This is a genomic window from Polaromonas sp. (genome assembly GCF_030689685.1).
GTDB lineage: Bacteria > Pseudomonadota > Gammaproteobacteria > Burkholderiales > Burkholderiaceae_C > Polaromonas.
In genome coordinates this window covers 1-57,671 of sequence record NZ_JAUYEY010000012.1, presented here as the reverse complement: position 1 = coordinate 57,671, position 57,671 = coordinate 1, and the positions used below count along the sequence as shown (strand labels likewise).

Here is a 57,671-nt window from a genome sequence, read left to right as displayed (position 1 = left end):
GTGTCGGCAGGCAAAGACGCTATGAAAATCATAGCTGCTTGCGCAGGTGGGACAAGGGCTGAGGCCACTTTTTGCCTGATATCCGGCTCCGCCAGGCCGGTCAGGGCGACCAGCGCCTTGATATCCAGCTCGCACAGCGCGCGTTGTTGCGTGGCGCGGCTGCTGGCTTCTGCGGCGCTGGCGCGTGCCAGCGCATCGGTGGCCGGTGCGGTGAAACCGGCACCAGTGCTCAGGCCCGACAGGCGGGCTGTCTCAAAGCGCGAGACGGCGTCGGCCGCCGTCACGGATGCAAGCTGGCGGCAGGTGCGCAGGCTGTGGTACTGACTGGCTACCTCGGCGGCCACTGAAACGCGGGCGTCATGCCATAAGGCCTGGGCGCCGGCCAGGCGTTCGCTGGCGGCGTCGCGGCCGGCCAGTTTGCCGCCAAACAGGTCGATTTCCCAGCTGGCCTGCAGGCCCGCCTGGCTGCTGGTGCTGATAGGCACAGGCCCCGGTCCAGCGCCTTGTTGCGAACGGCCCCGGCTGACGCTGGCCGAGGCATCCAGCGTGGGCAACAAGGCGGCGCCAGATGCCACCCGGGTGGCGCGCGCCTGCTCAATGCGTGCGCGCGCGCTGGCGACCGTCGGGCTGACCGCCTGCGCCGCTGCAATCAATTCCACCAGTAGCGGGTCGCCCTGCTGCTGCCACCAGCGCGTCAGGTCGGTCAGCGTGCCCTTGTGCGGCAAGCCAGCGACTGGCTGCGGCGCAGGCAGTGGCGCAAACCATTGCGACGGGGTTGGGGCAGCCACCGATGCGGGCGGCGTTTGCAGCGCACAGGCGGGCAGCAACAGCGGCAGCGTGGTGCAGGCGAAGAGTCGGGCAGCTTTCATGGCTTGGTCTTTTTCAAAGTGGCAAGGCGCCGGTTGCGCTCCACCGCGACCATGGCCTCGGCAAAGTCCACCAACCGGCGGGTCCACAGGTCTATGGCTTTGGGCGAGGCGATCAGCTGCGGCCGCACCGCCTCCATCACATCGTGGCTGACATACATCTGCATCGCCAGGCCAGTGATTGAAAAAGCCAACCGCTGGACATCGTCGTCGGCTTTTGCGACACCCAGATGGCGGCACAGCACTTCAACCAGCGCCGCATGGGCGGGCTTGATGTGGCTGTCGATCTGCTCAGCCCAAAGACCGGTTGGCTCCAGCATTTCACGAAAGTGCAGCCGGGTGAACTGCTGGGCCAGTTCGCCCTGCTTGAGTGGCTGCAAAAAGCCGTCCATGAAACCCGCCAGGGCTTCGCGCAAGCTCAGGTGAAGCGGCTGGTAGCGGGAGATGTCGTCACAGGGCTGGCCCAGTGACTCGTTGAAGACGGCGCGGTAGAGCCCGGCCTTGTCGCCAAAGTAGTAGCTGATGGCGGCGATGTTGGCCTCGGCCGCCTGCGCTATTTCCCGCGTGGAGGTCTTGGCAAACCCTTTCTCGGAAAACAGCCGCAGGGCGGTGCCAAGCAGGTGGGCCCTGGCTTGCACACCGTCGGAGCGCTGCTTGCGCGCATCGCGGCCGGTGGCAGGGGGCGCAGCAGGTGCGGTGGATTTCATGCGCCCGATTACAGCACATAAATCAAACGATTGATTTAGTTAAGCCAACTGTTTCGACTTCATACACATGGCCGGCACAGCGGGCAGGCTGGCTTCGGCGCCAAGATTTACGCTGCTTTCATGTCTTGACCGCCGCCACTTCGCCGTGCTCGCCGATGCCAGGCACTTGATGTGTGAGCGTGACTTTCGCCAGGCGCTGGCGGGTTGTGGCGACGCGCTCTGTGTCTGGCAACTGTTTGCACAGTGGCCGCTTTATCGTGGCCTTCAGGCGTTGGGGCAGACGGCGGCGCGGCCCGTGTCTGCGCGCATGCAACAATCCAACGCCAGCCCCTAACCACCCGATTGCCCCATGCCTGCCCATCGCATCGTTGACGCGGCGCCCCGCGAGGCCGGCAAGAAAGCGTCGCCCCGAGGGATGCTCCCCCCGCTGGTCCACTGGGCCAGCCCGGTGCAGAGGCATGGGTGGGCGTATGCGCTCGCCGTGGTGTTCGTGTGCACCGGCATCTGTGCGCTGATGACGCCCTATTTTGATCTGGCCAATCTGATCATGGTGTATCTCGCGGGCGTGGTTTACGCGGCCCTGCGTTTCGGGCAGTCGGCTTCAGTCGTCGCCGTGTTGTCCAGCGTCTTCCTGTTTGACCTGATCTTCGTGCCGCCGCGCTGGTCCTTGAACCCGACCAACACGCAGCATGTTTTCACCATGGCCGTGATGCTGCTGGTCGGCCTGCTAATCAGCCGCCTTGTCGCGCACGCACGTGACCAGGCGCTGGTCGCCGATGAGCGGGCTGGAAGGGAACACGCCTTGAACGAGCTCGCCCACCAGCTAGCGCTTGCGCGTTCGCCGGAAGCGGTCGCAGCGGGGCTGGAGGTGGCGGTCCGCTCCACCTTTGGCGCGTCGAGTGCGCTGCTGTTGCCCGACGCCTCGGGACAACTCTGCGATCCCGTAGGTTTTTGCCGGAATGTCGGGGCGGTATCGCATTCCCCGGGCACAAGTGTGCACTCGCCAGTGGCGGCAGCTCAAGGGGTCTTTGATCAGGGCCACAACCTCGATGACGCTGTGCGGGAAGGGACGGGCTCACCACACACGCTTTACGTCCCGCTGCGTGGTGTCAGCCGTTCGCTCGGGGTGTTGGCCATCGATTGCCTGCCGGGCCGCTTTCACACGCCGCGCCAGTCCGATCTCCTCAAGGCCTTTGCCAATCAGGCTGCGTTGGCCCTGGAGCGCGCGATTTTCGAGCGCAAGAGTGCGGATGCTGCGGTGGAGGTGGAAACCGAGCGCCTTCGCAGCACGCTGCTGTCTGGCATCTCGCACGATTTCCGCACGCCGCTGACGACGATTGTCGGTGCAGCGACCAGTCTGCTGCGACAGGATCGCCTGCTGGACAACGACAGGCGGTGTGCGCTGACGCAGTCCATCCTCGATGAATCACGGCGCATGCATGCCCTGGTCAGTGACCTGCTTGACCTGACCCGCATGGAGGAAGGCGGCGTCCAGCCGGCCTATGAATGGTGCCCCGCCGACGAATTGATTGAAGAGGCCAGAAAAACCGTGGGAGACCGGCTGCTGACCCACAAGCTGCAAACGCGGGTCAGCCCGGACGCGGTGGTCTGGTGTGATCCGCGCCTTCTGGTGCAGGCCATGAGCAACCTGCTGGACAACGCGGTGCGTTACACCCCGGCCGGCAGCACCATTGTGGTCGCGGTTGAGGTGACGGCAGACCGCTGGCAGCTCAGCGTGTCCGACAACGGACCCGGCCTGCCCGTGGGCCACGAGCGGGACGTTTTCAAGAAGTTCTACCGCAGCCGGTCTGAGCCTGCTGGCGCCGGTACCGGGCTGGGTTTGGCCATCTGTACGGCGGTGGCCCGCCTGCATCAGGGCAGCATTGAGGGTGTGAACCACAATGGCGCCCGGATTGCGCTTTGCCTGCCGCAGCCGGCCCATCAGGGCCTGCCGCCGGACGAGGTGAGCTGATGACCTCGGGCGCACCGGTCATGCGTGTCCTGCTGGTCGAGGACGAGGAGCCTATCCGGCATTTTCTGATCACCACACTGGAGGCGGAGGGCTACGAGGTTTTTGCCGCCGCCACCGCCCAGGAGGGCGACATACTGGCGGCCAACCGGCGGATCGATGTGTTTCTGATCGATCTGGGGCTTCCGGACCGTGACGGGGTGGAGTTGATCCGGCAGTTGCGCGGCTGGACACAGCGGCCCATCATCGTGTTGTCCGCGCGCTCGCAGGAGCGGCACAAGGTGGACGCTCTCGACGCCGGGGCCGATGACTACCTGAGCAAACCCTTTGGCGTGGACGAATTGCATGCACGCCTCAGGGTCGCGCTGCGCCATGCGGCCCAGACCACCCAGGCAGGAAAATCAGTACTGAACCTTGGGGACGTGCGGATCGATCTGGAAACCAGAACGGTTCTTCGGGCCGGCCAGGTCGTGCGCCTGACGGCAACCGAATGGCGTTTGCTGGAGGCGCTGGCAAAACGTGCTGACCGGGTTGTCACTTCGCGCCAGCTGCTGCAGGAGGTGTGGGGCCCGGGGCATGCCGAGCAGGGCCACTATTTGCGCATCTATATCCGCCAGTTGCGCCAGAAGCTGGAGCCGCTGCCCGCCCGCCCGGTGTTGCTGCTGACAGAAACCAGCGTGGGTTACCGCCTGCTTGTGCCATTGGCCGACCCGGCGCTGGCACCCGACTCGCTTCTCTGACCCCGGCCCGGCTACCTGGCCGTCAGCTCTCTGTCAGTGCCCGAGGCGGTTCTTTACAAGTTTTTTACGCCCCCGTCGCTAAAGTTCGCCAGTCGTTCCCGACAGGTTCCGGAGGTTCCCGCATTGAAGACGCTTCTTTCCCTTGCCCATCTGATTGACTGGGTCAATGACCGGTTTGCCAGCGTTGCCAAGTGGGCGGTCATTTTGGCCTGCGTCATCAGCGCCGGCAACGCCATCCTGCGCTACAGCTTTGACATCAGCTCCAATGCCTGGCTCGAAATCCAGTGGTACATGTTTGCCGCGTGCGTGATGCTGGGTGCTGCCCAGGTGCTGCGCGTCAATGAGCATGTGCGGGTGGACGTGATCTACGGGCAGTTCTCCAGCCGCGGCCAGGTCTGGATCGATTTGTTTGGCCTGGTCTGCTTTTTGTTGCCGGTGATGGCCTTGATGATTTACTACTCTGCGCCCTTGTTTCTGCGCACCTTCATCTCGCAGGAAATGTCGAACAACGCCGGCGGGCTGATGCGCTGGCCGGTCATCCTGATGATGCCACTGGGTTTTACGCTGGTCATGCTGCAAGGCCTGTCCGAAATCATCAAACGCATAGGCTGGCTCATGCATGTCTATGAGATGGACCTCCATTACGAAAGACCTCTGCAATGACTTTCCACGCTGGCCCGCGCTGCCAGGGCAAAGCCGCCTTTTCCGCAACCACGCTGCGCCGGAGGACGGCATGAACATGCAAGACTTCGCACCGCTGATGTTTGGCGGGCTGATCGTCATCATGTTGATCGGTTTTCCGGTGGCGTTTTCACTCTCGGCTTTGGGCCTGCTCTGCGGCTTCATCGCGATTGAGATGGGCTGGTTCCCGGCGGCCTTCATGGCCAACCTGCCCTTCAATGTGTTTGGCATCCTGTCCAACGAGTTGCTGCTGGCGATTCCCTTTTTCACCCTGATGGGCTCCATCCTGGAGAAGTGCGGCCTGGCCGAAGACATGCTCGATTCGATGGGCCAGCTGTTCGGGCCGACGCGCGGCGGACTCGGTTACTCGGTCATCATCGTCGGCTTTATCCTGGGAGCCATCACCGGCACCGTGGCCGGCCAGGTGATTGCAATGGCCATGATCTCGCTGCCGGTCATGATGCGCTACGGCTACAACATGCGGTATGCCACGGGTGTACTGGCCGCGTCTGGAACCATCACCCAGCTGGTGCCGCCTTCGCTGGTGCTGGTGGTCATGGCCGACCAGCTGGGGCAACCGGTCGGTGACATGTACAAGGGCGCCTGGGGGCCGTCCATCCTGCAGGTGCTGATTTTTGCCCTGTACACTTTTTTATTGACGCGCATTCGGCCTGCCGACCTGCCCGGTGTGCCCGCGTCTGCCCGAACGCTGGACGGCTGGGCCTTGTGGAAAAAATGCCTGCGCGGCATCATCCCGTCGGCCATTCTGATCTTTGCGGTGCTTGGCAGCATGGGCGGCTTGCCCGGCATCAACACGGCGATTGCCACACCCACCGAAGCCGGGGCCATGGGCGCGGTGGGTGCGTTTATCCTGGCGGCGCTGCACCGGCGGCTGTCGTGGCCCATGATCAAGGAAGGCATGACGGGCACCATGCGCATCACCGCCATGGTGGTGTTCATCCTGATTGGTTCGCGCGTCTTTTCGCTGGTTTTTCAGGGCGTGGATGGCGCTGTCTGGATTGAGCACCTGTTGACCGGACTGCCGGGGGGTCAGACGGGTTTTCTGATTGTTGTCAACATCTTCATTTTTTTTCTGGCGTTTTTCCTCGACTTTTTTGAGATCGCCTTCATCATCCTGCCGATGCTGGGGCCGGTGGCCGAGAAGATGGGCATCAACATGATCTGGTTCGGAGTGCTGCTTTGCGTCAACATGCAGACCAGCTTCATGCACCCGCCCTTTGGCTTTGCCCTGTTTTATCTGCGCGGCATTTCCGACACGCTGTTTAAAAACGGGGCTATCCCGGTCAAGGTGGAATCGAAAGACATTTATCTTGGCGCGATTCCGTGGGTGCTGCTGCAACTGCTGCTGGTGGTGATCGTGATTTTTGCGCCGCAGACTGTGACCGTGTTCCTGGACAAGAAGGTGAAGATCGACGTCGACAAGGTGCAAATTGACATGCCGGCCCAGGAAGAAAACAATGCCAGCGCCGAGGACGAGCAGAAAACCGTCGATGAACTTTTCCGGAACGCCGCCGGACCGGGTACCGCCACGGCCCCCGCCTCGGCGCCCGACAGTGGCCAGAAATAAGATGCAGGCAAACCAGCTACCACGGGGTTTGGATGTCGCTGAAGGCGCGGCTTTCCCCGTGGCAGTCAAGCTGCTGGCCAGCGTGCTGATCGCGGCGTTGGCCTTCTGGGGCGTGAGGGCGTTCGATCAGATGACGGGGGCCGGGTGGTCCACCTCTGCCGCCGTGTTCATGGGCGTGACTCTGTGTGTGATCGGGCTTTGTTACTACTGGATTTTGCGCAGCCGAACCGTCATTGATGAAGACAGCATCCGCCAGAGCTGGCTCTGGCCTAAAGAGGTGGCGCTGGCCGATATCACCCAGGCCAAATTCATCTATGTGCCGTATCTGCAGTGGCTGATCGCGCCTCGCTTGATGGTGCGCGCCAAGGGTCGGGGTCTGTTTGTGTTCCACGCGGCCGACCCGCAGGTGTTACAGCGTTTTGCCCACCTGAGTCTGGGGCTGGGGCCCGCCGCTGGCGCGCCGGTGCTGCCGGACAAGTAGAAAGATCGACCGCGCCTCAGGCTCCGAACACGGCGCGCCATACTGCCAGGATGGCCTCGCGCTCATGCTGCAGCGCGGGTAGCGTGAGCTGTGTGGGCTCTTCGTTCAGGCGCGCCCGGTGCTGCACCCGGCGTAACTCGCGGTAGGCGTCGGCGGCGGCCTGGCCCATGCCTGCGGGCAGCAGGCCGGCCGCCTCTGCCCGCTGCAGCAGTGCAATGTTGCCGACGTTGTCCGCCAGTTGCGGATGGCGGGCGGCCTCGGCGAGAACGAGGAATTGCACCACAAACTCGGCGTCGACCATGCCGCCGGGGCTGTGTTTGACGTCAAACCTTTCGCTGGCTTTTTCACTCCCGCGCGCCGACAGGCCGTCCCCAGGCGCGGGGGTCTCCGGACGGGGCAACGCAGCGTGGGGGCGTTTGATCGGATGCGCGGCGCGCACCTTGTCTCGCATTGCCACAATTTCGTGGCGCAAGGCCGGGATGTCGCGCGCTGCGCTGATCACTGCCAGTCGGACGCTGTCAAAACGCTGACGCAGCGACGGGTGCCCCAGCACAAAACGTGCACGCGTCATCGCCTGATGTTCCCAGGTCCAGGCGGTGTTGCTGCCGCGCTGCTGCTGGTAGCTGGCAAAGGCTTGAAAACTTGTCACCAGCAGGCCCGAATTGCCGTTGGGCCGCAAGGCGGTGTCAATCTCGAACAGGTCGCCTTCAGCGGTCTTGATGGTCAGCCAGTTGATCAGCTTGCGCACAAAGGCGGCGTAGACCTCGGGCGCACGCTCGTCGTCGTCTTCGTAAACGAACACGATGTCGAGGTCGCTGCCGTAGCCGAGCTCCTTGCCGCCCAGCTTGCCGTAGGCAATGATGGCGAATTGGGGCTGTTCGCGGTGGCGGTTTTTCAGGTGCTGCCAGCACCAGCCGGCGGTGACCTCGAGCACGGTCTCGGCCAGCGCGCTCAGGTCGTCGGCCACCTGTTCGACCGTCAGCGCGCCCTCGACGTCGCGGGCTAGCGTGCGAAACACCTCGGCATGGTGGGCACGGCGCAGCAGGTTCAGGCAGCTTTCCTCGTCGTCCTCGCCAGTGCGGCGCAACGCGGCCAGGCGTTGCTGGAGTTCCTCGCCAAACGCCGCCGCATCAAAGCGTTCATGCAACATCGCGTCACTGGCGAGCTCATCGATCACGCCCGGATGCTGCAGCAGGTAACGCGCCGGCCAGCGGGCCGCACCCAGCAGGCGCAGCAGGCGTTCATGCACGGCGGGGCGCTCAACCAGCAGCGCCAGGTAACTCTCGCGCCGCAGCAGCGGCTCGATCCAGTCGATGATGCGCACCGCAGCTTCTTCGCCAGCCTTGCCCTCGACCAGCCACTGCGCAGTGCGCTGCACCAGCCGTGTGAGGCGCGCGCGCGCATCGTCGCGCAGGCCGAGCACGCGCGGATGCCCGCGCCACAGCTCTAGCCGCGCGCGAAACTTGTCGGGCCACTGGGCCGCCAGTTTTTCCAGCAGTTCATCGAGATCCTGCGGCGCGGCTGGCGCCGATTTGCCGCAGCCTTTGCAGTCGGTTTTTTGACCGAGCAGGGTGTCGAACTCCTGAGCCACCAATTCCCGGTGCGCGTCGAGCTCGCTCAAAAACGGGCAGCAACTGCTGTAACCCATGGTCTGCGCAATCCAGGCCAGGTCGTCGTCGCGCGTCGGCAACACATGGGTTTGCTGGTCGTCCAGGTACTGGATGCGGTGCTCGACGCGGCGCAGAAAATCGTAGGCGCGTGCCAAGGCTTCGGCGGTGGCTTGGGCCATCAGCCCGGCGCTGGCCACGCGCTGCAGTGCATCCAGCGTGGGCCGGGTGCGCAATTCCGGGAACTGGCCGCCGCGCACCACCTGCAGCAATTGCACCGTGAACTCGATCTCGCGGATGCCGCCGCGAGACATCTTGACATCGTTGGCGCGCTCGGGGTGGCCGGCGGCGCGTTTGGCCGCGTGTTCGCGGATTTGCCGGTGCAACACGCGCAGCGCGTCGAACACGTTGTAGTCGAGGTAGCGCCGGAACACAAAAGGAAGCACTGACCCGCGCAAGGCTTGGGCCGAGCCGCTCTGGATACATTCCAGCGGCGCCACCACCCGGCTCTTGAGCCAGGCAAACCGCTCCCATTCGCGTCCTTGGGCCTGAAAGTATTCCCCCAGCGCATTGAGCGAGACCGCCGCCGGGCCAGAGTTGCCGTTGGGCCGCAGCGCCAGATCCACCCGGAACACAAAGCCGTGCTCCGTGGTGTCGCCGATCAGGGTGTGGATGGCCTTGACCTGCTGCGCAAAATACTCGTGGTTGGAGATGACACCCCGGCCATTCTCGCGCCCGGACGTTTCGCCGTCGTGGTCGTAGATGTAAATCAGGTCGATGTCGCTGGAGACGTTGAGTTCGCGCGCGCCCAGCTTGCCCATGCCAATCACCCATAGCTGGGCGCGACCGGTTGGTGCACCTTCTGACGCCGGCGCCTGAGGTGGTCCATACAGCGCGTCCAGCGGCGCGCGCGATTCGCAGATGGCGATGTCCAGCGCCAGCTCGGCCAGTTCGGTCATGGCACGTGTCACTACCGCCAGGGGAACGCCTGCGGTAGCTAATGAGACGGGCGTAGGGGCGTGTCTTTCGCCAGCCGGGGCCGCAGGTCCGGCTTCGCCGGACCGCCGGCGCAGCGCCCCCTCGGGGGGCAGCGACGACACTTCAGTGCGGAGTGTGGGGGCCTCATGTTCAAGCGTGGGGGCCGTATCACAGTCAAGAACCACCAGGCGTTCGAGTACCAGCTGGCGCAGGATGCGCAGGCGCACACCGGTATCCGTTTCCAGCGGCAGCAGGGCCTCGTAAGCGGTCTGCATGGTGGCGCGAACCGGCTCGCCGGCCGGCAGCAGCGCGAGTTGGCCAGCATAACGCCGGCGTATGCGCTGGACAAAACGGGAATGGTCCGATGCGGCCGTGAAAGCGGTCAATGAAGCAGGCATGACACTGGTTACCAAACTTCCCTGTGGGGCATTGAACGGACGCAAGCGCTGAAGGTCATAATTCTCATGTCAATGGATCAATCGACCTCCTCCCAGCAAGTGCTTCCCACCCGACGTCTGAAAATTGCCGCCACGGCTGCACGCATCGCTCTGGGGCTGGTTCTGGCTTTCTGGGTCCTGTTCGGTGCGGCCTGGGCCGTGCTCCACGGCTGGATTGTGCCGCGAATCGCCGACTTTCGCCCGCGCCTTGAAACGGCAGCCACTCAGGCGCTGGGGGTGCCGGTGCGTATCGGCCAGATCACCGCCCGCTCCGGGGGGCTGATTCCCTCGTTCGAGCTGCGCGACGTCACCCTGCTCGATGCCCAGGGCCGGGCTGCCCTGAGCCTGCCGCGTGTGCTCGCGGCCGTCTCGCCTTCGTCCCTGTGGCGGCTGGGGTTCGAGCAGCTGTACATCGACCAGCCCGAGTTGGACATCCGGCGCACCGCCAACGGAAAGATATACGTGGCCGGCCTGGATGTCTTGCAAAGCCGCAACGACGGCAAGGCTGGTGCCGACTGGTTTTTCTCGCAGACCGAATTCGTCATTCGCGGCGGTACGGTGCGCTGGACGGACGACCTGCGGCAGGCACCGGTGCTGGCCCTGACCGAGGTGGACTGGACGACACGTAATCCTGGCAAACGCCACCTGATGCGTTTGGATGCAACGCCGCCACCGGCCTGGGGTGAGCGCTTCAGTGTGCGCGGGGTTTTCCGCGAGCCGTTTTTGTCCGGCGGCGCCGGCCGCTGGCAGCAATGGGCAGGCCAGTTCTATGCCGAGTTCAGCCGCGTCGACGCTTCCGAGGTCAAGCGTTACGTCAGCCTGGACCAGCTGGGCATTGATCTGAAAGCCGGCACCGGTGCTCTGCGCGCCTGGGTGGACGTGCATGACGGCCAGTTCACTGGCGGCACCGCAGACCTGGCCTTGCTGGAAGTTGATGTGACGCTGGGGCGGGCGCTGGAACCGCTGGCCTTGCAGGCCGTGACCGGCCGCATCGGCGGCAGGCACCTGGCCAATGGTTTCGATGTGGCCACGGAAAACCTGCAGTTCCGCACCCGCGACGGTCTGCAGTGGCCGGGCGGCAACGCCGCCATTGTCTACACCGGCGCCGAGGGCAAGTCGCCGGTACGCGGCGAAGTCAAGGCGGACAAACTGGACCTGGCGGCCCTGGCCTTGATTGCCAACCGACTGCCACTGGGCAGCGCCACCCACGGACTGATCGCTGCGCTGGCGCCCAAAGGGCTGGTGGAGACTGTCGAAGCGAAATGGCAGGGTGCGCTGGACGCGCCCAGTGCCTATTCCGCCAAAGGCCGCGTGGCCGGGCTGGAGCTGGCGTCACAGGCGGCGCCTCCCGGCGCGGGAGGACCGGGAAGCCAGGCGTCCATCGGGCGGCCCGGCGTGCGCGGCGCGCTGATGGACTTTGACCTGACCCAGCAGGGCGGGCAGGCCAAGGTCAGGATCAACAGCGGCGAGCTGGACCTGCCCGGCATTTTTGAAGACCCCCGCCTGCTGCTCGATCAATTCTCGACAGATGCTCAGTGGAAGCTGGCCGGCCCGAAGATTGACGTGCAGTTGCGCAATATCGCGTTTGCCAATGCCGACGCCCAGGGCACGGCGCAAGCCCGCTGGCACACCGCCGATGCGCCGGCCGCCGGCACGGCCGGTGCCGGGCGCGACAGCCGCTTTCCGGGCGTGCTCGATCTGCAGGGCGTCCTCAGTCGCGGAGATGGCAGCAAGGTCCATCGCTACCTGCCGCTGGTCTTGCCGGACACGGTTCGTCACTATGTGCGAGATGCCGTGATGGCCGGTGCGCTCACGGATGTCAAGTTCAAGGTCAAAGGCAACCTGAACGAGTTGCCTTTTGCCGACCCGAAACTCGGTGAATTCCGGGTCTCCGCCAAGGTCGCCAACGCGTCCTACGCGTATGTACCGAAGTCCATCCAGCCTCGCGATGCCGCTGTCTGGCCGGCCTTGAGTGAACTGTCCGGTGAACTGGTGTTTGACCGCGCTTCGCTGCAGGTCAATGGTGCAAGTGCACGAGTGACCGGCCTGCCCGGCCTGCAGGTGGTCAAGGCCGATGCGCGCATTCCGGACCTGATGCATTCAGCCACGGTGCAGGTCAATGCGGAGCTGAAGGGCCTGCTCAGTGATGCCCTGGGCTTCGTCAATACCTCGCCGCTCGGCGAGATGACCGGCAAGGCCTTGAGCAAAACCGTGGCGGGCGGCGCTGCCGACTACAAAATCCAGCTAACCCTGCCGCTCGCCAAGCTGGACAACACGCGTGTGCAGGGTACGGTCAGCGTGCCGGGCAACGATGTCCAGTTCACGCCCGACACGCCGCAACTGATGCGACTCAAAGGGCTGGTCAGCTTCAGCGAAAGCGGGTTTGCGATTTCCGGGGGGCAGGCACGCATGCTGGGCGGAGACATCCGGCTGGAAGGCGGCACCCGTGCCGCGCCATCCGGCGCCGCGCGCTCTGTGGCCGGCACTCAGGAATTCCCGGATGCTGCCGTGGTGATTCGCGCCCAGGGAACGCTCAGTGCCGAAGGCTTGCGCCAGGCGAAGGAGCTCGGCATGGCGGCGCGCCTGGGCGCCCATGCGAGCGGCGCGACAGCCTACACCGCCAGCCTGGGGTTCAGGAAGGGCATGACCGAGATCAGCGTGGCCAGCAATCTGCAAGGCATGGCCCTGAGCCTGCCCGCGCCCTTGACAAAAAACGCCGAGACCACGCTGCCGCTGCGGTTTGACAACATGGCCATGCGCGAGACCGGCGGCGGCGCAGGCCAGCCGACCCAGGACCAGGTGTCGCTCAGCGTGGGAAGGCTGGCGTCGGTGCTGTATGTGCGTGACATCAGCGGCAGCGAGGCGCGGGTGCTGCGTGGCGCCATGGCGATCGGGTTGGAAGCGGGCGAAAGCGTCCCGCTGCCCGACAACGGGGTCGCGGCCAATATCAACTTGGCCCGTGTGGACATGGATGCCTGGGAGAAAGTGCTGGATGCCTCCGGCGATCCGGCCCCCGCAGCGGTCCCCGGCCGCCTGACGCCGACCAGTGCCGTGCTCAATTACCTGCCGACCAGCATGGCGATCCGGGCCAAAGAGCTGCTGCTGCAGGGGCGCACGCTGCACAACGTGGTACTTGGCGGCTCGCGCGACGGCCTGACCTGGCGCGCCAACATCGATGCGACCGAACTCAATGGTTATGTCGAGTTCCACCAGCCCGGTGGAGCCGGGGCGGGCCGGCTGTATGGGCGCTTGGCGCGCCTGAGCCTGGGCCAGGGCACCGCCAGCGAGGTCGAGGCGATTTTGGACGAGCAACCGGCCAATATCCCGGCGCTCGACATCGTGGTCGAAGACCTGGAACTGCGCGGCAAAAAACTCGGGCGTGTGGAGATTGAGGCGATCAACCGCGGCGCCGGCACCGTGGCGCGCGAGGGCGGCGTGCGGGAGTGGCGGCTCAACAAGCTCAACATCATCTTGCCGGAGGCCACACTGACCGCCAACGGCAATTGGGTGGCCGTCAACGCGCAGCAGGCACTCGGTGTGGCGACCGGCTCGGGGCTGCGCGTGGCCACCGAGCGGCGCCGCACGGTGATGAACTTCCGGCTGGATATTGAAGATTCGGGCGAGTTGCTCAAGCGTTTCGGCATGGCCGATGTCATCCGCCGCGGCAAGGGCCGACTGGAAGGCCAGATCGCCTGGATCGGCTCGCCCCTGAGCCTGGATTACCCGAGCCTGAACGGCCAGTTCAATGTGAATGTGGCCTCGGGCCAGTTTCTCAAGGCCGAGCCGGGCATTGCCAAGCTGCTCGGCGTTCTCAGCCTACAGGCCTTGCCGAGGCGGTTGACCCTGGATTTTCGCGATGTTTTTTCTGAAGGCTTCTCGTTTGACTTTGTGCGCGGTGATGTCAGCATTACCCAGGGACTGGCGTTCACCAACAACCTGCAGATGAAAGGGGTCAATGCCGCAGTGTTGATGGAAGGGTCCGCCGACATTGCGAAAGAAACGCAAAACCTGACGGTGGTGGTGGTGCCGGAGATCAACGCGGGAACTGCTTCGCTGATCGCTACCGTCATCAACCCGGCGATAGGCATAGGCACCTTTCTCGCGCAGTATTTCCTGCGGCGTCCGTTGACGCAGGCGGCAACCCAGGAGTTTCACATCGACGGCACCTGGACCAACCCGAAAATCACCAAGACGGAGCGCAAATCCGTGGTCGGCGCGAAGGCTGGCGAGGACACCGGAGAGAAATAAAGATGCACGTCGCCGCGCTTCAAATGGTTTCCGGCACCAGTGTTCAGGCCAACCTGGAGGCGGCCAGGCAGTTGCTCGGGCAAGCGGCCGCGCAAGGCGCCGAGCTGGCGGTGTTGCCAGAGTATTTTTGCCTGATGGGCTGGAAAGACAGCGACAAGTTGGCTGTGCAGGAAAGCGCTGGCCAGGGTGTTATTCAGGATTTTTTGGCCCAGTCGGCGCGTGAACTCAAGCTCTGGATTGTCGGCGGCACCGTGCCGCTTCGCGCCAGCGACAGCCAGCATGTACGCAACAGCGCGCTGGTGTATGCGCCGACGGGCGAGTGTATTGCGCGGTACGACAAGATTCACCTTTTCCGATTCGACAACGGGCGCGAACAGTACGACGAGTCGCGTGTCATCGAAAGCGGGGCGGCGCCGGTCACGTTTGATTTGCCGTCCATTGACGGCCACAGTTATCGGGTGGGCCTGAGCATCTGTTACGACCTGCGTTTTCCAGAACTCTACCGCGCGATGAAGGCCGATCTGCTGCTGGTGCCTAGCGCCTTTACCTACACCACCGGGCAGGCGCACTGGGAAACCTTGCTGCGAGCGCGAGCGATTGAAAACCTGGCATATGTGGTGGCGGCCGCCCAGGGCGGTGTGCATGAGAACCAGCGTCGCACCTGGGGCCAGAGCCTTATTGTCGATCCGTGGGGACAAATCCTTGCGCAGCGCGCTCAAGGCCTGGCGGTGGTCATGGCCGAGTTGCGGGCCGAGCGCCTCAACGCCGTGCGTTTACAGCTCCCCGCGCTGAAGCACGGGGTACTGTGAGCGCGTTGCCAAAAGTGTTCAACAAGCGCGCGGGCCGGCGCTGGAGCCGCCGCTGGGCGCTGTGGACCCTGCTGGTTGCCCTGCTTGCCGGCTTGTTGTCCACGCTGGTCTGGCTGGCCGGGCGGTATGAAGCCAGCCAGGTACAAAGCCGCCTGGAGCAGGATGCAGCGCAGATGGTCACCGATATCCGCGCAGAGCTGACGCGCAACGTGCAGAGCTTGCAGGCCTTGCAGGCCAAAAGCCCGAGCACGCAGGCCTGGCGCGTCCCAGCGGCCGAACTCCTGCACGAAAACCGCGAGATCATGCGCCTGGAATGGCGCGACCTGGCGCTGGGTCTGATGTCTTTCACCGAGACGCCTTACCGCACCTCGGTGTTCGAGCGCCTGGGCCGCGACGGGACGCAGACCGATGTCGGTTTTGCCTGCGCGGCTGCGCGGCGCTTCAGCGGCCCGGCTTACTCGATCAGCTATTTTCTGCCGCAGGCCGATGGCCTGGGCCTGGAGGTGTTGGACATGTGTGTACCGGTGCTGACGGCCGGCCGACAGGCGGGCTACCTGGTGGCAACCTACTCACTGCCCGATATCCTGTCCGAACTGGTGGGTCGGCAAGTGGCGCGCGGGCAGGGCCTGGCTTTCACCGAAGCCGACGGCACACGGCTGGCGATGTACGGCAACCCAACGCGCGGCAGCCAGGCTCACGTGGCCCAGCAACTGCTTGACCTGCCGGGCAACACACTGGTCCTGCGGCTGGAGAGTCGGCGCGGGACACCGGCCCTGTTTCCTAACCTGCTGACCGCCCTGGTCACGGCCATGTCGATGGCGCTGGTGGCGGTGCTGGCGCTGCTGGGTCGCGACATGCGGCGACGACTCAGGGTGGAGCACGACCTGGCCGACGCGCTGGCTTTTCGCAAGGCCATGGAGGACTCGCTGGTGACCGGTATGCGCGCCCGCGATCTGCAGGGGCGCGTGACTTACGTGAACCCGGCTTTTTGCCAGATGGTTGGCCTGGAGGCCGGCGAGCTGCTCAACCGTGACATGCCCCCGCCCTACTGGCCGCCCGAGCAGGTCGAGGAATACGGGCAGCGCCAGGCCCGCCGCCTGGCCATAGGCGCACATTTGCCGCGTGAAGGCTTCGAGTCGGTGTTCATGCGGCGCGATGGTTCACGTTTTCCGGTGCTGATCATTGAGGCGCCGCTCATCAACGCCGTGGGCAAGCAGACCGGCTGGATGAGCGCCATCCTCGATGTCAGCGAGCAGCGACGCATCGAGGAGTTGTCGCGCGCCAGCCAGGACCGGCTTCAGGCCACAGCGCGGCTGGCCACCGTCGGCGAGATGGCATCGCTGCTCAGCCACGAGTTGAACCAGCCGCTGGCGGCTATTTCCAGCTACGCCACGGGCTCGCTCAACCTGCTTCAGAGCGCTGCGGCGGACAGCAGTGCGCCGGGCAACAGCGATGACCTGCAATTGGCCATGCGCCGGATTGCCGAGCAGGCCGAGCGGGCCGGCAAGGTGATCAGGAGCGTGCACGATTTTGTGCGGCGACGCGAGCAGGTACGCGAGCCGACCGCACCACGTGCCCTGCTCGATGCAGTGATGCCGCTGGTGAGCCTGCAGGCGCGCAAGCTCGGTGTGCGGGTGCTGATGCAGGTGGACGCCGGTTGCGGCCCGGTGCTGTGCGACCGGACCATGGTTGAGCAGGTGTTGCTCAATCTCGCGCGCAACGGCATGCAGGCCATGCAGGGGCTGGACAAAAACCGCCGTACCGAAAAAGTGCTGACCTTGCGCGTGCGGCCGGCCGCGTCCAATGCCTACAGTCGCTGGGTGGAGTTCGCCGTGATCGACCACGGCGAGGGCATCTCGGAAAAAGTGGCCCAGCAGCTGTTCACGCCATTTTTCACCACCAAGGCCGAAGGCATGGGCCTGGGTCTGAGCCTGTGCCGCACGGTGATCGAGCAGCACGGCGGCTTCCTGGGCTTTGAGGCGGTGTCGCCTCAGGGTACGATTTTCACGTTCACCCTGCCGGTGGCGGTCAGCGCCAGCGAAGCGCCGGAGATGGCCGCGTTGGCGGCGTCAGCGTCCTAAAGGAATGTCATGGAACCAATACAGAATGCCACTGTCTACATCGTCGACGACGATGCCAGCGTGCGCGAGGCCCTGGCCTGGCTGCTGCGTTCGCGGCGCCTGCCCAGCGAATCGTTTGACAGTGCGGAAGCCTTTGACGAGCGTATTTCCGGGGTGTTTCAAGTCACTTCTCCTTCATGCGCGCTGCTCGACGTGCGCATGGGCGGCATGAGCGGTCTGGCGATGTTTGAAAAACTGATTGCCTGCGGGCTGTTGCCCACGCTGCCGGTGATCTTTCTGACGGGCCATGCCGACGTGCCCACCGCTGTTGATGCCGTCAAGCGCGGCGCCTTCGACTTTTGCGAGAAACCGTTTTCCGACAATTTGCTGGTGGACCGCATCGAGCAGGCGCTCGCGCAGTCGGCGGCGGCGCTGGCCCAGCACAGCGAACACATCGGCCTGCGCGCCCGCCTCAACGGCCTGACCGAGCGCGAGCGTCATGTGATGCGGCTGGTGGTGGAGGGGCTGCCGAACAAGCTGGTGGCCGACCAGCTCGACATCAGCGTGCGCACGGTGGAAGTTCACCGCGCCCGTGTTTTTGACAAAATGAACGTAAAGTCGGCGGTGGAGCTGGCTAATTTGCTGCGTAATTCATAGCAAATCGTCCGTTTTTTTTGTTGCCGAATCGGGCTCGGCGTCTTTCTTCAGTTCACCGTTCTTGCGACCGGAAAACATGGTCCACCAGACAATGAACACCAGTATCAGCAAAGCCCCCAGGGCTTCAAGTAAAAGTAAGGCCATGACTGTTTTTTCCCGGGCAACACACACCGCTATCATTATCGCCTTCATGGGGCTGCTTGCCTCTTGCGCTACGGCACCGCTGCCTTCGTCACCGACCTCCCGGCCCCCGACCGCAGCCGACACCGCACGCCCCGGCGACGGCACCGGCCTGCCACCGGCAAGAACGCAGGGCAAAAGTCGCTGGGTGCCGGTGCCCTGGTCCGAGTTGCCGGGTTTTGAAAACGACGCGTTGTTTGAGGCCTGGAACGCCTGGCTTAAGAGTTGCGAACGGCCCGGCCCGGTGTTCGCGCCGCTGTGCGACGAGGTGCGGCGCCTGAGTATCGCGAGCTCCGAGGAGCAGCGCGCCTGGATGATGAGCCGTCTCCAGCCCTACCGTGTCGAAACCCCGCAGGGCGCGGCCGAGGGCTTGCTCACGAGTTACTACGAGCCGGTATTCAAGGCCAGCCGCAAGAGTGGCAACGGCTACACCGTGCCGCTGTACCAGCTGCCCGCTGGCCTGGCCAGCCGCAAACCCTGGTACACGCGGCAGGACATCGACATCCTGCCCGAGGCGCAGGCGGCGTTGCGCGGCCGCGAGATCGCCTTCATGGCCGACCCGATTGATGTGTTGATGCTGCACATCCAGGGCTCCGGCCGCCTGAATTTGACCGAGGCCGACGGCAGCCAGCGCATGGTGCGTGTCGCGTTTGCCGGCTCCAATGAGCAGCCCTACCGCAGCGTGAACCAGTGGCTGTTGGAGCAGGGCGTGACCAAAATCAACCCCTGGCCCGACGCGACCAAGGCTTGGGCGGCACAAAATCCGCAGCGTCTGCCACAGCTACTCTGGAGCAATCCGCGCTACATTTTTTTTCGCGAGGAGGTGCTGACTGAGCAGGATGCTTCGTACGGCCCGCGCGGCGCGCAGGGCGTGCCACTGACGCCGGGGCGCTCGATCGCGGTGGACCGCGAGAGCATTCCCTACGGCACCCCGGTCTGGCTGGCATCGCGCGGGGCGGCGGCTGATCTGCAAAAGCTGGTGATCGCGCAGGACACCGGCAGCGCCATCGTCGGGGCGGTGCGCGCCGACTACTTCGCCGGCACCGGTCTTGACGCCGGACTGCTTGCCAGCCGCGTGAACCAGCCCCTGCGGCTGTGGGTGTTGTGGCCCCGGTGAGCGTGCGCTGACAACCGCGCTGCGGCCCCGACGCGGCTAACTTGCTATTAAATCAGGAGCTGATCGCGCCCGCCACATAAGGGCTGGAGCCCTAAAACGCTTGAAACCTGGGATAAAACACCTTCCGGAGGCAGATAGACCCGTCAACTCGGAGGTTTCTTGAGGTGGCCCAGCGGCAGGGCACTGCTGGCCTTGACCTCGCCCAGCGAGAAGCTGGTGTGCATGTCCTTCACGTTCGGCAGGTTCAGCAGGCTTTTCAGCGCAAAACGCGAGAAGCTGTCCAGGTCGCGCGCCACCACCTGCAGCTCGAAAGTGCCGGTGCCGCTGATGTAGTGGCATGCAATGATTTCGGGCAACTTGCGGATGGCTTCTTCCATCACGCTGGTGGCGTCGCCGGTGTTGCGGTCGGCGTCCAGCCGCACAAAAGCCAGCACACCCAGGCCGATCTTGTGTCGGTCGATCTCGGCGCGGTACCCCTTGATGAAGCCGCTCTCCTCCAGCGCCCGCACACGCCGCCAGCAAGGCGCGGCACTCAGGCCGACACGGCTGCTGAGTTCAGCATTGCTGAGGCGTCCGTCGGTTTGCAATTCATTCAGGATGGCGATGTCAAACTTGTCGAGTGTTCCCATAATTGGCGATTATGAGCAAGAATCTTTCTGTGAGCTAGAGAAACAGGGCATAGAAAGCAAAGACTTATCTGTTCATCGCGCCTACACTTTGTCTCTATAAAGAAGCAGCGCCCTATCCCGGTGAACAGCCTTTCCCCGCCCACAAGGCGGTTTCAGCCCCACGACTGGAGACAAGATGAACGCCCCCCTGCCTGAACACATTCGCAAGGCCCTCGAGACTGTCACGCTCGACGACAAATACAGCCTGGACTATGGCCAGGCCTTCATGAGCGGCGTTCAGGCGCTGGTCAAGCTGCCCATGCTGCAGCGCCAGCGTGATGCCCTGCAGGGTAAAAATACCGCTGGTTTCATCAGCGGTTACCGTGGCTCCCCGCTGGGCGGCTATGACCAGTCACTCTGGAAAGCTTCCAGTTACCTGAAGGCACAGAACATCGTGTTTCAGCCCGGTGTCAATGAAGAACTCGCCGCCACTGCGCTGTGGGGCACGCAGCAGCTGGGTTTTTCACCGCCCGGCACCAACAAGTTCGACGGTGTGTTCGGCATCTGGTACGGCAAGGGGCCCGGCGTGGACCGCTGCTCTGACGTGTTCAAACATGCCAACATGGCTGGCACCACGCCCTGGGGCGGTGTGATTGCGGTGGCCGGCGACGACCATGTTGCCAAAAGCTCGACTGCGGCGCACCAGAGCGACCACATCTTCAAGGCCTGTGGCCTGCCCGTGTTTTTTCCGGCCAATGTGCAGGAAATTCTTGACCTGGGTGTGCACGCTTTCGCCATGAGTCGCTTTTCCGGCGTCTGGGCGGGCATGAAGACCATCCAGGAAATTGTGGAGTCCAGTGCCACCGCGATGATCGATCCTGAGCATGTGCAAATCAAGCTGCCGACCGACTTCCAGATGCCGCCCGGCGGCGTGCACATCCGCTGGCCTGACGCCGCGCTGGATCAGGAAGCCCGCCTCTTCGACTACAAATGGTATGCCGCGCTGGCTTACATCCGTGCCAACCGGCTCAACTACAACGTGATCGAGGGCCCGAATGACCGCTTCGGCATCATCGCCAGCGGCAAGGCCTACAACGACACGCGTCAGGCTCTGATCGACCTGGGCCTGGACGACGCGGCCTGCCGCCAGCTCGGCATCCGCCTGCACAAGGTCGGGGTGGTCTGGCCGCTGGAAGCCCAGGGCACACGCGAGTTCGCGACCGGCCTGCGGGAGATTCTGGTGGTGGAGGAAAAGCGCCAGGTCATCGAGTACCAGCTCAAGGAAGAACTCTACAACTGGCGCGCCGACGTGCGTCCCAACATCTATGGCAAGTTCAACGAGGTCGAGGGCGACTTCAGCGGCGGCGAGTGGTCCATGCCGAACCCGACGGCCAATACCCTGCTGCGCGCCAATGCAGACCTGTCGCCCTCATTGATCGCCAAGGCGATTGCGCAGCGCGTGCGCAAGCTGGGCCTGGACAGCGCCATGACGGCCCGCCTCGATGCGCAACTGGCCATCCTGGAGGCCAAGGAGCGCTCGCTGCAAGTGCTCGAAATCAAGGCCGACCGCCAGCCCTGGTTTTGCTCGGGCTGTCCGCACAACACCTCGACCAAGGTGCCCGAAGGTTCGCGCGCCATGGCCGGCATTGGTTGCCATTTCATGGCTTTGTGGATGGACCGCAGCACCTCCGGCTTCACCCAGATGGGCGGTGAGGGCGTGCCCTGGGTTGGCCAGCAACCCTTCACCACCGACCAGCACATTTTTGCCAACCTCGGTGACGGCACTTATTTTCACAGCGGTTCACTGGCCGTGCGCCAGTCGATTGCGGCCGGTGTCAACATCACCTACAAGATTCTCTACAACGACGCAGTCGCCATGACTGGCGGCCAGCAGGTCGGCGAGCGGCCCGAGGGCCACTCGGTCGTGCAGATTGCCCAGTCCATGCGTGCCGAAGGGGCGGCGAAAATTGTGGTGGTGACCGACGAGCCGGAGAAATACGACGCCCTTCGACAGGCTCAGGATGCACGGCTTCCAGACGGCGTGACCATCCACCACCGCGACGAACTTGACGCCATCCAGCGGCAGTTCCGCGACATCAAGGGCACGACCGTCATCATTTACGACCAGACCTGCGCCACCGAAAAGCGCCGCCGCCGCAAGCGCGGCAGCATGGTCGATCCGGCGCGCCGGGTGGTCATCAATGAGCTGGTCTGCGAAGGTTGCGGCGACTGCGGTGTGCAGTCCAACTGCCTGAGCGTCGAGCCGCTGGAAACCGAATTCGGCCGCAAGCGCCAGATCAACCAGTCCACCTGCAACAAGGACATGTCCTGCCTCAAGGGCTTTTGCCCGAGTTTTGTGACCGTCGAAGGCGGCCAGCTCAAGAAAAAGGCCAAAGGTAAGGCCGCGTCGTCGTTCGAGATGGGCGCCCTGCCGGAGCCGCGCATCCCGAGCGCCGAAGGTGTCAACGGCAAGGTCTGGGGCATCGTGGTGGCCGGCGTTGGCGGCACCGGGGTCATCACCATCGGCCAGTTGCTGGGCATGGCCGGACACATCGAAGGCAAGGGCATCGTCACGCAGGACGCCGGTGGCCTCGCGCAAAAAGGCGGCGCCACCTGGAGCCATGTGCTGATTGGCGCGACGCAGGACGACATCCGCACTACCCGCGTCGGCATGGCCGGCGCCGACCTGATCATCGGCTGCGACCCGATCGTGGCGGCCGGCAAGGAGACGGTGCTGCGCATGCGAGAGGGCCGCACCCATGTGGCGCTCAATTCATACAGCACGCCGACAGCCGCCTTCGTGCACAACGCCAACTGGCAGAACCCGGCCGAGGCCTGTGCCGCTGAAATCGTCAAGGCGGTGGGCGTGACAGGTGTGGGCGCCTTCAATGCCGATGCGGCGTCCACCCAACTGATGGGCGACAGCATCTACACCAACCCCATGATGCTGGGCTATGCCTGGCAAAAGGGCTGGATCCCGCTGGAATACGCCTCGCTGATGCGCGCCATCGAACTCAACGCCGTGGCGGTGGACAACAACAAGACTGCTTTTGAGTGGGGCCGCCGCGCTGCCCATGACCCGGCGTCAGTGGACCGGCTGTCGACATCCGCGCAGGTGATTGCCATGCCGGCTCCGCGCCATGGCCTGGCCGAATGGGTGGCACGCCGCGTGGCCTTTCTGACCGACTACCAAAATGCGGCCTATGCAAAGCGCTATGAAAGCTTCGTGGGCCGCGTGCAGCAGGCCGAATCGGCGCTGGGCAAGACCCAACTCACCCAGGCGGTCGCCAGATATTTGTTCAAGCTGATGGCTTACAAGGATGAATACGAGGTCGCGCGCCTGCACACCGACCGCAGCTTCCATGACAGAGTCGGCGCGATGTTTGAAGGCGACTACAAGCTCAACTACCACCTGGCTCCGCCCCTGATTGCCAAAACCAACGACAAAGGCGAGCTGCAAAAGCAGAAATTCGGCCCCTGGATGCTGAGCGCGTTCAAGGGGCTGGCCAGACTCAAGGGCCTGCGTGGCACCGCGCTGGACCCGTTTGGTCGGACCGACGAACGCCGGATGGAGCGTGCGCTGATCGTTCAGTACGAGGGCAGCATCGAAGAGATCCTCAAGAGCCTGGATGCTGGCAATCATGCGGCGGCCGTGGAAGTTGCACGTATTCCGGAACTCATCAAGGGATACGGCCATGTGAAGGCGCGTCATGTCGACCTTGCCCAGCCGCAATGGGCCGAAGCGCTGGCCGCTTTCCGGCGGCCGACTTCGGGCAAACAGCAAATGGCCGCCTGACCCCGGCTGAGCCCATCGCTGGGGCTTGAGCCAAAAAGCGCTGGTTTTTGCCGGCGCAGCCTGACGCCGCTCATAGAGTCCCCCTCTTCACGCGGGTTACAACTTTTTACCTGCGGCCGGCCGCATACAATCAGGCTCTCTGCGTCCCGTGGTGTGACCTGGGGTGCCCGATTATTGTTGTGGAGTTTGCCGTGTTTATTTCTTCCGCGTTTGCCCAAACCGCCCCTGCCGTAGCTGCTGAGGGCGGCATGATGTCTTCTCTGACCAGCATGCTGCCGCTGGTGCTGATGTTTGTAGTGCTGTATTTCGTGATGATCCGCCCGCAGATGAAAAAACAGAAGGAGCATCGCGCCATGATTGATGCACTGGCCAAGGGCGACGAAGTGGTGACGGCCGGCGGCCTGCTTGGCAAGGTCACCAAGATGGGCGATGCATATCTGGGTGTAGAAGTCGCTACTGGCGTTGAAATCCAGTTGCAGCGCAGCGCCATCGTCCAGATTCTGCCCAAGGGCAGCATCAAGTAAGCAGAAGACAGAAAACGTTTTTTCAGGGTGGGCAGGCGCCGACCCTCCAGTCCCTTCGTTTCCCAGGAACAGCACGCTCATGAATCGTTATCCGGTCTGGAAGTACGCGATCATCGTCGTCGCCTTGTTGATTGCCGCTTTGTACACGCTGCCGAATTTTTTTGGCGAGGCGCCTGCCGTGCAGGTGTCCAGCGCCAAACCCGGCGTGAAGATCGACAGCAGCACCGTCGCGCGCGTGGAGCAGGCCTTGAAGGACGCTGGCATCCCCCCCGATGCGGTGACTTTTGACGCCACCTCGGTCAAGGCCCGTTTTGGTGACACCGACACGCAGCTCAAGGCCAAGGACGCCATTGAAAGGGCGCTGTCTCCCGACCCGGCTTCGCCTTCCTACATCGTGGCCCTCAATTTGTTATCGCGTTCGCCCGCCTGGCTGACCGCGCTCAATTCCCGTCCGATGTACCTGGGGCTGGACTTGCGCGGCGGCGTGCATTTCATGCTGCAGGTGGACATGCAGGCCGCGTTGACCAAAAAAGCGGAATCGCTGGCTGGCGATTTGCGCCTGGTGTTGCGTGAGAAGAACATCCGGCACGGCGGTATCAACCGCAATGGCCAGACCATCGAGGTCAAACTCCGCGATACGGCCACGTTGGAGGCCGCCAAGCGGATTCTCCTGGACCAGTTTCCCGATCTGCAATCGGTCGATACACCGGACGGCGCGGAGTACAAGGTGGTTGCGCGTATCAAGCCGGAGGCGGCCCGTTTGGTGCAGGAGCAGGCGCTCAAGCAGAACATGGTCACCTTGCACAACCGCATCAACGAATTGGGTGTGGCAGAACCGGTGATCCAGCAGCAGGGCCTGGACCGCATCGTGGTGCAGCTACCTGGTGTGCAGGACACGGCCAAGGCCAAGGACATCTTGGGCCGCACGGCCACACTGGAAATGCGCTTGGTCGATGAAAGCAGCGAAGGCCGCGCCGCCGAGCTGGGTTCCGGGACCGTGCCTTTCGGTTCGGAGCGTTTTCTTGAGCGTGATGGCCGGGCCGTGATCGTCAAAAAGCAGGTGATCATCACCGGTGAGAGCCTGACCGACGCTCAGCCCGGCTTTGACTCACAAAGTCAGCAGCCCAAGGTGGACCTCACGGTGGATGCCAAAGGTGGCCGCATCATGCGCGACACCAGCCGCGAAAACGTAAAAAAACGCATGGCCATTGTGCTGTTTGAAAAAGGCAAGGGCGAGGTGCTGACGGCACCGGTCATTCAGAGCGAGTTGGGTAACCGCTTCCAGATTTCTGGTTCCATGAGCGTGGTTGAAGCCAATGACCTGGCACTGTTGCTGCGCGCCGGTTCGCTCGCCGCCCCTATGGAAATCATCGAGGAGCGCACCATCGGCCCCAGCCTGGGCGCAGAGAATATTGCCAAGGGTTTCAACAGCGTGACCTGGGGTTTCCTGGTGATCGTGGCCTTCATGTGCGCGTATTACATGTTGTTCGGGCTGTTTTCGGGCCTGGCCCTGGCGGTGAACCTGTTGTTGCTGGTTGCGATTTTGTCCATGTTGCAGGCAACGCTGACCTTGCCGGGCATGGCCGCCATGGCGCTGGCCCTGGGCATGGCGATCGACTCCAACGTGTTGATCAACGAGCGGGTGCGCGAAGAGTTGCGCAACGGCGCGTCGGCGCAGGCCGCCATTCATACCGGTTATGAACGCGCCTGGGCCACCATTCTTGACTCCAACATCACGACGCTGATTGCCGGCCTGGCTTTGCTGGCCTTTGGCTCGGGGCCGGTGCGCGGGTTTGCGGTGGTGCATGTGATCGGCATCCTGACCAGCATGTTCTCGGCGGTGTTTTTCTCGCGCGGGCTGGTCAATCTCTGGTACGGTCGGCAAAAGAAGCTCAAATCCGTGTCCATTGGAACGGTGTGGCGGCCGGCCGGCAGCGCGGGTGTTCCTGCCAAGTCCGGCAAATCGGCGTCATCAGCGAGCTAGACAACAGAACAAGAAGGAGAGGACGCCATGGAATTTTTCAAGATCCGCAAGGACATCCCGTTCATGCGGCATGCCCTGATCTTCAACGTGATTTCATTCACCACCTTTGCCTTGGCGGTGTTTTTTCTGTTCTCGCGCGGCCTGCATCTTTCGGTGGAGTTCACCGGTGGCACGGTGATGGAAGTCAGCTACTCGCAGCCCGCCGATGTTGAAAAGGTCCGCAGCACCGTGGCCGGCCTCGGTTTCACAGATGTTCAGGTGCAAAATTTCGGCACAGCGCGTGACGTGATGATTCGCCTGCCGGCGCAAAAAGGCGTGACAACCGCGCAACAAAGTGACAAGGTGATGGAGGCCCTGAAGGCCGGGGACCCGCAGATCGTGCTGCGCCGCACGGAATTTGTGGGTCCGCAGGTCGGGGAAGAACTGGCCCAGGATGGTCTGAAGGCGCTGGCCATGGTGGTGGTCGGCATCATGATTTACCTGGCTTTTCGCTTCGAGTGGAAGTATGCCGTATCCGCCATCATTGCCAACTTGCATGACATTGTCATCATCCTGGGCTTTTTTGCATTCTTCCAGTGGGAGTTTTCGCTTTCGGTGCTGGCGGCGGTGCTGGCGGTTCTTGGTTATTCGGTCAATGAGTCCGTGGTGATTTTTGACCGCATCCGCGAAAACTTCCGTCGTTACCGCAAGATGGACACCACCGAGATCATCGACAACGCGATCACGTCGACCATCAGTCGCACCATCATCACGCATGGCTCCACCCAGATCATGGTGCTGTCGATGCTGCTATTCGGTGGACCGACGCTGTTTTATTTTGCGCTGGCGCTGACCATCGGTATTTTGTTTGGTATTTATTCTTCGGTGTTTGTGGCTGCGGCCATCGCCATGTGGCTGGGCATCAAGCGGGAAGACCTGGTCAAGCCTGCTGCGGGGAAAAAGGACGACAACCCGAACGATCCCAATGCCGGAGCGACGGTGTAATCAGCCTGTTTTACAACTGACACGGCTGTGGCTACAAACAACAAAGAGGATCTTCGTCTGGCTCGCCAGGCGCGTGAGCAGTTTGTTGCCTGTGCCGCAGGTGTGATGCCGACGCTGGCCGCAGACATCAAGGCCCGCTTGTCCGCGGCGATGGATGTGGCCGGAAACGCCCGCGAGATGCAAGACCGCCGCGACGGCTGGATGTCGTTCCAGGAAAACGAAACCATCTGGGTTGACGCCACAATGGCGGCCTGGAAGAAAGCGCTGGTTGCACCAGTGGCTACTGCCTCCATGCCGCTGGACAGCGGAAAATTCGAGTTGATGGGCAATGAGGTGATGGAGAACAAGATCCTCGCCTCGCGGCTGGCCCTGCGTCTTCTGGACAGCGCCAGTTGGGAGCTCAACGATCTGCGACTGCGCATTCAGGGGCTGGAGGGGGTTCTCGAACTGGCCAAGGAAGACATTTTGCGGCCCGAAGTCCTGTCGCAAAACCTGGTCGAACAATGGACGCTGGCCCCCCTGTCGCGGGAGCTGTGGCTCACGGTGCAGGACCTGATCCAGCAACGCCTGACCGCACATCTGCTGGAGGCCTACCGAGCCGCCAACGAATTCCTGATCAAGGAAAACGTCATGGTGGACATTGACCGCCGGGCACTGGTCAAACGCACACCTTCTGCGGTTCCGAATGCGCCTGCGGCCAAGCTGTCCAGGCCTGCGGGCATGGCGTCGGGCGAGCGGACCTCCACGCCCTCGGCTCCCGGCCGACATCCCGATGACAGCCCCGGATACGGTGGGCCAGGTGGCTCCGGCGGACAGCGGGGCGAGCTTGAAACCGGCTGGGATGCAGCGAGTGATTCTGTATCTGCTCCAACAAATGGGGCTGGCGCCGGGCGTGCGGGCGGGGGAGGTGGCGCGAGCAATTTCGGCGCCGACTCCGCCGAACGGCCTGGACGTGGGTCCACAGGCGTTGGTAGTGGTAGTGGTAGTGGTAGTGGTAGTGGTAGTGGTTCCAAGGCTGGTCGCGAGGGGACAAGCTCGGAAAAGGCTGCGGGCAGGCGCGACATCCAGGATGAAACCCGTATGCAAACCGGCACCTCGCCGCTGGCGCGGGCGCGAATGCGGGCGCAGGGCGTCATGGGTCACCTCAAGCGGCTGTTGTCCGACCATGCCGTCGAGTTCGACCAGACCCGTGCCCAGCAGCCCTCGCCGCAATTGGCCCAAGCCCTGGCCAGGACGTCGTCCGGCGGTGGCAACAGTTACGAAGGCACCATGGTCGATGCGCCGGACCAGATTTATGGTGTGGCGCAGGTCGAGCAGGCAGCGGGTGCCTTGCGCCAGCACACCAGCGTGCTCAAACAGGCGGCATCCACATCGAGCGAAAAAGCCACCATCGAAATCGTGGCGTTGATGTTTCAGAGCATTTTGGCGGAAGACCGGATTCCGCCCGCAGTCCGGGTGTGGTTTGCCCGGCTGCAGATGCCGGTGCTGCGCGTGGCGATTTCCGAGCCCGAATTTTTTGGCTCCCTGCAGCACCCGGCACGCCGCCTGATTGACCGCATGGGCTCCTGCGTCCTGGGCTTTGACGCGACGGTGTCGGGCAGCGCGCTTGAAATCGAAGTCAAACGTGTGGTGCAGGTGATCGAACAGTATCCCGAGACCGGCCGGCGTGTGTTTCAACTGGTCTACGACGAATTCCAGAAATTCCTGTCAAAGTTTCTTTCCGAGCAGGGCAGTGCCGCGCGTGTGGTCACGGTGGCCCAGCAGCTAGAGCAAAAAGAGACCATGGCCATCCAGTACACCATTGAGATGCGTAACATGCTCAATGACATGCCGGTGCGCGAAGAAATTCGAGAATTCCTGTTCAAGATATGGGCTGAAACGCTGGCCATTGCCGCCATGAAAAATGGCCCCCAGCACAATGACACGATCACGCTCAAGCAGGCTGCGGCCGATCTGGTCTGGGCTGCCAGCGCAAAGCCGAACCGCAATGACCGGGCGCGCGTGATTGCCGATTTGCCCAAGTTGCTTCAATTGCTGCGACAGGGCATGTCCATGCTGGGCATGGCGACGCTAGTGCAGGACCAGCACCTCAAAATCATCAGCGAGACGCTGGCTGACGCCTTCATGTCCAAAACCGATGCCATCTCACTCGAGCGTATCGACGAGATGGCCAAGCGGCTGGCCAACCTGGAAGACTATCTGTCGGACGAGGATGTGGGCGACCTGCCGCTGGACACTGAAAACCTGGTCATGATGATTGGCATCGATGCCTCCGGCCTTGCGGTCATTGCCGATGGTGGCAGCCGGCCCAGCGAGGCCATGCGCGCCTGGGCGCAGGAGCTTCAAGTCGGGGCCTGGTTCAGTCTGGACCACAATGGCCAGGTCAGCCATGTGCAGTTCGCCTGGCGCAGTGACCGCAAGCAGTTGCATTTGTTTGCGTCCGCCGACGGCCGCAACTTCCTGATCCAGGCGCGCCGGCTGGCGGCTTATTTGCAGGCCGGCCTGTTGGTGCCGACCGAAGACGAAGCGCTGACCGTGCGTGCGACGCGCGATGCACTGGCCAAACTGGATGCCAATCCCGAGCGCTTGTTAGGCTGAATATAGCCCCCACGGTCGCTCACTGCGTGTAGCTCCCTGCACCTTGCAGGCCGCCGCTCGCCAGAGGCTTCGCTTCTGATGCCTGTCCAAACCTGCTCAAGCAGGTTCGGAGCCGCAGGCACCAGCCCCGAGGGGGCCGCTGCGCCTGCGGACTGGCGAAGCCAGATCCGCGGCCCCGGCTGGTGAAGAGACCGCCCGTCAAGCGCTTGGCGAAGGCAAGCTTCTTCCGGCTACACGCAGTGAGCGAACGTGGGGGCTTTAATCAATGCGCTACACGAAACTCCGCGTCATCGCAGAGTTCGTCGAGCACCAGGGCATCGGGCTCTTCGCCAAAGCTCCAGTAGACCATCAGCACAATGACTTTGAGGTCGTCCAGCGCGAGCGGGTCGCCCGGCGCGGCCATGGCGCGGTCCATGACAATTTCCCGCATGTGCGGCGGCAACACGCCCGAGGATTCCAGGAAACTCACGAAACCCAGGGCTTGCGCGCCCAGGTGTTCCTGCTCGGCCACCGAGTACACGCGCAGGCTGGCAGCGGACTGGGGCTGAAATCCTGTTGCGGCGATGGTGGTCTTCACGAGCTGGCTGCCGGCCACGCAAGCGGTCTCCGGCAGGCCAATCTGGGTGTTCTGGGCGGCAATGTTCAGGCCATTGAGCCAGACCAGAGCTGCCTGAATCTCTTCGGCTTCAAAGCCGACCGCCGTCAGTTTGCGGCTCAGTTGGTGCAACTCGGGGCAGGCGTCGCCCTGCCAATAATTTTCGTAAACATACACCAGCACTTCAAACATGCGTCCAATATAACGCAGTTGGGCGCCGCCCCCGCAGGTCTGGCAGTGCCTGCCGGACTCAGCCCAGGGAGATCCGCTGAAACAGGCCTCCGGGCAAGCGCGTGATCACATCGGCCAGTTCCAGTTCCAGCAACTGGCCTTGCAATTCGGACGTGGGCAGCCCGGTGCGTGCCTGCAGCGCGTCCAGGCTGACAGGCTCGAAACCCATGGCGGACAGCAGCGGCGCTTCCTCCGGTTCGTCATCGCTGTCAGGGCTGGCGTTCGCTGTGGTCGCCGGATAGGGCAGACGGAGTTCTTCCAGAACGTCCTGCGCCGACTCGACCAGCTTGGCCCCCTGCTTGATCAGCGCGTGGCAGCCGCGCGACTGCGGGGAGTGGATGGAACCCGGAATCGCAAACACATCCTTGCCCTGTTCGGCGGCCAGCCGCGCGGTGATCAGTGAGCCGGATTTCAGCGCCGCCTCGACCACCAGCGTTCCCTGCGACAAGCCGGAAATAAGGCGATTGCGCTTGGGAAAGTTTGCGGTCAGCGGTGGCGTGCCCAGTGGAAACTCGCTGATGATCAATCCGCCCTGTGCAATCCGGTGTGCCAGGTCCCGATGCTTTTTCGGGTACACCCGGTCCACGCCAGTGCCGACGACCGCAATCGTTGTTCCACCGCCCAGCAAGGCGCCGTCGTGGGCCGCCCCGTCCACGCCCAGCGCCAGGCCGGACACCACGCACAGATCGGCCGCGCCGAACACTTTGGCAAATTGCCGTGCATTGCTCTCGCCTTGCGGCGTCGGGTTGCGGCTGCCCACCATGGCCAAACAAAGCGCTCTGTTTTTAATAGCAGCTTGCGCTTGTGTACCAAGGGCTCCAAGCATATAAAGCATGGAAGGCGGGTCTTCGATGTCGAGCAGTGCTGCGGGGTAGCAGGAATCCCCCAGCGTGACCACCTGCCGGTTGTCGCCCGCCTGCAACCACTCTAAGGTGGCCTGCAACTGGGCGCCCAAAGTGTCAGGCACAGTCTGCAGGGCATCCGCCAGTTTGTCGGAGCCTAGCTGACGCAGGGTGCTGGCGGATTGCTCAAAAATGGCCTGTGCTGACCCAAAAGCCGCCAGCAGCTTGCGCGACGCGGTGTTGCCCAGTCCGGGCGTCAGCGTCAGGCGCAACCAGGCGCCAAGTTCAGCGGCTTCCATGGCGGGTCGCTGGGCGTTGTCGAGGTCGGCTTGTTTTAGTTCGGATTGACGAAGCGGTCACCCACTTTGGCGCCGTCGCTGACCTGCAAGACCAGGGCATAAGACAGTTTTTCAAAGGTGCGAAAAACGATCAGCAAGCCATTGCGCTCGTTCGGCAGTCTGATCTGGCTTCGGGCTGAGTCGGTACGGTCGGGCACCCGGGCACCACTTTGCTGAAGCGCCATCACATGGCCACGCTCCAGACCGTCTCGGGCACCGCGATTGAGCACGACCACCTGGTTGCCGGCGGCAAAACGCACGGCGCTGCCATAAATCGACACAATTTGTCCGTCGATCTGCGTGGTCGGCGCGCGCGGCACGTAACTCAGCAGTTCGCGGGGAGGCTCCGCAACCAGTCGGTCGCCGACACGCATTTCTTCTTTGGCTACGACGATGTCGATGGTCGCCGGCACAACCTCCGTCGATACCTTGCCGTCCTTGCCGGTGAGGTCGGCCGTCGTTTCGCCGCGGATCAACTCAGCCTTGCCAACAAACTGGGCCTCGTAGCCAAGAATTTCACCGGTGCTCGGGTCTTTCAAGGGCGTGGCATTGCGGAAAACGCGGTAGTCCACCGGTTCGCCTTTGGCGGTGCTCAGGGGTTTGCCGCCTTCCCTGCTGCTGTAGGCGCCACGGGCATAGGCGCGGTCGCCTCGGCTGAGCAAGACGCGGCCCTCCTGGGTGGCCACGATGCGCGGTGCCAGGGCAAAAGTTGCCTCATCAACAATCAGCGCTTCGGAAAGAAAGGGCTCGATGGCCTGCGGCGACAGGGTGGGAACCGCAGCGTCAGCCAGCGACTCATAACGTGTGCGTGGCGATACCCGCACCGTGCCGCCTGGAGCGCCGTCGGCCCCTCGGCGGGTGCGCAGGGTCGCGCGGCCGTTGGCCTTGTCCAGATAAAGCTGCTGGCCGGGGTAAATGCGGTGCGGGTTGCGGATGTCTTCCAGGTTCATGCCCCAGAGTTCGGGCCAGCGCCACGGGCTTTTAAGGAACATGCCGGAGATGGCCCACAGGGTGTCACCGCGTTTGACGGTGTATTCGTCCGGTGCATTGGGCACCAGGTCGACCAGCGGCACGCCGGTCTGGGCGACCTGATGGGCCGTGGCCCGCTGGCCGGGCGTGATCGGGAAATTCTGGGCATGCAAACCTGCCGTGCCCACCAGCAGGGCTGCCGCCATTGAAATTTGACTGAAACGACCAGACATAGTTTGCATCTTGAGGCCCTTGGGGCTGGCATGGCCTGTGGTGAAGGGGCCGGATGCCGCGTTTGTAACTTGATAAATCACTAGCGATTTTGTACTTAAGCCTTTGATTAGGCAACGAATATGCGGTTTCGCAACGACCCGAGTGCTGAAAATTAGCGAAAATTAGCGAAAATAGCGACATCTGATTGCTTGCGACCATGACCCAACTGACCATTCTTCGCTACCCCGATCCGCGCCTGCATACCGTGGCCAAGCCGGTGCCTGCCGTGGACGCGCACATCCGTGTCCTGGTGGACGACCTGCTGGAAACCATGTACGCGGCCGAGGGCATAGGCCTGGCCGCCAGCCAGGTCAATGTTCATGAACGCGTCGTTGTCATTGATGTCAGCGAAAGCCGTGACCAGCCGCTGGTGCTGATCAACCCCGAGCTTGTCTGGTCCAGTCCCGAGACCCAGATCAATGACGAAGGCTGTCTGTCGGTGCCCGGCGTCTATGACGGCGTGGAGCGGGCCAGCGCCATCAAGGTCCAGGCGCTGGACCTGGACGGCAAGCAGCAAACCCACAGCGCCGAAGGGCTGCTGGCCGTGTGTGTGCAGCATGAGATGGACCACCTGATGGGCAAGGTCTTTGTCGAATATCTGTCGCCGCTCAAGCGCAACCGCATCAAGACCAAGATGATCAAGCAACAGAAGTAGCCCCCACGTTCGCCCACTGCGTGTCGCTCTCTGCACCTTGCAGGCCGCCGCTCGTCGGAGGCTTCGCTTCTGGCGCCTGTTCAAACCTGCGGCCCGGCAAAGCCGGTTCTGCCGCCCCTGCTTGAAGGAAGAGCCCCCACGGTCGCTCGCCGCGCCTGCGGTCCGGCTGCGAAATCTTGGCGAATGAAAATTTCCTTGACGCCGCGTTCACCTTCAACCGTCGGCGAAAATGCCAGATGCGCATTATTTTTGCCGGTACCCCTGAATTCGCCCGCGTGGCGCTGGCGCAACTCCACGCCGCCGGTTTTGACATCCCCCTGGTGCTGACACAGCCGGACCGCCCGGCCGGCCGCGGCATGAAGTTGCAGGCCTCGGCCGTCAAGCAGTTTGCGCTGGAAAACAACCTGTCCCTGGTCCAGCCGCGCAGCCTGCGGCTCGACGGCAAAACCCCGGAAGATGCGGCTGCCGCACGGGCTGCGATTCTGGCCGCGCAGGCCGACGCCATGGTTGTGGCAGCCTATGGCCTGATCCTGCCGCAATGGGTGCTGGATCTGCCCAGACTGGGCTGCTTCAACATTCACGCTTCGCTGTTGCCGCGCTGGCGCGGCGCGGCGCCGATTCACCGCGCCATCGCGGCCGGCGATAGCGAGACCGGCATCACGCTGATGCAGATGGATGCCGACCTGGACACTGGCGACATGCTGCTGGTTGAAAAACTCGCGATTGCCGCTACGGACACTACCGGCTCACTGCACGACAAACTCGCCACCTTGGGTGGGCGTTTGATGGTCGAGGCGCTGGAGCTGGCAGCTTGCGGCGGGCTTAAACCCGTTCCGCAACCAGAGCAGGGCATCAGCTATGCGCACAAGATAGAAAAATCGGAGGCGCTGATTGACTGGCGCCAGCCCGCCGAAGTGATAGGTCGGCGCATCCGGGCCTTTGACCCCTTCCCCGGCGCCTACACCACTTTCGGCGGCGAAATCATCAAGCTCTGGAAGTTTGACACCGGCGGCAGCCCGGAGCAGCCCGGCCAGGACGGCGGGACCATTTTGTCTGCCGATGAGGCCGGAGTGCGGGTGGCCTGCGGCCAGGGTGTGCTGCGCCTGACCGAACTCCAGCGCGCTGGCGGCAAGCGCCTGGGCGTGGCTGATTTTCTGCGCGGGTTTGACTTGAAGCCCGGCATGGCTTTCGGAAAGTAAGCCCGGTGTTTCTGCGTCCTGCCCATTACCGCCATCCTGAATTTCGTCAAGGTGCCCGCGACATGTTGGCCGTGGCGCCGGGCATCGCCGCCTGGGGCCTGATGACCGGCGTGGCCATGGCCAAGTCCGGCATGAGCGTGCTGGAAGTCATCTTGATGACGGTGTTGGTGTACGCCGGCAGCGCGCAGCTGGCCGCCATTCCGCTGCTGGCGGCGGGCGCGCCAATGTGGGTGATCCTCGCCACCGCTGGTTGCGTGAACCTGCGGTTTGTTGTGTTCAGCGCGCACCTGCGTGTTTACATGATGCATTTGCCCCGCTGGGAGCGCATGCTCACCGGTTTTCTGACTGCGGATCTGACCTATGTGTTATTCACCCGCCGTTTTCCCGACCCCAGCGACGACCCGGCTCAGCGCCTGGCGCAACAGGCGTACCTGGCGGGCAATTGCGGCCTCGGCTGGTGCAACTGGGTGAGTTTCAGCCTGCTGGGCATGGCTCTGGCCAATTTCATTCCGGGCGCGTGGGGCTTGGGGTTTGCCGGCATCCTGGCGCTGCTGGGCATCGCGTGCTCCTTGACCTCCACCCGCTTGCGCGTTGTGTCTGCCGGTGTGGCGGGCGCGGTGGCCGTGGCGGCTTTCGCGCTGCCGTTCAAGCTTAATATTCTGGTGGCCATTGCGGCGGCGGTGGCTGTTTGCCTGCTGCTGGAAAAGCCGGCAACACCGCCGACACCGCGGTCCAAACCGGGGGCCGCAGCATGACGGACGGATGGACCGTGCTGACCATTGTTGGCCTGGCGCTGGTGTCTGTGGTGACGCGCTCATTCTTTTTTATCTCAAGCAAACCCTGGTCCTTGCCGGACTGGGCGCAGCGCGGCCTGCACTACGCACCGATTGCGGCCCTGTCGGCGGTCATCATCCCGGAGATCGTGATGACCCAGGGCGCGCTGATCAGCACCTGGCAGGACGCGCGCGTGTTTGCTGCGCTGGCGGGTGCCGGCTGGTTTTTCTGGCGCAAAAGCGTGTTGGGCACGATCCTGGCCGGCATGGCGGTCTACCTGCCCTTGCATGTCGGACTCGGCTGGTAAAGGACGGCAGGCTTGCGGTCTGCTTCTACAATTATTTTCACAGCACCGATCACTTTCCACTCTCTCTTTGCGAGCTTGCCATGAAATTCATCCGCTTTTCCGATCTCTGCGCCCAGGGCCTGGTCCAAGGCCGGCGCGTGTTCATCCGCGCCGACCTGAACGTGCCGCAGGACGATGCCGGCAAGATCACTGAAGACACCCGCATCCGCGCCTCGATCCCCTGCATACAAATGGCCCTGGACGCCGGTGCGGCGGTGATGGTGACCTCGCATCTGGGCCGGCCGACCGAAGGCGTGTTCAAGCCCGAAGACTCGCTGGCGCCGGTGGCAAAACGCCTGGGCGAGCTGATGCAGCGCGAGGTGCCGCTGAAGTCCGGCTGGGTCGATGGTGTCAATGTCCAGCCCGGTGAGCTGGTGCTGCTGGAGAACTGCCGGGTCAACAAGGGCGAAAAGAAAAACGACGAAGCACTGGCCCGCAAGATGGCCGCACTCTGCGACATCTTTGTGCATGACGCTTTCGGCACCGCACACCGCGCCGAGGCCTCGACCTACGGCATCGCACAGTTCGCCACAACCGCCTGCGCCGGCCCGCTGCTGGCGGCAGAAATGGACGCAATCTCCAAAGCGCTGGCCAACCCAAAACGCCCGCTGGTGGCCATCGTGGCCGGCAGCAAGGTCTCGACCAAGCTCACCATTTTGGAGGCGCTGGCCGGCAAGGTGGACCAGCTGATTGTGGGGGGCGGTATTGCCAACACCTTCATGCTGGCCAGCGGATTGCCGATTGGCAAAAGCCTGGCCGAGCGTGAGCTGCTCGACGAAGCCCGTGCGGTGATGGCAGCGATGAAGGCGCGCGGCGCCGAAGTGCCGATTCCCACCGATGTGGTGACTGCCAAGTCCTTCAGCGCCGACGCCACAGCCACCGTCAAGTCTGCTGCTGATGTGGCGGACGATGACCTAATACTCGACATCGGCCCGCAGACCGCGAAACAACTGGCTGACCAGTTGATGGCTGCTGGCACCATCGTCTGGAACGGGCCGGTCGGCGTGTTCGAATTTGCGGCCTTTGAAGGCGGTACAAAAACCATCGCCGAAGCGATTGCCGCCAGCAGCGCCTTCAGCATCGCTGGCGGCGGCGACACGCTGGCCGCGATTGCCAAATACGGCATCGAGAAAGATGTGGGTTACATCTCCACTGGCGGCGGCGCTTTTCTGGAAGTGCTGGAGGGTAAAACCCTGCCGGCGTTCGAGATTTTGCAGCGGCGTGCCTAAGACCAGGGACCCGCGACGCTCCTGATTTGATAGCTGTTCGTTCCCGTTCGCATTGGGCTGGCAGCACTTTTTGTATGCGCTCGCCGGACGACACGGCATACGGCCATGATCTGGATCAAAGCGCCGCGCCGCGCGGGTCGATAAGCTCCAGAAGCACTTTTGGAGAACCTGCATGGCCCACCTCGAATGGTCTGACGCCCTGTCGCTCGACCTGCCCCTCATGGACGATACCCACCGGGAGTTTGTCGACCTGCTTGCCCAGGCCCAGGGCGCTGGCGACGACTGTCTGGCCGCCGCCTGGCAGGACCTGATCACCCACACCGACGCGCATTTCGGACAGGAAGACCGCTGGATGCTGGCGACCCGTTTCGCCTCGACCAACTGTCACAGCATGCAGCACAAGGTGGTGCTGCAGGTGATGCGCGAAGGCGCTGCGCAGGCCGCCGATGGCAAGCTGGGCGCCCTGCGTGCCATGGCCAGTGAACTGGCGCTGTGGTTTCCGCAGCATGCGCAGAGCATGGACGCGGCGCTGGCGCTGCACTTGCGCCGCGCCGGCTACGACCCGCTCACCGGTGTGGTGAACCGTCCTGAGGACCTGCCTGCCGGCCTCGTCGAAGGCTGCGGTAGCGCCGCCTGTTCAGACGCACTGCCGGCCTGAGGTCAGGAGGCGCGGGTCCTCACTGCGCCGGGCGCAGTGCGCTGGTGGGCCGGCCCGCAAAGTCGGTCCAGCAGTTGCGCGTGAAGTCATACAGCTTGCAAGCGCGCGCGGTCTCGAAGTACCAGCGCCAGGAAAAACGCTGGATCACGATGCGGCCTGGCAACAAGTCTTCCAGCATCTTCTGCGCTTCCTTGAGTTTGTACAGCGGGATGCTCATGTCCACGTGGTGGGCGGTGTGCTCCATGATGTGGTGTAGCATGGCGCCTATCTGCAGCGGAAAGGTCAGGTGCACCGTGGTCGAGACAAAGGGCTGGGCGCGCTGCCAGGCGGCGCGATCATCGTGCCAGGACACCTTCACATGGGTGTGGTGGCCGTAGATGACAAAGCCCATCATGTTGAACCAGAAAAACAGCGGCAGGGCAAAGCCCAGGGCCAGCAGCCAGGCCACCGATTGCTGCGTGGCCAGTGCGGCCCCCACCAGGCCGCCGATCCACAGCACGGCAAAAAAGCTGACCAGCAGGCAGTCCCAGGTGAAAACGGCGCGGCGCGTGTTGCTCAGACTGCCCTGGCGCGGAAACATCATCTTTTTCCACCAGATCTCGACCATGTAATACAGACCCGGCCCCCAGCCACTGCGGTAAATGCGCTGCATCAGTCGGCCCGGTGGCGACAGTGCGGCGAATTCCTGCTGCGTCAGCGGCGCCCACACAAAATCCACGCCCTTGAGGTTGGTGAAGCCGTGGTGCACCACGTTGTGGCCCACATCCCAGAGGCTGTAGGCGGTCAGCGAAGGCAAAAATGCGATGCGCGCCAGCCAGCGGTTGAGCTTGCGCGAAGGCGTCAGGCTCTGGTGGCAGCCGTCGTGACCGATCACAAACAGCCGGCCGATGACAAAACCGGCGGCCAGCCCGCAGGCCGCCATGGCCCAGACCGAATCAAACAGCACCACCCCGGCGATCAGCAGGGCCAGCAGACTGAAATCAACAGCCAGCAGCGCCAGCGCACGCCAAGTGCTGCGCTGGCCCAGCGGCAACAGCCAGCCACGGATGACCTTGCGGTGCGGCAAGGGCGTGTCTGCCGCCAGCGGAGGTGGAAGGGTCAATGGGTGTACTGTGGTTTCAGGCAGGGGTGTCATGGACAAAACTTGCGGCGGGTTAATACATTGCCTCGCGGGCGCCGCAGGGGCGCCGCGTGGGTGGCTATTTGATTCTGCGGGCCGCGCCGGCAGCGGGCTCTGACCAGGATCAATACACATTCAGGGAGTGCGACAAAGTTTGTACCATGCCGTTCCGCGCGCCGGCTGGGCCATACCCCGGTCGCACAGAGGGCGTTGGTAACCGGCATGTAACCTTTTCGTGTGAAAATCAGAAACTAAATTACAGGAGACAGCCATGAACATGCAGCGCCGCGGAACCAAAATTGTTGCCACGCTGGGCCCCGCGTCCAGCGACCCGGCCCTGCTTGAGCAAATGATCCGCGCTGGTGTCAATTGCGTGCGGCTCAACTTCAGCCACGGCACGGCGCAAGACCACATCGACCGTGCCAAGCTGGTGCGCGAGGCGGCCACACGCGCTGGGCGCGAGGTCGCCATCATGGCCGACCTGCAGGGGCCGAAAATCCGCGTCGGCAAGTTTGCCGAAGGCAAGGTGCAGCTTGAAACCGGCATGAAGTTTGTGCTGGACGCCTCCCGCACCGAGCCGGGCGACATCAACGGCGTGGGCCTCGATTACAAGGAGCTGCCGCGCGACGTGAAAGCCGGCGACACCCTGCTGCTCAACGACGGTCTGATCGTCATGACGGTGGACGCGGTGCGTGGCGAGCAGGTGCACGCGACCGTGAAGATAGGCGGCGTTCTGTCCAACAACAAGGGCATCAACAAGCAGGGCGGCGGCCTGACGGCGCCCGCGCTGACGGCCAAGGACATGGAAGACATTCGCACCGCGATGAGTTTCCAGGCCGACTATGTGGCGGTGAGTTTTCCGCAGAACGCCAGCGACATGGAGATGGCGCGCCAGCTCTGTAACGTGGCCGGCGCCGAGTACCGCCACAAGCCGGGGCTGATCGCCAAGATCGAGCGTGCCGAGGCGATTCCGAACCTGGAATCCATTTGCCGTGCCAGCGACGGCATCATGGTTGCGCGCGGCGACCTGGCCATCGAGGTTGGCAATGCTGCGGTGCCGGCGCTGCAAAAACGCATGATCCGCATGGCGCGCGAGCTCGACAAGGTGGTCATCACCGCGACCCACATGATGGAGTCCATGATCACCAACCCGGTGCCCACACGTGCCGAGGTCAGCGACGTGGCCAATGCCGTGCTCGACGGCACCGATGCGGTGATGACCTCGGCCGAAACCGCCGCCGGTCGTTACCCGCTGGAGACCATCATCGAGATGGCCAACATCTGCGCCGAAGCCGAGAAGGCCGAGGACGTCAAACTCGACGCCGACTTTACCGGCATGACCTTCGCACGCATCGACCAGTCGATTGCCATGGGCGCGCTGTTCACGGCCTACCACCTGGGCTGCAAGGCCATCGTGGCGCTGACCGATTCTGGTTCGACCGCGTTGTGGATGAGCCGACATCGCATCCACATTCCGATCTACGCCCTGACCCCCAAACTGGCGACCCAGCGCAAGATGGCGCTGTACCGCAATGTGCGCCCCTTGCTGATGGACCAGAGCGTCGAACGCGACACGGCGCTGGGCGATGCCGAGGCGCACCTGAAAGAGCGCGGCATTGTCGCCAGCGGTGACATTTACGCCATCACCTGCGGTGAACCCATGGGTGCACCGGGCGGCACCAACATGCTCAAGATCTGCCGGGTTGAGTGATCAAACTGGGCTTCAGCCCATATCCAGTGGGCATAGTCAGCTATCAAAAACATAGCTGTTGTACAAAACCAGAAGGTCGGCGATTTTGAATCTGACGGCGCCCGTGCGGCGTAGTCAGAAGATGACTCTCCGAAACCCCCTTCTTTCGCGTCGTGGCTGGCTCGGTCTGGCGTCGGTGCTTGGCCTGGTGGCGCTTTCCGGCTGCTCGGCATCGGGCGCGCTCAATGCCCTGGTGCCCAGCGACAGCTACAAGCTGCGCACCGATGTGGCTTATGGCCCGGATGCGCGCCAGCGCCTCGATATGTATTTGCCACTGGTGCGGCGCACGCCCGGTCCGGTCGTGGTGTTTTTTTACAGCGGTAGCTGGACCACGGGTGACCGTGCCAGTTATCGCTTTGTCGGCGAGGCGCTGGCTTCCCGCGATATTGCGGTGGTGGTGGCCGACTACCGGCTCAGCCCCCAGGTGAAATACCCGGTGTTCCTGCAGGACAGTGCGCAAGCGATGCGTTGGACTTTTGACCATCTGGGCGAACTTGGGGCCGGCCCGCGCCAGGTGTTTGTCATGGGCCACAGCGCCGGCGCCTACAACGCTGCGATGCTGGCGTTGGACGCGCGCTGGCTCACCGGCGCAGGGCTCCAGCCCGCCCAACTGGCCGGCTGGATCGGCCTGGCCGGACCCTATGACTTTTTGCCCATAGGCAACCGCGACGTGCAGGTCGCCTTCGAGTGGCCGGGCACGCCCGACGATTCGCAGCCGTTGGTGCATGCCTCGAAAAATTCGCCGCCGGCACTGCTGTTGGCCGCGCGCGGCGATACCACGGTCAACCCGGTGCGCAACTCTGAAGCCCTGGCCCGCCGTCTCAAAGCCGCTGGCGTGCCGGTGGACTTGCAGATGTACGACCGGGTCAGCCACGTCACGCTGGTGGCCGCGCTGGCCACGCCGCTGCGTGGCCTGGCGCCGGTGCTCGACGACATCACGCGTTTCATCGCCCAGCCAAGGGCTTGAACGCGCGCGGGCTTCTGCAGGCGATGCACGGTGTGCCCACACCCTGCGGGTAAAATGGGGGGAGTCACCCTCCGGTTACCTCCGGGTTACCTGCAACTTGTCATCTAAGGAATATTTCTATGGCACTTGTTTCCATGCGCGAGCTGCTGGACCACGCAGCAGTTTATGGCTACGGCATTCCGGCTTTCAACGTCAACAACCTCGAACAGGTGCAGGCCGTGATGGAGGCCGCCAAAGAAACCGGCGCACCCGTCATCCTGCAGGCCAGCGCCGGTGCACGTAAATATGCCGGCGAGGCTTTCATCAAACACCTGATCCAGGCTGCCATCGAGATGTACCCGAACATTCCGCTGGTCATGCACCAGGACCACGGTCAGAGCCCGGACGTCTGCCAAGGCGCGATCAACCTGGGCTTTTCTTCCGTGATGATGGACGGCTCACTCGAAGGCGACGGCAAGACGATTGCCAGCTACGAGTACAACGTGGATGTGACCAAAAAAGTGGCGCAACTGGCGCACAAGGTGGGTGTCACGGTGGAAGGCGAGCTCGGCTGCCTCGGCTCGCTGGAGACCATGAAAGGCGACAAGGAAGACGGCCACGGCACCGACGCGACCATGACGCGCGAGCAGTTGCTGACCGACCCCGAGCAGGCGGCAGACTTCGTCCGGCAGACGCAGATCGATGCGCTGGCGATTGCCATTGGCACCAGCCATGGCGCCTACAAGTTCACGCGCAAGCCCACCGGCGACATTCTGGCGATTGACCGCATCAAGGAAATCCACAAACGCATCCCCAGCACGCATCTGGTGATGCACGGCTCGTCCTCGGTGCCGCAGGATCTGCTGGCCATCATTCGCCAGTACGGCGGCAACATGAAGGAAACCTATGGCGTGCCGGTGGAAGAAATTCAGGAAGCCATCAAACACGGCGTGCGCAAAATCAACATCGACACCGACATCCGCCTGGCCATGACCGCCGCAGTGCGCAAATTTCTGGCTGAAAACCCGGAAAAGTTTGACGCACGCGAATGGCTCAAACCCGCGCGCGAAGCCGCTAAGGCGATCTGCAAGCAGCGTTACATCGAGTTCGGCTGCGAAGGCCAGGGCGCCAAAATCAAGGGCGATACCCTGCAGGTGGTGGCTGCCAGGTACGCCAGGGGCGAGTTGGCGCAACTCGTTCACTGAGCGAAGCGATGGCATAATTGGCGTACACATCAGAGGTGTATAGCCATGAACACACGAACCAACATCGTTTTAGACGACGACCTTGTTGCCCAGGCCATGATCCTGGCGCGGGTGACGACCAAGAAGGCTGCGGTTGAAGCCGCCTTGCGTGCCTACGTGCGCAAGCCTGATTACTCGGGCATCCTGGCCTTGAGCGGCAAGGGTTTGATTGATCCTGATTACGACCCCAAAGGCTTCTTCGGTTTGACGCAAGAAGCTTTGGCGCGCCGCGGTTTGCACACCTTTGAAGATGCACGCATTGCACATGAAAATCAGTTGGATGGTTTTCATAAAAAAACTTCAAGACCTGCCAAGTCGGGCGTGACGCGCAAACGCCCTGCGCTTGACGCGGCGTGATTGTTGATACATCTGCCTGGGTTGAGTTTTTGCGTGGCACGGGTTCACGCTCCGACCTGGCACTTCGCAGGGCATTCAGAAACAGCAGTCCCTTGTGGATACCAGAAGTCGTGTACCGCGAGGTCTTGCAAGGCGCTGGCAGTGTGCGGCATTTCATGCAGTTGCAAGCCGCTCTTGATGAGATACGACCGTACATCAGCCCAGAGCCTCTTGAATTGGCGCGAAGTGCCGCTTTGCTTTACGCCCGTTGCCGCTGGCAAGGCATCACGATTCGCAGCCCGAACGACTGCCTGATCGCCGCCTGCGCTATCGAAGCAGATGTAGCCCTGCTGCACGCCGACCGTGATTTTCTGATCCTCGCCTCCATTGACAAGCGCCTGCAACTTTTATGACGACTGTTCACACCTCCTCTCTCACTTCCCTGCCGCTGCTTGCCAGAGGCAAGGTTAGAGACAACTACGCCGTCGGCAAAAACCGCCTGCTGATGGTGGCCAGCGACCGCCTCAGCGCCTTTGACGTGATCATGGGCGAGCCGATTCCGGGCAAGGGTGTGCTGCTGACACAAATGGCTTTGTTCTGGTTTGACAAACTGGGCCACCTCTGCCCGAATCACCTGACCGGCGAAGCGCCGGAAAGTGTGGTCACACCCGCCGAGGTGCCGCAGGTCACGGGCCGCTCCATGCTGGTCAAACGCCTGAAACCGATTCCGGTCGAGGCTGTGGTGCGCGGCTACCTGGCCGGCAGCGGCTGGAAGGAATACCAGGACAGCCAGGCGGTCTGCGGTGTGCCGCTGCCGCCGGGGCTGAAAAATGCGTCCAAGCTGCCCACCCCCATCTTCACGCCGGCGGCCAAGGCGGCGGTGGGCGAGCACGATGAAAACATCAGCTACGAGCAGGTGGTGAAAGTCGTCGGCGCTGAGCTGGCCGCGCAGATCCGCGACCTCAGCATCCGCATTTACGAAGCGGCGGCGGCCTTTGCGCTGACCAAGGGCATCATCATTGCCGACACCAAGTTCGAGTTCGGCCTCGATGAAAACGGCACGCTGACCCTGATGGACGAGGTGCTGACGCCCGACTCCTCGCGCTACTGGCCGGTCGAGGGCTACGAGGCTGCTTTTGCTCTAGGGGCCAACCCGCCCAGCTACGACAAGCAGTTTGTGCGCGACTGGCTGGAGCAGACCCTGGTCAATGGCAAGCCCTGGGACAAAACCCCACCGGCACCGCGTGTGCCGCAGGACGTGGTCGAAAAAACCGCCGCCAAGTACCAGGAAGCACTGGCGCGGCTGACGGCCTGAGCCGCTGGCCCACGCCTTGGTCTAAAATACCGCCAACCCAAGGAGCGTTGCAGCGAAACAGTCGTTTCGTCAGGCTTGGGTGACAGCAGGCCTGCACCGGCTTGCCTTTGCAACGGCGCTCACCTTTGATTGCCAAGGTGAGTGATGTCTGAAATCCAGGTTCCCCCCATGAAGTTGTCCGGCCTTGAGCCGGTCGCCATAGGCGCGGGCACGCTGTTCGTCAACATCGGCGAGCGTACCAACGTCACCGGCTCCAAGGCCTTTGCCCGCATGATCCTCAACGGCGAGTATGAGCAGGCGCTGGTCGTGGCGCGCCAGCAGGTTGAAAACGGCGCGCAGATCATCGACATCAACATGGACGAGGCCATGCTGGACAGCCAGGCCGCCATGGTGCGATTTTTGAACCTGATCGCCAGTGAGCCCGACATCGCACGTGTGCCCATCATGATCGACAGCTCCAAGTGGAGCGTGATCGAAGCCGGGCTGCGCTGTATCCAGGGCAAGGGCATCGTCAACTCGATCTCGATGAAAGAGGGGCTGGAGCCTTTCAAACACCAGGCGAAACTGCTCAAGCGGTACGGCGCTGCCGCCGTGGTCATGGCCTTTGACGAAAAAGGCCAGGCCGACACCTATGAGCGCAAGATCGAAATTTGCGAGCGCGCCTACCGCGTGCTGGTCGATGAGCTGGACTTCCCGCCCGAAGACATCATCTTCGACCCCAACATCTTTGCGATTGCCACCGGCATTGAAGAGCACAACAACTACGCGGTGGACTTCATCAACGCCACGCGCTGGATCAAGCAGAACCTGCCTGGCGCCAAGGTGTCGGGCGGTGTGTCCAACGTGTCTTTCAGTTTTCGCGGCAACGACCCGGTGAGAGAAGCGATTCACACGGTATTTTTGTACCACGCGATTCAGGCCGGCATGGACATGGGCATTGTCAACGCCGGCATGGTCGGCGTCTACGATGATCTGGAGCCGACGCTGCGCGAGCGGGTCGAGGACGTGGTGCTCAATCGAACGCCGGTTTACAAGGACGGCGAAGAACAGCTGAGCCCCAGCGAGCGCCTGATCGAAGTGGCGGAAACCGCGAAAAGCGGCGCCAAGGACGACAGCAAACGCAATGAGTGGCGCGCGCTGCCGGTGCGCCAGCGCCTGTCGCATGCGCTGGTGCATGGCATGAACGAACACATCGTGACGGATACCGAAGAGGTCTGGCAGGCGATCAAGGCCGAGGGCGGCCGGCCACTGCATGTGATCGAGGGCCCGCTGATGGATGGCATGAACATCGTCGGTGACCTGTTTGGCCAGGGCAAGATGTTTTTGCCGCAGGTGGTGAAAAGCGCACGTGTGATGAAGCAGGCGGTGGCGCACTTGCTGCCCTACATAGAAGCCGAAAAACTGCTACTCGAAGCGGCAGGCGGCGACGTCAAGACCAAGGGCAAGATCATCATCGCCACCGTCAAGGGGGATGTTCACGACATCGGCAAAAACATCGTCACCGTGGTTTTGCAATGCAACAACTTCGATGTGGTCAACATGGGCGTGATGGTGCCCTGCCACGAGATCCTCGCGCGCGCCAAGGTCGAGGGTGCCGACATCGTCGGCCTGTCCGGCCTGATCACACCCAGCCTGGAAGAGATGCAGTACGTGGCCGGAGAGATGCAGAAGGACGACCATTTCCGCATCAAAAAGATTCCGCTCATGATAGGCGGGGCGACCACCAGCCGGGTGCACACAGCAGTCAAAATTTCGCCGCATTACGAAGGCCCGGTGGTGTATGTGCCCGATGCCTCCCGCAGCGTCAGCGTGGCGCAAAGCCTGCTCTCCGACCAGGCGACCAAATACATTGACGAGCTCAATGCCGACTACGACAAGGTGCGCACCCAACACGCCAACAAGAAGCAGACGCCGATGTGGCCACTGGCGAAAGCCCGCGCGAATGCAACGCCGATTGACTGGGCGCATTACACGCCGCCGCAACCGAAATTCATTGGCCGCCGGGTGTTCAAGAATTTTGACCTGGCCGAGCTGGCGAACTACATCGACTGGGACCCCTTCTTCCAGACCTGGGACCTGGCCGGCCCCTTCCCGGCCATCCTGAAAGACGAGGTGGTGGGTACTGAGGCGGTGCGGGTCTATGCGGATGCGCAGCGCATGCTCAAGCGCCTGATTGAAGGCCGTTGGCTCACCGCCAGCGGAGTGATCGGTTTGTACCCGGCCAACAGCGTAGGCGACGACATCGAGATCTACACCGATGAGTCGCGCAAGGAGGTGGCCATGACCTGGTATGGCCTGCGTCAGCAAGCTGAGAAGACTGCGCTCGACGGCGTGATGCGGCCCAGCCGCTGTCTGGCTGATTTTGTGGCGCCGAAAGTGCTGTCTGCAGAAACCAAGGCCGTGCGGGCCGGACATGCCGGCGCCGAAGGCCACAACACCTTCATGCTGCCTGACTACATTGGCTTGTTTGCCGTGACGGCCGGCTTGGGCGCCGAGAAGAAGGAAAAATACTTCAACGACGACAACGATGATTACTCTTCGATCATGCTCAAGGCGCTGGCCGACCGGCTGGCCGAGGCTTTTGCCGAAGCCATGCACAAACGCGTGCGTCAGGATTTGTGGGGTTATGCCGCTGGCGAAACCCTGAGCCCCGAGGACATGATCGCCGAAAAATACCAGGGTATACGCCCGGCGCCCGGCTACCCCGCGTGTCCGGACCACAGCGTCAAGAAAGACATGTTCGATCTGCTGCAGGCCGGCGACATTGGCATGGCCCTGACCAGCAGCCTGGCGATGACCCCGGCTGCCAGCGTCAGCGGTTTTTACCTGAGCCATCCGCAAAGCGTGTATTTCAATGTCGGCAAGATCGGCGACGACCAGCTACAGGACTTGGCGAAGCGCCGCGGCGAAAAGGCCGAAGACCTGCAGCGCCTGCTGGCGCCCAATTTGTAGGCGGAACACACATGTCCGTTCGCGTTTGGCAAACCGGGACAAGGATGGATGGGGAGCTGCTGCAATGACACGTCATCACGCCCTTGCTTTGGCGATCGTGCTGTCTGGCGCGTCAGGTGTGAGCGCGCAAACCGACATGCAAACGGTCGGTTCTTTCAGTATCGACCGCACCGAGGTGTCGGTGGAGCAGTTTCGCCAGTTTGTGGATGCCTCCCGAACGGTCACAGCGGCCGAGCGGGCGGGCGGCGGCAGCACCTTTGAGAATGGATGGGAGCAGCGCAGGGGCTGGACCTGGCGGGCGCCGTTTGGCACGCCAGCCGCCCCTTTGGAGCCTGCGGTGCACGTCACCTACGATGAGGCCGCTGCCTTCTGCAAGTGGTCAGGCAAACGCCTGCCGCGTGATGCCGAGTGGGGCGAAGCGGCCTACACCGAGCGCCGGACCAACCCGCCCGCCGGTTTTGTCACCGGCAAGACCTACGCCTATCCCACCGGGGACGAACCGCTTGGCGCCAATTGCCTGGGTGACTGCGGGGTGGTTCAGACGGTGGCCGCTGCGGTTACATCGCGCGGGCGTGGCCATGCGCCGACCGGTACGACCCGGCAAGGCGTCAATGGCTTGTTCGACATGGGCGGCAACGCGTGGGAATGGGTTGACAGCGGCGGCGCCGGTGACAAGCGCACGCGCGGCGGCTCGTGGTGGTATGGCGCCGCCAGCATGCGCGACGATCATCGGCAAAGCAAACCCCGAGACACGGCGGTGGTGTACATCGGCTTCCGGTGTGCCAGGGATCAGTGAGCGGCGGCAATATGCCGCAGGGCTCAGGTCGCCGCCTTGAGCACACGTCGGTATTGCACCGCCTCCGCCACATGCGTGAGCTGGACGGACTGCGCGCCGACCAGATCGGCAATCGTGCGGGCCACTTTCAGGCAGCGGTGGATGCTGCGGCCCGACCAGCCCAAACGCGCTGCCGCCGTGTTCAGGAATTTGGCGGCAGCTTCGTCAAGCCGGCACTGGCTGTCGATGGCTTTGCCCTGCAGCGCCTGGTTGCTGCTGCCCTGGCGGGCCAGGGCGCGTTCGCGTGCGGCGACCACGCGTTGCCGGATCGCGGCGGTGCTTTCGCCCGGCGGGGTGTTGATCAATTCGTCAGCCGCCAGCGCGCCCACTTCGACGTGCAGGTCGATGCGGTCCAGCAACGGGCCGCTGAGTTTGCCCTGATAACGCGAGACCTGGTCGGGCGAGCAGCGGCAGGCGCGCAGCGTGGAGCCCAAATAGCCGCAGGGACAGGGGTTCATGGCTGCGATCAGGTGGAAACGCGCCGGAAACTCCGCACGCTGGGCGGCGCGCGAGATCGTGATGGTTCCCGACTCTAGCGGCTCGCGCAGGGCTTCCAGCGCGGCGCGTGGAAACTCCGGCAGCTCGTCAAGAAACAAAACGCCGTGATGGGCCAGCGAAATTTCACCCGGCTTGGGCGGTGAACCGCCGCCGACCAGGGCGACGGCGCTGGCGGTGTGGTGCGGCGAGCAGGTCGGGCGCTGTGCCCAGCGGTCCAGCGAAAAGCGGCCGCCCAGCGAAGCGATGGCGGCGCTCTGCAACGCCTCTTCGGTGCTCATGGCTGGCAGCAGGCCCGCAAAGCGCTGCGCCAGCATGGACTTGCCGGAGCCCGGCGCGCCCATCATGAGCACGCTGTGTCCGCCAGCGGCGGCAATTTCGAGCGCGCGTTTGGCCGCCGCCTGTCCCTTGACATCCGACAGGTCAGGGTAGGCCGCATCTTTGTGCGCCGCGCTGGCCTGCAAGCGTTCCCAGCCTGCCATGGTTTCGGGCGGCGTGTCACCCGGCAGGAACTGGCGGACCACGTCGAGCAGGTGAGTGGCGCGATACACCTCGGTGCCCGGCACCAGCGCGGCTTCTTCGGCGCTGCCTTCGGGCAGCACGAGTTTGGGTTTGGCAGCGCCAGCATCCGGCCCCGGCAGCGCCAGGCTCATGGCCAGCGCGCCACGGATGGGGCGTAACTCGCCGCCCAGCGACAGCTCGCCGGCGAACTCGTAACCATTGAACTTGCGTGTGTCGAGCTGGCCGCTGGCGGCCAAAATACCCAGCGCAATCGGCAGATCGAAACGGCCCGAGTCTTTGGGCAGGTCAGCCGGCGCCAGATTGACGGTAATGCGTTTGTTGCCGGGAAACTCCAGCCCGGTATTCTGAATGGCGGAGCGCACGCGCTCGCGAGCCTCCTTAACCTCAGTTTCTGCCAGCCCGACCAGGGTGAAACTCGGCAGACCATTGGCCAGATGCACTTCGACACAGACCGGGTGCGCCTGCATGCCCAGCAATGCGCGGCTTTGCACTAAAGATAAGCTCATGGACCTGTTTTCTCCCTGTTTGCACCAAAATCGAGCGTTTTTAGATGCACTACGTCGGTGCGTTGTTGTCTGTGGCGGCCCCGTGACCCTACCCCATCTATGCAAGTAGATCGGCGCTCAACCTAGAAGCCTGTCAACTTTGGCACGCTCTGTGCTAATTGAAACCTCGTGAAAAACCTTTATCAAGCAGTTCCACTTTAACCACCTCTGGAGTTCCCATGAAATTCGCCGCAAAAAAAACAATGTTGGGTATGGCGCTTGTGCTGGCTGGTTCGGCCTTTGCCCAGACCCCAGTCCCCACACCGGATTACACCCTGTCTTACAACGTCGGTGTTGTTTCTGACTATCGTTTCCGGGGCATCACACAGACATCCGGCAAGCCGGCCTTGCAGGGAGGTGTCGATTTTGCGCACAAAAGCGGCTTTTACCTGGGCGCCTGGGGCTCCAATGTGAAGTGGGTCAAGGAAGTCAATGGCGCGACCAAGGGCTCTTATGAAATTGACCTGTATGGCGGCCTGAAGGGCGAAGTCACCCCCGGCCTGGGCTTTGACGTTGGCGCCATTACATACCAGTATCCCGGCAACAATTCAGGCGTAGCCAACCGGACTTACACCAACGCCGTTGCTGCTGGTGTCTATGGCAACGCCAGCACCAATGAGTTTTACGGCGCGCTGACTTACAGCATGGTGACCGTGAAATACAGCCGCAGTGCAGGCCGCTTCCTGGGCAACCTGAACAGCTCCGGCAGCAGCTATTTTGAAGTCAATGCCAGCTTTGACCTGGGCAACGGACTGACGCTGTCGCCGCACGTGGGTTACCAGCGCATCCCGAACCAGAACAACACCAACGCCATCACTGGCCAGGTCAAAACCGGCGACGCTGCCAATTACACTGACTACGCCTTGACACTGGCCAAAGACCTGGGCAACGGCCTGACGCTGAGCGGCACCATCATGGATACCAATGCCAAAAAAGGTGGGTTTTACACTGATCTGAAGAACCGCTTTATCGCTGACAGTCAGCTGGTGGTTGGCCTGAAATACGCCTTCTAAAAGCAACCCCAATCGAGGAGAACTTATGAAACTAGTAACGGCCATCATCAAACCGTTCAAGCTGGACGAAGTGCGTGAAGCGCTGTCCGGTATTGGCGTGCAGGGCATCACTGTGACCGAGGTCAAGGGCTTCGGTCGCCAGAAGGGCCACACCGAGCTGTATCGCGGCGCTGAATATGTCGTCGACTTTCTGCCCAAGGTCAAGATCGAAGCGGCTGTGTCCGACGAGCTCGTTGACCGTGTCATCGAAGCGGTTGAGGGCGCAGCCCGCACCGGCAAGATCGGCGACGGCAAGATCTTTGTCTACAACCTGGAGCAAGTAGTGCGCATCCGCACCGGCGAGACCGGCAAAGAAGCGCTGTAAGGCCCTACCCATCAAGAGAACATCAATATGAAAAAACTACTTGCCTCCCTGGCTTTGGGTTTGAGCCTGTTCACCGGCGCTGCCGCTGTTCTGGCCCAGGCCCCTGCCGCCGCGCCCGCCGCGTCTGAAGCTGCTGCACCTGCTGCGGCAGCCACACCCGCTCCTGCCGCAGCGGCCGCACCGGCTGCGCCTGCGGCCGTTCCCAACAAGGGCGACACCGCCTGGATGATGGTGTCCACCATGCTGGTCATCTTGATGACCATTCCCGGCCTGGCGCTGTTCTACGGCGGCCTGGTACGCAGCAAGAACATGCTGTCGGTGTTGATGCAGGTCATGGTCACCTTCTCGATGATTGTGGTGCTGTGGTTCATCTACGGCTACAGCCTGGCGTTCACAGAAGGCAACGCCTTCTTCGGCGGCTTCGACCGGCTGTTCATGAAAGGTGTCTGGGACAACGCCGCCGGCACCTTCGCCAACGCGGCGACCTTCAGCAAGGGTGTAGTGATTCCTGAAATCATCTTCGCAGCCTTCCAGGCCACCTTTGCCGGCATCACCTGCGCACTCATCGTCGGCGCTTTTGCCGAACGCATGAAGTTCTCCGCTGTGCTGATGTTCATGGTCATCTGGTTCACCTTCAGCTATGCGCCTATGGCCCACATGGTCTGGTTCTGGATGGGGCCTGACGCCTACACCGCCGCTGGCGTGGTCGACGAAATGACGTCCAAAGCCGGTTACATCTGGCAGTCGGGTGCGCTTGATTTTGCCGGCGGTACCGTCGTGCACATCAACGCCGCTGTGGCCGGTCTGATGGGTGCCTACATGGTGGGCAAGCGCATTGGTTACGGCAAGGAAGCCATGGCGCCGCACAGCCTGACACTGACCATGGTCGGCTCCGCCCTGCTGTGGGTGGGCTGGTTCGGTTTCAACGCCGGCTCTGCCCTGGAAGCCAACGGCTTCGCCGCCCTGGCCTTCATCAACACCCTGGGTGCCACGGCAGCCGCAGTGCTGGCCTGGTGTGTCGGTGAAGCGCTGATGCGCGGCAAGGCGTCGATGCTGGGCGCAGCTTCCGGTGCGGTGGCGGGTCTGGTGGCGATCACGCCGGCAGCCGGCAACGTCGGCATAGGCGGCGGCCTGATCATCGGCCTGATCGCTGGTTTTGCCTGCCTCTGGGGTGTCAATGGGTTGAAGAAAATGCTCGGTGCGGACGACTCGCTCGATGTGTTCGGCGTGCACGGCATCGGCGGTATTCTCGGCGCGCTGCTGACCGGTGTGTTCAACTCGCCAAGCCTGGGCGGCCCCGGCTATGTGGCCGACTGGGTCACAGTGACCATGGTCACGGCGGCGGACTACTCCATCGTCAGTCAGGTCTGGGTCCAGCTCAAGGCAGTGCTGATCACCCTGGTGTGGTCCGGTGTGGTGTCCTTCATCGCCTACAAGGTGGTGGACCTGACCATCGGCTTGCGTGTCAGCGAGGAAGACGAGCGCGAAGGCCTCGACATCACCTCCCACGGCGAAACGGCCTACAGCCGCTAAAAACGGTACATGCCGTAGCTGCTAGCCAGTTGCGGCAGGATGTTGAAATAGCGAGAGTCTCCTTTGGATGTTTGGCCCGCCAGAACTTCGGTTCCTGCGGGCCATTTTTTTTGCGTGGCGGCGATGCACAATGGCGCCATGAGCCCTGCTATCACCCTGTCCGGCGCCGGACTGCGTTGCGAGATCAAGCCAGAGCTGGGCGGCTGTATTGCCGGCCTGTGGCTGGACGATGTTCCCGTGTTGCGCTCCACCGCCGCCGCAGAACTTGCCACGGTGCGTCTCGCGGGCAGCTACCCGCTGGTGCAGAACAACGGACCCGAGCCGCATGCCATCCACGGCATCGGCTGGCAGCGGCCATGGCAGGTGCTCGATCAGGGCGATGACCTGCTGCTGCTGGCCTGCGAGCACCGCGCCGACGCGGCCTGGCCGTTCGCCTTTGATGCCTCGCAGACCTTTTGCATCCGCAGAGATGTGCTGGAGCTGACGCTCAGCATGACCAACCAGTCGGCCGTGCCAGCGCCGGCCGGCCTCGGCTGGCACCCTTATTTCGTCAAGCGGGCCGGCAGTCACATCGCCTTTGATGCCACCGGGCGCTGGGAGATGAGCGGCGAAAAATTGCCTACCCATTGCCAGCCATCGGCCGGGCTGGCCACCGATTGCGCCAGCCTTGACGTGGACCATTGTTTTGACGGCTGGAACGGCAGCGTCACCTTGCGCGATGAGTTGCTGCACACCCGCATCAACGCCAGCCTGAGCCGGCTGGTGGTCTTTACCAACACCACGCGCGGCTTTGTGGCCATCGAACCGGTCAGCCATGTCAACAATGCCGTCAACCTGTTGCAGGCCGACGCCGCACGCGCCGAGGACCTGGGGCTGGAGGTGCTGGCGCCGGGCGAATCGATGAGCGCGCAAATGAGTATCCAGGTGGAGCGCGCGCCGTGAGTGCAGCCTGGCAGGTGGTTTCTGCTGCGCCCTGCGAGGTCGGCGAGTCGCCTTTCTGGCATCCGCACGAACAACTCCTTTACTGGGTCGACATTCACGGGAAGACCATTCACCGCTGCAATGTGTTCATGGGCAGCGTCGAAAGCTGGGCCATGGCCGCACCGCATGCGCTGGAACCTGGCTGCATCGCGCCCGTCGCAGGTGGGGGGCTGGTGATTGCGCTGCGCGACGGCGTCTACCGAGCGAAAAGCTGGGGCGGGGCCTTAGAACGGCTGGCGACGGCTGGCCACGACAGCGCGACCACCCGCTTCAACGACGGCAAATGCGACCCGCACGGTCGCTTCTGGGCCAGCACGATTTATGAGCCGCGCGATGCGCGGCAGGCCGCGCTGTACTGCCTGCAGGGCGGCTTGCTGGTCCGCATGGCGAGCGACGCCACCGTGGGCAACGGCCTGGCCTGGTCAGTCGACAGCCGCACCCTGTACTGGTCGGACACCACCGCCCATGTGATCCGCGCCTGGGGCTGGGATGCGGCCGGCAATGTCCTGTCCGCGCCACGCGTGTTTATGCAGTTTCCCTTCAAGCCCTCGGGCTGGCAGCCCGGCCAGCCTGGCTACGGCGGACGGCCCGACGGCGCGGCGGTGGACAGCCAGGGCAACTACTGGGTGGCCATGTTTGAAGGCGCGCGGGTGCTCAAACTGTCGCCCGCCGGGGAGCTGTTGGCCGAGATTGTCACCCCGATGATGTGCCCGACCATGGTGTGTTTTGGCGGCGACGACCTGCAGACCCTGTACCTGACCAGCGCGCGCCATGGCCGACCAGCCGCCGAGCTGCAGGCCATGCCGCTGTCCGGCGCCGTGCTGTCCCTGCGCGTCGATGTGCCGGGGCTGCCGGTCAATTTCTTTGCCGGTTGACGGTGCCAGCGTAAAAAACCGAACACCCGCCGTTCAAAAAAATCAAACTGCTGTCTCCCGGCCCGCCTTACCATCACCGCCATGGATTCAGCGCTTCAATTGATCATCAACCAGGTGCGGGCGGCCGCCGCAGCCAGCACCGTGCTGCGCATTCGCGGTGGCGGCAGCAAGGAATTTTATGGTGAGCCAGCCGCAGGCGAGTTGCTGGACACCCGCCCGCTGACCGGCATCACCAGTTACGAGCCGAGCGAGCTGGTCGTTACCGTGCGCGCCGGCACCCCGCTGGTCGAACTCGAAGCCGTGCTGGCCGAATGCGGCCAGTGCCTGCCGTTTGAACCGCCGCATTTTGAAGGGGGCGCAACCGCAGGCGGCATGGTCGCGGCGGGGCTCAGCGGGCCGGCGCGTGCCAGTGTGGGCGCGGTGCGCGACTACGTGCTGGGCGTAACCTTGCTCAACGGCAAGGCCGAGCTGCTGACCTTCGGCGGCCAGGTCATGAAAAACGTCGCCGGTTACGACGTGTCGCGCCTGATGTGTGGGGCGCTGGGCACGCTGGGCCTGATCACCGAGGTCAGCCTCAAGGTGTTGCCGCTGGCCCCTAGCGAAGCCACCCTGAAATTTGAGATGAGCCAGGCCGAAGCGCTGGCGCAACTCAATAGCTGGGGTGGCCAGCCACTGCCACTCAATGCGAGTTGTTGGGTTGACGATGCGGGCTCGCCCACGTTGTACCTGCGCCTGCGCGGCGCTGTCGCGGCGGTGGACGCTGCCTGCAAAACATTGGGCGGTGAACGCCAGGACAACACCGCGACGGCGCCCGACTGGACGCTGTGCCGCGACCAGCAACTGCCGTGGTTTCTGGAACGCGGCGCGCGCGACCTCTGGCGCCTGTCGGTGCCGCAGACAGCGCCGCTGCTGGACCTGCCTGAGCCACCGCTGGTCGAGTGGCACGGCGGCCTGCGCTGGGTGCGTGCCATGCCCGAAGACGCACCCCGCCTGCGTGCAGTCGCCGCAGCTGTGGGTGGAGGCGCTACGCTTTTTATAGCTAGTGATGCCTATCCAGAAAGGGCTGGAGGCCGATTTGATGCTTTAAAACCACCACTGGACCGGATTCACCGTCAGCTCAAGAAAGAGTTCGACCCCGCCGGGATTTTCAATCGCGGCCGGCTGTATCCCGATTTTTGACGGGAGCCCTTCATGCAAACCCATCTCGCCCCCGAATTCAAAAACAGCGCCGACGGCCAGGCCGCCGAGGCGATTTTGCGCAAGTGTGTGCACTGCGGTTTCTGCACCGCGACCTGCCCCACCTACCAATTGCTCGGTGACGAACTCGACGGCCCGCGCGGGCGCATCTACCTGATCAAGCAGGTGCTCGAAGGCGAAGTGCCGACGCGCAAGACGCAGATGCATCTGGACCGCTGCCTGACCTGCCGCAATTGCGAAACCACCTGCCCCAGCGGCGTGCAGTACGGCCACCTGGTCGACATTGGCCGCAAGCTGGTGGATGAACGGGTGCCGCGGCCGGCCAGTGAGAAGGCCCTGCGCTGGGCACTGAAGGCAGGGCTGCCCTCGCCGCTGTTCGCGCCGGCCATGAAACTCGGCCAGGCCGTGCGCGGCCTGCTGCCGGCGGCGCTGCAGGCCAAGGTGCCGGCGCCGCAGCCGGCCGGGGTCTGGCCGCAGGGCGAGCACCCGCGCAAGATGCTGATGCTGGCCGGTTGTGTGCAACCCGCCATGATGCCCAACATCAATGCGGCCACCGCGCGCGTGCTTGACGCCGCCGGCATCCAGACGGTGCTGGCGCCCAAGGCCGGTTGCTGCGGTGCCGTGAAGTTTCACCTGAACGACCAGGACGGCGGCAAGGCCGAGATGAAGAACAACATTGATGCGTGGTGGCCGTTTGTGGAAAGTGGGGTAGAGGCCATCGTCATGAATGCGTCTGGCTGTGGCGTGACCGTCAAGGAGTACGGTTACCACCTGAAGGGCGATGCAGCCTATGCGGCCAAGGCGGCGCGTATCAGCGAACTCACGCGCGACTTGAGCGAGTTATTGCCCGAGCTGGTGGCGCCGCTGCATGCGAAGGTATCGGCCCACACCGGCGCTGTCGCCTTCCACCCGCCCTGCACCCTGCAGCACGGTCAGCAATTGCGCGGCGGTGTTGAAAAATACCTGGGCGAGCTCGGCTTCAAGATCAGTACATCACCGAACGAAGCGCATCTGTGCTGCGGCTCGGCCGGCACTTATTCGGTGCTCAATCCGGAGATTGCAACGCAGCTACGCGACCGCAAGCTCGGCCATCTGGACGCGATGGCGCCCGAGGTGATTGTGTCAGCCAACATCGGTTGCATCACTCACTTGCAAAGCGGCACAGCCACGCCGGTACGGCACTGGGTCGAGCTGCTGGACGAGGCGCTTTTCAGTACTGCTTAGCTATCAAATAGATAGCTGTTATCGCTTGTCTGGCATGGGCTGGAGCCCGATTTGACCTTCAATCAGGCGGCCAGCGCAGCTTCCACGTCTTTCGCCAGATCCGCCGGCTTGTCGGTCGGTGCATAACGCCGGATCACCTGTCCGTCCTTGCCGACCAGAAACTTGGTGAAATTCCATTTGATCGCCTTGCTGCCGAGCAGGCCTGGAGCCTCGGCAGACAGCCATTGGTAAAGCGGGTGCGCGGCCGGGCCGTTGACGTCGATTTTGCCCATCATCGGAAAACTCACGCCGTAGTTGACCTGGCAAAACTCGGCAATTTCGCCATCAGCGCCAGGATCCTGCGAGCCGAACTGGTTGCAGGGAAAACCCAGCACCACCAGCCCTTTGCCGGTGTAGCTTTTGTGCAGCTCTTCCAGGCCGCCGAACTGCGGCGTGAAGCCGCACTTGCTGGCGGTGTTGACGATCAGCATGACCTTGCCCCGGAATTCCGAGAGTGCGATGTCCTTGCCATTGATATGCTGGGCCTCGAAGTCGTAAATGCTGCTCATGGTGTGCTTATATGGATGCCTCCCGGGTAGCAAGAAGAATTTGTGTCGTGTTGCGAAGAAGTCGGCTGCTTACTTATATCCGGCCTTGATTGCGTGGTCCGCCTGGTTTCCCAGACTCGCCCGCTGGCCCCGATGCATATCCGCTGAC

The 57,671-nt window shown here is 63.1% G+C and carries 48 protein-coding genes and 1 riboswitch (1 of these 49 running past the window's edge); of the genes, 37 read left to right on the top strand and 11 right to left on the bottom strand.

All coding sequences use genetic code 11. From position 1 onward, the window contains the following. On the bottom strand, positions 1-869 hold the 5' portion of the coding sequence (locus Q8O29_RS03585) for an efflux transporter outer membrane subunit (RefSeq protein ID WP_305560692.1). The gene continues 595 nt to the left of window position 1, outside the view; 869 of the gene's 1,464 nt are visible here — the first part of the coding sequence; its start codon is at positions 867-869; the stop codon falls past the left edge of the window. Next, positions 866-1,573, bottom strand: coding sequence for a CerR family C-terminal domain-containing protein (locus tag Q8O29_RS03580; RefSeq protein WP_305560691.1), 708 nt, complete (start codon positions 1,571-1,573; stop codon positions 866-868). Before Q8O29_RS03580 ends, Q8O29_RS03585 begins: the two co-directional genes overlap by 4 nt. Before the next feature lie 67 nt (positions 1,574-1,640). Between Q8O29_RS03580 and Q8O29_RS03575 the strand changes: the two genes are divergently transcribed. The 6 genes from Q8O29_RS03575 to Q8O29_RS03550 all read left to right on the top strand — a co-directional run bounded on the left by Q8O29_RS03575 (position 1,641) and on the right by Q8O29_RS03550 (position 7,032). Beyond that, the gene (locus Q8O29_RS03575) at positions 1,641-1,907 is read left to right on the top strand and encodes a hypothetical protein (protein WP_305560690.1); all 267 of its coding nucleotides are present in this window, start codon (positions 1,641-1,643) and stop codon (positions 1,905-1,907) included. 15 nt (positions 1,908-1,922) lie between these two features. Beyond that, positions 1,923-3,545, top strand: a complete 1,623-nt coding sequence (locus Q8O29_RS03570; RefSeq protein ID WP_305560689.1) for a DUF4118 domain-containing protein — start codon at positions 1,923-1,925, stop codon at positions 3,543-3,545. Further along, the gene (locus Q8O29_RS03565) at positions 3,545-4,282 is read left to right on the top strand and encodes a response regulator (RefSeq protein ID WP_305560688.1); all 738 of its coding nucleotides are present in this window, start codon (positions 3,545-3,547) and stop codon (positions 4,280-4,282) included. Before Q8O29_RS03570 ends, Q8O29_RS03565 begins: the two co-directional genes overlap by 1 nt. A 123-nt stretch (positions 4,283-4,405) precedes the next feature. Further along, positions 4,406-4,945, top strand: a complete 540-nt coding sequence (locus Q8O29_RS03560) for a TRAP transporter small permease subunit (protein ID WP_305560687.1) — start codon at positions 4,406-4,408, stop codon at positions 4,943-4,945. Between the two features lie 70 nt (positions 4,946-5,015). Further along, on the top strand, positions 5,016-6,551 hold the full coding sequence (locus Q8O29_RS03555; RefSeq protein ID WP_305560686.1) for a TRAP transporter large permease subunit: 1,536 nt from the start codon (positions 5,016-5,018) through the stop codon (positions 6,549-6,551). A 58-nt stretch (positions 6,552-6,609) separates the two neighbouring features. After that, positions 6,610-7,032 carry a hypothetical protein gene (locus tag Q8O29_RS03550; RefSeq protein ID WP_305560685.1) on the top strand — a complete coding sequence of 141 codons (423 nt, stop codon included), beginning with the start codon at positions 6,610-6,612 and terminating at the stop codon, positions 7,030-7,032. A gap of 16 nt (positions 7,033-7,048) precedes the next feature. Here the strand turns inward: Q8O29_RS03550 and glnE are convergent, their stop codons facing one another. Continuing rightward, positions 7,049-10,015 (bottom strand): bifunctional [glutamate--ammonia ligase]-adenylyl-L-tyrosine phosphorylase/[glutamate--ammonia-ligase] adenylyltransferase, encoded by a 2,967-nt coding sequence (glnE, locus tag Q8O29_RS03545; protein ID WP_305560684.1) that lies wholly within the window; start codon positions 10,013-10,015, stop codon positions 7,049-7,051. Positions 10,016-10,087: 72 nt separating this feature from the next. Between glnE and Q8O29_RS03540 the strand changes: the two genes are divergently transcribed. The 4 genes from Q8O29_RS03540 to Q8O29_RS03525 are packed head-to-tail and all read left to right on the top strand — an operon-like array spanning position 10,088 to position 17,828. Then, on the top strand, positions 10,088-14,302 hold the full coding sequence (locus tag Q8O29_RS03540) for a YhdP family protein (protein WP_305560683.1): 4,215 nt from the start codon (positions 10,088-10,090) through the stop codon (positions 14,300-14,302). 2 nt (positions 14,303-14,304) lie between these two features. Further along, positions 14,305-15,111 carry a carbon-nitrogen hydrolase family protein gene (locus Q8O29_RS03535; RefSeq protein ID WP_305560682.1) on the top strand — a complete coding sequence of 269 codons (807 nt, stop codon included), beginning with the start codon at positions 14,305-14,307 and terminating at the stop codon, positions 15,109-15,111. Beyond that, complete coding sequence (locus Q8O29_RS03530) at positions 15,108-17,192, top strand: nitrogen regulation protein NR(II) (protein ID WP_305560681.1); 2,085 nt, start codon at positions 15,108-15,110, stop codon at positions 17,190-17,192. The genes Q8O29_RS03535 and Q8O29_RS03530 overlap by 4 nt, the downstream gene beginning before the upstream one ends. 9 nt (positions 17,193-17,201) lie before the next feature. Then, entirely contained in the window at positions 17,202-17,828 is a 627-nt protein-coding gene (locus Q8O29_RS03525; protein ID WP_305560680.1) for a response regulator transcription factor, read from the top strand. Here the strand turns inward: Q8O29_RS03525 and Q8O29_RS03520 are convergent. Next, complete coding sequence (locus tag Q8O29_RS03520) at positions 17,823-17,972, bottom strand: hypothetical protein (protein WP_305560679.1); 150 nt, start codon at positions 17,970-17,972, stop codon at positions 17,823-17,825. The genes Q8O29_RS03525 and Q8O29_RS03520 overlap by 6 nt on opposite strands. On the opposite strand from Q8O29_RS03520, the gene Q8O29_RS03515 reads away from it, so the two are divergent. Beyond that, on the top strand, positions 17,905-19,125 hold the full coding sequence (locus Q8O29_RS03515) for a murein transglycosylase A (protein WP_305560678.1): 1,221 nt from the start codon (positions 17,905-17,907) through the stop codon (positions 19,123-19,125). The genes Q8O29_RS03520 and Q8O29_RS03515 overlap by 68 nt on opposite strands. A gap of 143 nt (positions 19,126-19,268) precedes the next feature. On the opposite strand, the gene Q8O29_RS03510 is transcribed toward Q8O29_RS03515, so the two are convergent. Then, on the bottom strand, positions 19,269-19,754 hold the full coding sequence (locus Q8O29_RS03510) for an Lrp/AsnC family transcriptional regulator (protein WP_305560677.1): 486 nt from the start codon (positions 19,752-19,754) through the stop codon (positions 19,269-19,271). A gap of 175 nt (positions 19,755-19,929) precedes the next feature. Between Q8O29_RS03510 and Q8O29_RS03505 the strand changes: the two genes are divergently transcribed. The 5 genes from Q8O29_RS03505 (at position 19,930) to Q8O29_RS03485 (ending at position 29,619) form a co-directional block, all read left to right on the top strand. Then, a complete protein-coding gene (locus Q8O29_RS03505) occupies positions 19,930-23,529 on the top strand; it encodes an indolepyruvate ferredoxin oxidoreductase family protein (RefSeq protein ID WP_305560676.1) in 3,600 nt (1,199 codons plus the stop codon). Positions 23,530-23,720: 191 nt separating this feature from the next. After that, positions 23,721-24,053 carry a preprotein translocase subunit YajC gene (gene yajC, locus Q8O29_RS03500; RefSeq protein WP_305560675.1) on the top strand — a complete coding sequence of 111 codons (333 nt, stop codon included), beginning with the start codon at positions 23,721-23,723 and terminating at the stop codon, positions 24,051-24,053. Positions 24,054-24,132: 79 nt separating this feature from the next. Further along, positions 24,133-26,037 (top strand): protein translocase subunit SecD, encoded by a 1,905-nt coding sequence (gene secD, locus Q8O29_RS03495; RefSeq protein ID WP_305560674.1) that lies wholly within the window; start codon positions 24,133-24,135, stop codon positions 26,035-26,037. A 27-nt stretch (positions 26,038-26,064) separates the two neighbouring features. Then, complete coding sequence (gene secF / locus Q8O29_RS03490; RefSeq protein WP_305560673.1) at positions 26,065-27,021, top strand: protein translocase subunit SecF; 957 nt, start codon at positions 26,065-26,067, stop codon at positions 27,019-27,021. A gap of 27 nt (positions 27,022-27,048) precedes the next feature. Then, positions 27,049-29,619, top strand: coding sequence for a DUF1631 family protein (locus Q8O29_RS03485; RefSeq protein ID WP_305560672.1), 2,571 nt, complete (start codon positions 27,049-27,051; stop codon positions 29,617-29,619). 262 nt (positions 29,620-29,881) lie between these two features. On the opposite strand, the gene Q8O29_RS03480 is transcribed toward Q8O29_RS03485, so the two are convergent. Genes Q8O29_RS03480 through Q8O29_RS03470 form a run of 3 tightly spaced genes read right to left on the bottom strand, consistent with a single transcriptional unit; the run spans position 29,882 to position 32,800 of the window. Next, positions 29,882-30,406 carry a DUF494 domain-containing protein gene (locus Q8O29_RS03480; protein WP_305560671.1) on the bottom strand — a complete coding sequence of 175 codons (525 nt, stop codon included), beginning with the start codon at positions 30,404-30,406 and terminating at the stop codon, positions 29,882-29,884. Between the two features lie 58 nt (positions 30,407-30,464). Next, positions 30,465-31,586 carry a DNA-processing protein DprA gene (dprA, locus tag Q8O29_RS03475; RefSeq protein WP_305560670.1) on the bottom strand — a complete coding sequence of 374 codons (1,122 nt, stop codon included), beginning with the start codon at positions 31,584-31,586 and terminating at the stop codon, positions 30,465-30,467. A 35-nt stretch (positions 31,587-31,621) separates the two neighbouring features. Continuing rightward, on the bottom strand, positions 31,622-32,800 hold the full coding sequence (locus Q8O29_RS03470; protein ID WP_305560669.1) for a LysM peptidoglycan-binding domain-containing protein: 1,179 nt from the start codon (positions 32,798-32,800) through the stop codon (positions 31,622-31,624). 224 nt (positions 32,801-33,024) lie between these two features. Here Q8O29_RS03470 and def point away from each other — a divergent pair, with 224 nt between their 5' ends. The 6 genes from def to Q8O29_RS03440 all read left to right on the top strand — a co-directional run bounded on the left by def (position 33,025) and on the right by Q8O29_RS03440 (position 37,728). Continuing rightward, entirely contained in the window at positions 33,025-33,522 is a 498-nt protein-coding gene (def, locus tag Q8O29_RS03465) for a peptide deformylase (RefSeq protein WP_305560668.1), read from the top strand. 236 nt (positions 33,523-33,758) lie between these two features. Continuing rightward, positions 33,759-34,721 carry a methionyl-tRNA formyltransferase gene (gene fmt / locus Q8O29_RS03460; RefSeq protein WP_305560667.1) on the top strand — a complete coding sequence of 321 codons (963 nt, stop codon included), beginning with the start codon at positions 33,759-33,761 and terminating at the stop codon, positions 34,719-34,721. Between the two features lie 5 nt (positions 34,722-34,726). Beyond that, entirely contained in the window at positions 34,727-35,476 is a 750-nt protein-coding gene (locus tag Q8O29_RS03455; RefSeq protein ID WP_371134141.1) for an AzlC family ABC transporter permease, read from the top strand. Beyond that, on the top strand, positions 35,473-35,802 hold the full coding sequence (locus Q8O29_RS03450) for an AzlD domain-containing protein (RefSeq protein ID WP_305560665.1): 330 nt from the start codon (positions 35,473-35,475) through the stop codon (positions 35,800-35,802). Before Q8O29_RS03455 ends, Q8O29_RS03450 begins: the two co-directional genes overlap by 4 nt. Before the next feature lie 80 nt (positions 35,803-35,882). After that, a complete protein-coding gene (locus tag Q8O29_RS03445; protein ID WP_305560664.1) occupies positions 35,883-37,070 on the top strand; it encodes a phosphoglycerate kinase in 1,188 nt (395 codons plus the stop codon). Between the two features lie 172 nt (positions 37,071-37,242). Beyond that, positions 37,243-37,728 (top strand): hemerythrin domain-containing protein, encoded by a 486-nt coding sequence (locus Q8O29_RS03440; RefSeq protein WP_305560663.1) that lies wholly within the window; start codon positions 37,243-37,245, stop codon positions 37,726-37,728. A 19-nt stretch (positions 37,729-37,747) separates the two neighbouring features. On the opposite strand, the gene Q8O29_RS03435 is transcribed toward Q8O29_RS03440, so the two are convergent. Further along, complete coding sequence (locus Q8O29_RS03435) at positions 37,748-38,863, bottom strand: fatty acid desaturase (protein WP_371134140.1); 1,116 nt, start codon at positions 38,861-38,863, stop codon at positions 37,748-37,750. Positions 38,864-39,125: 262 nt separating this feature from the next. On the opposite strand from Q8O29_RS03435, the gene pyk reads away from it, so the two are divergent. The 8 genes from pyk to Q8O29_RS03395 all read left to right on the top strand — a co-directional run bounded on the left by pyk (position 39,126) and on the right by Q8O29_RS03395 (position 48,187). After that, on the top strand, positions 39,126-40,559 hold the full coding sequence (pyk, locus tag Q8O29_RS03430; protein WP_305560705.1) for a pyruvate kinase: 1,434 nt from the start codon (positions 39,126-39,128) through the stop codon (positions 40,557-40,559). A gap of 121 nt (positions 40,560-40,680) precedes the next feature. After that, entirely contained in the window at positions 40,681-41,565 is an 885-nt protein-coding gene (locus Q8O29_RS03425) for an alpha/beta hydrolase (RefSeq protein WP_305560661.1), read from the top strand. A 119-nt stretch (positions 41,566-41,684) separates the two neighbouring features. Further along, positions 41,685-42,749, top strand: a complete 1,065-nt coding sequence (fba, locus tag Q8O29_RS03420; RefSeq protein WP_305560660.1) for a class II fructose-bisphosphate aldolase — start codon at positions 41,685-41,687, stop codon at positions 42,747-42,749. 45 nt (positions 42,750-42,794) lie between these two features. After that, positions 42,795-43,145: a type II toxin-antitoxin system VapB family antitoxin gene (locus tag Q8O29_RS03415; protein ID WP_305560659.1), complete on the top strand. Its 351-nt coding sequence runs from the start codon at positions 42,795-42,797 to the stop codon at positions 43,143-43,145. Further along, the gene (locus Q8O29_RS03410; protein WP_305560658.1) at positions 43,142-43,537 is read left to right on the top strand and encodes a PIN domain-containing protein; all 396 of its coding nucleotides are present in this window, start codon (positions 43,142-43,144) and stop codon (positions 43,535-43,537) included. Before Q8O29_RS03415 ends, Q8O29_RS03410 begins: the two co-directional genes overlap by 4 nt. Next, the gene (locus Q8O29_RS03405) at positions 43,534-44,439 is read left to right on the top strand and encodes a phosphoribosylaminoimidazolesuccinocarboxamide synthase (protein WP_305560657.1); all 906 of its coding nucleotides are present in this window, start codon (positions 43,534-43,536) and stop codon (positions 44,437-44,439) included. Before Q8O29_RS03410 ends, Q8O29_RS03405 begins: the two co-directional genes overlap by 4 nt. A gap of 33 nt (positions 44,440-44,472) precedes the next feature. After that, positions 44,473-44,567: riboswitch (S-adenosyl-L-homocysteine riboswitch) on the top strand. 40 nt (positions 44,568-44,607) lie between these two features. Then, complete coding sequence (metH, locus tag Q8O29_RS03400; RefSeq protein WP_371134139.1) at positions 44,608-47,391, top strand: methionine synthase; 2,784 nt, start codon at positions 44,608-44,610, stop codon at positions 47,389-47,391. Between the two features lie 64 nt (positions 47,392-47,455). Then, positions 47,456-48,187: a formylglycine-generating enzyme family protein gene (locus tag Q8O29_RS03395; RefSeq protein WP_305560655.1), complete on the top strand. Its 732-nt coding sequence runs from the start codon at positions 47,456-47,458 to the stop codon at positions 48,185-48,187. Between the two features lie 23 nt (positions 48,188-48,210). Here the strand turns inward: Q8O29_RS03395 and Q8O29_RS03390 are convergent, their stop codons facing one another. After that, positions 48,211-49,749: a YifB family Mg chelatase-like AAA ATPase gene (locus Q8O29_RS03390; RefSeq protein WP_305560654.1), complete on the bottom strand. Its 1,539-nt coding sequence runs from the start codon at positions 49,747-49,749 to the stop codon at positions 48,211-48,213. A 218-nt stretch (positions 49,750-49,967) separates the two neighbouring features. Between Q8O29_RS03390 and Q8O29_RS03385 the strand changes: the two genes are divergently transcribed. From Q8O29_RS03385 to glcF, 7 genes are all read left to right on the top strand, one after another. Then, positions 49,968-50,801, top strand: a complete 834-nt coding sequence (locus Q8O29_RS03385; protein WP_305560653.1) for a TorF family putative porin — start codon at positions 49,968-49,970, stop codon at positions 50,799-50,801. Positions 50,802-50,826: 25 nt separating this feature from the next. Further along, complete coding sequence (gene glnK, locus Q8O29_RS03380; protein WP_188706387.1) at positions 50,827-51,165, top strand: P-II family nitrogen regulator; 339 nt, start codon at positions 50,827-50,829, stop codon at positions 51,163-51,165. Positions 51,166-51,192: 27 nt separating this feature from the next. Continuing rightward, positions 51,193-52,698: an ammonium transporter gene (locus Q8O29_RS03375; protein WP_305560652.1), complete on the top strand. Its 1,506-nt coding sequence runs from the start codon at positions 51,193-51,195 to the stop codon at positions 52,696-52,698. A gap of 138 nt (positions 52,699-52,836) precedes the next feature. Next, positions 52,837-53,640, top strand: a complete 804-nt coding sequence (locus tag Q8O29_RS03370; RefSeq protein WP_305560651.1) for an aldose 1-epimerase — start codon at positions 52,837-52,839, stop codon at positions 53,638-53,640. Then, positions 53,637-54,554, top strand: a complete 918-nt coding sequence (locus Q8O29_RS03365) for an SMP-30/gluconolactonase/LRE family protein (RefSeq protein WP_305560650.1) — start codon at positions 53,637-53,639, stop codon at positions 54,552-54,554. Before Q8O29_RS03370 ends, Q8O29_RS03365 begins: the two co-directional genes overlap by 4 nt. A gap of 81 nt (positions 54,555-54,635) precedes the next feature. Further along, the gene (gene glcE, locus Q8O29_RS03360) at positions 54,636-55,733 is read left to right on the top strand and encodes a glycolate oxidase subunit GlcE (RefSeq protein ID WP_305560649.1); all 1,098 of its coding nucleotides are present in this window, start codon (positions 54,636-54,638) and stop codon (positions 55,731-55,733) included. Between the two features lie 12 nt (positions 55,734-55,745). Then, entirely contained in the window at positions 55,746-56,975 is a 1,230-nt protein-coding gene (glcF, locus tag Q8O29_RS03355) for a glycolate oxidase subunit GlcF (RefSeq protein ID WP_305560648.1), read from the top strand. 62 nt (positions 56,976-57,037) lie between these two features. Here the strand turns inward: glcF and Q8O29_RS03350 are convergent, their stop codons facing one another. Further along, positions 57,038-57,523, bottom strand: a complete 486-nt coding sequence (locus tag Q8O29_RS03350; protein WP_305560647.1) for a glutathione peroxidase — start codon at positions 57,521-57,523, stop codon at positions 57,038-57,040. Positions 57,524-57,671 lie beyond the last annotated feature (148 nt).

Coding starts and splice junctions, on each gene's coding strand:
- Q8O29_RS03580 (WP_305560691.1), bottom strand. CDS start 1,573: ATGAAATCCACCGCACCTGCTGCGCCCCCTGCCACCGGCCGCGATGCG.
- Q8O29_RS03575 (WP_305560690.1), top strand. CDS start 1,641: ATGGCCGGCACAGCGGGCAGGCTGGCTTCGGCGCCAAGATTTACGCTG.
- Q8O29_RS03570 (WP_305560689.1), top strand. CDS start 1,923: ATGCCTGCCCATCGCATCGTTGACGCGGCGCCCCGCGAGGCCGGCAAG.
- Q8O29_RS03565 (WP_305560688.1), top strand. CDS start 3,545: ATGACCTCGGGCGCACCGGTCATGCGTGTCCTGCTGGTCGAGGACGAG.
- Q8O29_RS03555 (WP_305560686.1), top strand. CDS start 5,016: ATGAACATGCAAGACTTCGCACCGCTGATGTTTGGCGGGCTGATCGTC.
- glnE (WP_305560684.1), bottom strand. CDS start 10,015: ATGCCTGCTTCATTGACCGCTTTCACGGCCGCATCGGACCATTCCCGT.
- Q8O29_RS03540 (WP_305560683.1), top strand. CDS start 10,088: ATGGATCAATCGACCTCCTCCCAGCAAGTGCTTCCCACCCGACGTCTG.
- Q8O29_RS03535 (WP_305560682.1), top strand. CDS start 14,305: ATGCACGTCGCCGCGCTTCAAATGGTTTCCGGCACCAGTGTTCAGGCC.
- Q8O29_RS03525 (WP_305560680.1), top strand. CDS start 17,202: ATGGAACCAATACAGAATGCCACTGTCTACATCGTCGACGACGATGCC.
- Q8O29_RS03515 (WP_305560678.1), top strand. CDS start 17,905: ATGGTCCACCAGACAATGAACACCAGTATCAGCAAAGCCCCCAGGGCT.
- Q8O29_RS03520 (WP_305560679.1), bottom strand. CDS start 17,972: ATGGCCTTACTTTTACTTGAAGCCCTGGGGGCTTTGCTGATACTGGTG.
- Q8O29_RS03510 (WP_305560677.1), bottom strand. CDS start 19,754: ATGGGAACACTCGACAAGTTTGACATCGCCATCCTGAATGAATTGCAA.
- Q8O29_RS03505 (WP_305560676.1), top strand. CDS start 19,930: ATGAACGCCCCCCTGCCTGAACACATTCGCAAGGCCCTCGAGACTGTC.
- secD (WP_305560674.1), top strand. CDS start 24,133: ATGAATCGTTATCCGGTCTGGAAGTACGCGATCATCGTCGTCGCCTTG.
- secF (WP_305560673.1), top strand. CDS start 26,065: ATGGAATTTTTCAAGATCCGCAAGGACATCCCGTTCATGCGGCATGCC.
- Q8O29_RS03480 (WP_305560671.1), bottom strand. CDS start 30,406: ATGTTTGAAGTGCTGGTGTATGTTTACGAAAATTATTGGCAGGGCGAC.
- dprA (WP_305560670.1), bottom strand. CDS start 31,586: ATGGAAGCCGCTGAACTTGGCGCCTGGTTGCGCCTGACGCTGACGCCC.
- Q8O29_RS03470 (WP_305560669.1), bottom strand. CDS start 32,800: ATGGCGGCAGCCCTGCTGGTGGGCACGGCAGGTTTGCATGCCCAGAAT.
- def (WP_305560668.1), top strand. CDS start 33,025: ATGACCCAACTGACCATTCTTCGCTACCCCGATCCGCGCCTGCATACC.
- fmt (WP_305560667.1), top strand. CDS start 33,759: ATGCGCATTATTTTTGCCGGTACCCCTGAATTCGCCCGCGTGGCGCTG.
- Q8O29_RS03450 (WP_305560665.1), top strand. CDS start 35,473: ATGACGGACGGATGGACCGTGCTGACCATTGTTGGCCTGGCGCTGGTG.
- Q8O29_RS03445 (WP_305560664.1), top strand. CDS start 35,883: ATGAAATTCATCCGCTTTTCCGATCTCTGCGCCCAGGGCCTGGTCCAA.
- Q8O29_RS03440 (WP_305560663.1), top strand. CDS start 37,243: ATGGCCCACCTCGAATGGTCTGACGCCCTGTCGCTCGACCTGCCCCTC.
- Q8O29_RS03435 (WP_371134140.1), bottom strand. CDS start 38,863: ATGACACCCCTGCCTGAAACCACAGTACACCCATTGACCCTTCCACCT.
- pyk (WP_305560705.1), top strand. CDS start 39,126: ATGCAGCGCCGCGGAACCAAAATTGTTGCCACGCTGGGCCCCGCGTCC.
- Q8O29_RS03425 (WP_305560661.1), top strand. CDS start 40,681: ATGACTCTCCGAAACCCCCTTCTTTCGCGTCGTGGCTGGCTCGGTCTG.
- fba (WP_305560660.1), top strand. CDS start 41,685: ATGGCACTTGTTTCCATGCGCGAGCTGCTGGACCACGCAGCAGTTTAT.
- Q8O29_RS03415 (WP_305560659.1), top strand. CDS start 42,795: ATGAACACACGAACCAACATCGTTTTAGACGACGACCTTGTTGCCCAG.
- Q8O29_RS03405 (WP_305560657.1), top strand. CDS start 43,534: ATGACGACTGTTCACACCTCCTCTCTCACTTCCCTGCCGCTGCTTGCC.
- metH (WP_371134139.1), top strand. CDS start 44,608: ATGAAGTTGTCCGGCCTTGAGCCGGTCGCCATAGGCGCGGGCACGCTG.
- Q8O29_RS03395 (WP_305560655.1), top strand. CDS start 47,456: ATGACACGTCATCACGCCCTTGCTTTGGCGATCGTGCTGTCTGGCGCG.
- Q8O29_RS03390 (WP_305560654.1), bottom strand. CDS start 49,749: ATGAGCTTATCTTTAGTGCAAAGCCGCGCATTGCTGGGCATGCAGGCG.
- Q8O29_RS03385 (WP_305560653.1), top strand. CDS start 49,968: ATGAAATTCGCCGCAAAAAAAACAATGTTGGGTATGGCGCTTGTGCTG.
- glnK (WP_188706387.1), top strand. CDS start 50,827: ATGAAACTAGTAACGGCCATCATCAAACCGTTCAAGCTGGACGAAGTG.
- Q8O29_RS03375 (WP_305560652.1), top strand. CDS start 51,193: ATGAAAAAACTACTTGCCTCCCTGGCTTTGGGTTTGAGCCTGTTCACC.
- Q8O29_RS03370 (WP_305560651.1), top strand. CDS start 52,837: ATGAGCCCTGCTATCACCCTGTCCGGCGCCGGACTGCGTTGCGAGATC.
- glcE (WP_305560649.1), top strand. CDS start 54,636: ATGGATTCAGCGCTTCAATTGATCATCAACCAGGTGCGGGCGGCCGCC.
- glcF (WP_305560648.1), top strand. CDS start 55,746: ATGCAAACCCATCTCGCCCCCGAATTCAAAAACAGCGCCGACGGCCAG.
- Q8O29_RS03350 (WP_305560647.1), bottom strand. CDS start 57,523: ATGAGCAGCATTTACGACTTCGAGGCCCAGCATATCAATGGCAAGGAC.